The organism is Acinetobacter ihumii, from assembly GCF_900625095.1.
Taxonomy (GTDB): domain Bacteria; phylum Pseudomonadota; class Gammaproteobacteria; order Pseudomonadales; family Moraxellaceae; genus Acinetobacter; species Acinetobacter ihumii.
On the sequence record NZ_LR130760.1, the window covers coordinates 235138 to 292808 of the forward strand.

The 57671-nt window shown below is 40.6% G+C and carries 53 protein-coding genes and 1 riboswitch (2 of these 54 only partly in view); of the genes, 23 read left to right on the forward strand and 30 right to left on the reverse strand.

Features of this window, described 5'->3' with window-relative positions:
- Together E0D95_RS01080 and nth are read left to right on the forward strand one after the other, a co-directional pair.
- A protein-coding gene (locus E0D95_RS01080; protein ID WP_130802147.1) for an RnfABCDGE type electron transport complex subunit B crosses the window boundary here: on the forward strand, positions 1–352 show its 3' end. Its footprint begins 443 nt before the window's first position; 352 of the gene's 795 nt are visible here — the last part of the coding sequence; its start codon lies off the left edge, out of view; it ends in the stop codon at positions 350–352.
- Complete coding sequence (gene nth / locus E0D95_RS01085) at positions 353–1051, forward strand: endonuclease III (protein WP_130802148.1); 699 nt, start codon at positions 353–355, stop codon at positions 1049–1051.
- A 28-nt stretch (positions 1052–1079) separates the two neighbouring features.
- Here nth and E0D95_RS01090 read toward each other — a convergent pair whose 3' ends face one another.
- From E0D95_RS01090 to E0D95_RS01105, 4 genes are all read right to left on the reverse strand, one after another.
- Complete coding sequence (locus tag E0D95_RS01090; protein ID WP_130802149.1) at positions 1080–1289, reverse strand: hypothetical protein; 210 nt, start codon at positions 1287–1289, stop codon at positions 1080–1082.
- A 32-nt stretch (positions 1290–1321) separates the two neighbouring features.
- Positions 1322–1981: an adenylate kinase gene (gene adk, locus E0D95_RS01095; protein WP_130802150.1), complete on the reverse strand. Its 660-nt coding sequence runs from the start codon at positions 1979–1981 to the stop codon at positions 1322–1324.
- A gap of 83 nt (positions 1982–2064) precedes the next feature.
- Positions 2065–3381 carry a DUF445 domain-containing protein gene (locus E0D95_RS01100; protein ID WP_130802151.1) on the reverse strand — a complete coding sequence of 439 codons (1317 nt, stop codon included), beginning with the start codon at positions 3379–3381 and terminating at the stop codon, positions 2065–2067.
- Positions 3382–3444: 63 nt separating this feature from the next.
- Complete coding sequence (locus tag E0D95_RS01105) at positions 3445–3963, reverse strand: hypothetical protein (RefSeq protein WP_130802152.1); 519 nt, start codon at positions 3961–3963, stop codon at positions 3445–3447.
- Positions 3964–4202: 239 nt separating this feature from the next.
- Between E0D95_RS01105 and mrdA the strand changes: the two genes are divergently transcribed.
- Genes mrdA through E0D95_RS01120 form a run of 3 tightly spaced genes read left to right on the forward strand, consistent with a single transcriptional unit; the run spans position 4203 to position 7545 of the window.
- The gene (mrdA, locus tag E0D95_RS01110; RefSeq protein WP_130802153.1) at positions 4203–6233 is read left to right on the forward strand and encodes a penicillin-binding protein 2; all 2031 of its coding nucleotides are present in this window, start codon (positions 4203–4205) and stop codon (positions 6231–6233) included.
- Positions 6233–6778 (forward strand): 16S rRNA (guanine(966)-N(2))-methyltransferase RsmD, encoded by a 546-nt coding sequence (rsmD, locus tag E0D95_RS01115; RefSeq protein ID WP_004990505.1) that lies wholly within the window; start codon positions 6233–6235, stop codon positions 6776–6778. Before mrdA ends, rsmD begins: the two co-directional genes overlap by 1 nt.
- Before the next feature lie 32 nt (positions 6779–6810).
- Positions 6811–7545, forward strand: a complete 735-nt coding sequence (locus E0D95_RS01120) for a sulfite exporter TauE/SafE family protein (protein ID WP_004990509.1) — start codon at positions 6811–6813, stop codon at positions 7543–7545.
- Between the two features lie 8 nt (positions 7546–7553).
- Here the strand turns inward: E0D95_RS01120 and E0D95_RS01125 are convergent, their stop codons facing one another.
- From E0D95_RS01125 to E0D95_RS01170, 10 genes are all read right to left on the reverse strand, one after another.
- On the reverse strand, positions 7554–7787 hold the full coding sequence (locus E0D95_RS01125) for a hypothetical protein (RefSeq protein ID WP_227546584.1): 234 nt from the start codon (positions 7785–7787) through the stop codon (positions 7554–7556).
- 136 nt (positions 7788–7923) lie between these two features.
- A complete protein-coding gene (locus E0D95_RS01130) occupies positions 7924–8379 on the reverse strand; it encodes a hypothetical protein (protein WP_004990514.1) in 456 nt (151 codons plus the stop codon).
- 68 nt (positions 8380–8447) lie between these two features.
- Positions 8448–9020 (reverse strand): HupE/UreJ family protein, encoded by a 573-nt coding sequence (locus E0D95_RS01135; RefSeq protein WP_004990516.1) that lies wholly within the window; start codon positions 9018–9020, stop codon positions 8448–8450.
- Positions 9021–9029: 9 nt separating this feature from the next.
- On the reverse strand, positions 9030–9644 hold the full coding sequence (gene ureG / locus E0D95_RS01140) for an urease accessory protein UreG (RefSeq protein WP_004990520.1): 615 nt from the start codon (positions 9642–9644) through the stop codon (positions 9030–9032).
- A 144-nt stretch (positions 9645–9788) separates the two neighbouring features.
- Positions 9789–10451 carry an urease accessory protein UreF gene (locus E0D95_RS01145; RefSeq protein ID WP_004990523.1) on the reverse strand — a complete coding sequence of 221 codons (663 nt, stop codon included), beginning with the start codon at positions 10449–10451 and terminating at the stop codon, positions 9789–9791.
- Positions 10441–10920 carry an urease accessory protein UreE gene (ureE, locus tag E0D95_RS01150; protein ID WP_004990525.1) on the reverse strand — a complete coding sequence of 160 codons (480 nt, stop codon included), beginning with the start codon at positions 10918–10920 and terminating at the stop codon, positions 10441–10443. The genes E0D95_RS01145 and ureE overlap by 11 nt, the downstream gene beginning before the upstream one ends.
- Before the next feature lie 27 nt (positions 10921–10947).
- Positions 10948–12648, reverse strand: a complete 1701-nt coding sequence (gene ureC / locus E0D95_RS01155) for an urease subunit alpha (RefSeq protein WP_130802154.1) — start codon at positions 12646–12648, stop codon at positions 10948–10950.
- 30 nt (positions 12649–12678) lie between these two features.
- Positions 12679–12987, reverse strand: a complete 309-nt coding sequence (locus E0D95_RS15790; RefSeq protein WP_130802155.1) for an urease subunit beta — start codon at positions 12985–12987, stop codon at positions 12679–12681.
- 20 nt (positions 12988–13007) lie between these two features.
- Positions 13008–13310: an urease subunit gamma gene (ureA, locus tag E0D95_RS01165; protein ID WP_004996355.1), complete on the reverse strand. Its 303-nt coding sequence runs from the start codon at positions 13308–13310 to the stop codon at positions 13008–13010.
- 110 nt (positions 13311–13420) lie between these two features.
- A complete protein-coding gene (locus E0D95_RS01170; RefSeq protein ID WP_130802156.1) occupies positions 13421–14296 on the reverse strand; it encodes an urease accessory protein UreD in 876 nt (291 codons plus the stop codon).
- Between the two features lie 269 nt (positions 14297–14565).
- Here E0D95_RS01170 and E0D95_RS01175 point away from each other — a divergent pair, with 269 nt between their 5' ends.
- From E0D95_RS01175 to E0D95_RS01190, 4 genes are all read left to right on the forward strand, one after another.
- The gene (locus E0D95_RS01175) at positions 14566–15327 is read left to right on the forward strand and encodes a 3-oxoacyl-ACP reductase (RefSeq protein ID WP_130802157.1); all 762 of its coding nucleotides are present in this window, start codon (positions 14566–14568) and stop codon (positions 15325–15327) included.
- 128 nt (positions 15328–15455) lie between these two features.
- Positions 15456–15779 (forward strand): hypothetical protein, encoded by a 324-nt coding sequence (locus E0D95_RS01180; protein WP_130802158.1) that lies wholly within the window; start codon positions 15456–15458, stop codon positions 15777–15779.
- Between the two features lie 147 nt (positions 15780–15926).
- Positions 15927–16415, forward strand: a complete 489-nt coding sequence (locus E0D95_RS01185; protein ID WP_130802159.1) for a copper resistance protein NlpE — start codon at positions 15927–15929, stop codon at positions 16413–16415.
- A gap of 188 nt (positions 16416–16603) precedes the next feature.
- The gene (locus E0D95_RS01190) at positions 16604–17575 is read left to right on the forward strand and encodes an NAD(P)H-dependent flavin oxidoreductase (RefSeq protein ID WP_130802160.1); all 972 of its coding nucleotides are present in this window, start codon (positions 16604–16606) and stop codon (positions 17573–17575) included.
- A 77-nt stretch (positions 17576–17652) separates the two neighbouring features.
- Here E0D95_RS01190 and E0D95_RS01195 read toward each other — a convergent pair whose 3' ends face one another.
- Positions 17653–19251 carry an isocitrate lyase gene (locus E0D95_RS01195; protein WP_431830729.1) on the reverse strand — a complete coding sequence of 533 codons (1599 nt, stop codon included), beginning with the start codon at positions 19249–19251 and terminating at the stop codon, positions 17653–17655.
- Between the two features lie 606 nt (positions 19252–19857).
- On the opposite strand from E0D95_RS01195, the gene E0D95_RS01200 reads away from it, so the two are divergent.
- The 6 genes from E0D95_RS01200 to E0D95_RS01225 all read left to right on the forward strand — a co-directional run bounded on the left by E0D95_RS01200 (position 19858) and on the right by E0D95_RS01225 (position 26458).
- Entirely contained in the window at positions 19858–20847 is a 990-nt protein-coding gene (locus E0D95_RS01200) for a LysR family transcriptional regulator (RefSeq protein ID WP_130802162.1), read from the forward strand.
- Positions 20848–20974: 127 nt separating this feature from the next.
- Positions 20975–22297: a polyamine export protein PaeA gene (locus tag E0D95_RS01205; RefSeq protein WP_130802163.1), complete on the forward strand. Its 1323-nt coding sequence runs from the start codon at positions 20975–20977 to the stop codon at positions 22295–22297.
- Positions 22298–22592: 295 nt separating this feature from the next.
- Positions 22593–23531, forward strand: coding sequence for an ABC transporter permease (locus tag E0D95_RS01210; RefSeq protein WP_130802164.1), 939 nt, complete (start codon positions 22593–22595; stop codon positions 23529–23531).
- A complete protein-coding gene (locus tag E0D95_RS01215) occupies positions 23531–24415 on the forward strand; it encodes an ABC transporter ATP-binding protein (RefSeq protein WP_130804813.1) in 885 nt (294 codons plus the stop codon). The genes E0D95_RS01210 and E0D95_RS01215 overlap by 1 nt, the downstream gene beginning before the upstream one ends.
- 72 nt (positions 24416–24487) lie before the next feature.
- Positions 24488–25549: an isopenicillin N synthase family dioxygenase gene (locus tag E0D95_RS01220; protein ID WP_130802165.1), complete on the forward strand. Its 1062-nt coding sequence runs from the start codon at positions 24488–24490 to the stop codon at positions 25547–25549.
- A gap of 12 nt (positions 25550–25561) precedes the next feature.
- A complete protein-coding gene (locus E0D95_RS01225; RefSeq protein WP_228258816.1) occupies positions 25562–26458 on the forward strand; it encodes a Vgb family protein in 897 nt (298 codons plus the stop codon).
- Positions 26459–26670: 212 nt separating this feature from the next.
- On the opposite strand, the gene E0D95_RS01230 is transcribed toward E0D95_RS01225, so the two are convergent.
- The 9 genes from E0D95_RS01230 to E0D95_RS01265 form a co-directional block, all read right to left on the reverse strand.
- Positions 26671–27699, reverse strand: coding sequence for an ABC transporter substrate-binding protein (locus E0D95_RS01230; RefSeq protein WP_130802167.1), 1029 nt, complete (start codon positions 27697–27699; stop codon positions 26671–26673).
- A 73-nt stretch (positions 27700–27772) separates the two neighbouring features.
- The gene (locus E0D95_RS01235; RefSeq protein WP_130802168.1) at positions 27773–28804 is read right to left on the reverse strand and encodes an ABC transporter substrate-binding protein; all 1032 of its coding nucleotides are present in this window, start codon (positions 28802–28804) and stop codon (positions 27773–27775) included.
- A 23-nt stretch (positions 28805–28827) separates the two neighbouring features.
- Entirely contained in the window at positions 28828–30609 is a 1782-nt protein-coding gene (atzF, locus tag E0D95_RS01240; RefSeq protein WP_130802169.1) for an allophanate hydrolase, read from the reverse strand.
- A gap of 11 nt (positions 30610–30620) precedes the next feature.
- A complete protein-coding gene (locus tag E0D95_RS01245; protein WP_130802170.1) occupies positions 30621–31058 on the reverse strand; it encodes a CopG family ribbon-helix-helix protein in 438 nt (145 codons plus the stop codon).
- A complete protein-coding gene (locus E0D95_RS15640) occupies positions 31048–31185 on the reverse strand; it encodes a hypothetical protein (RefSeq protein ID WP_165443224.1) in 138 nt (45 codons plus the stop codon). The genes E0D95_RS01245 and E0D95_RS15640 overlap by 11 nt, the downstream gene beginning before the upstream one ends.
- A gap of 303 nt (positions 31186–31488) precedes the next feature.
- A complete protein-coding gene (uca, locus tag E0D95_RS01250) occupies positions 31489–35097 on the reverse strand; it encodes an urea carboxylase (RefSeq protein ID WP_130802171.1) in 3609 nt (1202 codons plus the stop codon).
- A 1-nt stretch (position 35098) separates the two neighbouring features.
- Positions 35099–35752, reverse strand: a complete 654-nt coding sequence (locus E0D95_RS01255) for an urea amidolyase associated protein UAAP2 (protein WP_130802172.1) — start codon at positions 35750–35752, stop codon at positions 35099–35101.
- Positions 35753–35767: 15 nt separating this feature from the next.
- Positions 35768–36505, reverse strand: a complete 738-nt coding sequence (locus E0D95_RS01260; RefSeq protein WP_130802173.1) for an urea amidolyase associated protein UAAP1 — start codon at positions 36503–36505, stop codon at positions 35768–35770.
- A gap of 29 nt (positions 36506–36534) precedes the next feature.
- Positions 36535–36635: riboswitch (guanidine-I (ykkC/yxkD leader) on the reverse strand.
- A 258-nt stretch (positions 36636–36893) separates the two neighbouring features.
- On the reverse strand, positions 36894–37394 hold the full coding sequence (locus E0D95_RS01265; protein WP_130802174.1) for a hypothetical protein: 501 nt from the start codon (positions 37392–37394) through the stop codon (positions 36894–36896).
- A gap of 294 nt (positions 37395–37688) precedes the next feature.
- Between E0D95_RS01265 and E0D95_RS01270 the strand changes: the two genes are divergently transcribed.
- Positions 37689–39029: a CitMHS family transporter gene (locus E0D95_RS01270; RefSeq protein WP_130802175.1), complete on the forward strand. Its 1341-nt coding sequence runs from the start codon at positions 37689–37691 to the stop codon at positions 39027–39029.
- 66 nt (positions 39030–39095) lie between these two features.
- Here the strand turns inward: E0D95_RS01270 and cysN are convergent, their stop codons facing one another.
- Both cysN and cysD read right to left on the reverse strand, forming a co-directional pair.
- Complete coding sequence (gene cysN / locus E0D95_RS01275) at positions 39096–40709, reverse strand: sulfate adenylyltransferase subunit CysN (RefSeq protein WP_130802176.1); 1614 nt, start codon at positions 40707–40709, stop codon at positions 39096–39098.
- A 51-nt stretch (positions 40710–40760) separates the two neighbouring features.
- Positions 40761–41669: a sulfate adenylyltransferase subunit CysD gene (gene cysD, locus E0D95_RS01280; protein WP_171478525.1), complete on the reverse strand. Its 909-nt coding sequence runs from the start codon at positions 41667–41669 to the stop codon at positions 40761–40763.
- A gap of 340 nt (positions 41670–42009) precedes the next feature.
- Between cysD and E0D95_RS01285 the strand changes: the two genes are divergently transcribed.
- Both E0D95_RS01285 and E0D95_RS01290 read left to right on the forward strand, forming a co-directional pair.
- On the forward strand, positions 42010–43404 hold the full coding sequence (locus tag E0D95_RS01285) for a cobyric acid synthase (protein WP_130802178.1): 1395 nt from the start codon (positions 42010–42012) through the stop codon (positions 43402–43404).
- A 273-nt stretch (positions 43405–43677) separates the two neighbouring features.
- Positions 43678–44364 carry a superoxide dismutase gene (locus E0D95_RS01290; protein ID WP_130802179.1) on the forward strand — a complete coding sequence of 229 codons (687 nt, stop codon included), beginning with the start codon at positions 43678–43680 and terminating at the stop codon, positions 44362–44364.
- Between the two features lie 58 nt (positions 44365–44422).
- Here E0D95_RS01290 and lysS read toward each other — a convergent pair whose 3' ends face one another.
- A complete protein-coding gene (gene lysS, locus E0D95_RS01295; protein WP_130802180.1) occupies positions 44423–45952 on the reverse strand; it encodes a lysine--tRNA ligase in 1530 nt (509 codons plus the stop codon).
- Between the two features lie 260 nt (positions 45953–46212).
- Between lysS and E0D95_RS01300 the strand changes: the two genes are divergently transcribed.
- A complete protein-coding gene (locus tag E0D95_RS01300) occupies positions 46213–46716 on the forward strand; it encodes a YqiA/YcfP family alpha/beta fold hydrolase (RefSeq protein ID WP_130802181.1) in 504 nt (167 codons plus the stop codon).
- Between the two features lie 95 nt (positions 46717–46811).
- On the opposite strand, the gene E0D95_RS01305 is transcribed toward E0D95_RS01300, so the two are convergent.
- Positions 46812–47348, reverse strand: coding sequence for an adenine phosphoribosyltransferase (locus tag E0D95_RS01305; protein WP_130802182.1), 537 nt, complete (start codon positions 47346–47348; stop codon positions 46812–46814).
- 392 nt (positions 47349–47740) lie between these two features.
- Here E0D95_RS01305 and rubA point away from each other — a divergent pair, with 392 nt between their 5' ends.
- The 4 genes from rubA (at position 47741) to oxyR (ending at position 51087) form a co-directional block, all read left to right on the forward strand.
- Entirely contained in the window at positions 47741–47905 is a 165-nt protein-coding gene (gene rubA, locus E0D95_RS01310; RefSeq protein ID WP_130802183.1) for a rubredoxin RubA, read from the forward strand.
- Between the two features lie 84 nt (positions 47906–47989).
- Positions 47990–49171: a rubredoxin reductase RubB gene (gene rubB, locus E0D95_RS01315; RefSeq protein WP_130802184.1), complete on the forward strand. Its 1182-nt coding sequence runs from the start codon at positions 47990–47992 to the stop codon at positions 49169–49171.
- Between the two features lie 59 nt (positions 49172–49230).
- Positions 49231–50175 carry an esterase EstB gene (estB, locus tag E0D95_RS01320; RefSeq protein ID WP_130802185.1) on the forward strand — a complete coding sequence of 315 codons (945 nt, stop codon included), beginning with the start codon at positions 49231–49233 and terminating at the stop codon, positions 50173–50175.
- 6 nt (positions 50176–50181) lie between these two features.
- Complete coding sequence (gene oxyR, locus E0D95_RS01325; protein ID WP_130802186.1) at positions 50182–51087, forward strand: LysR family transcriptional regulator OxyR; 906 nt, start codon at positions 50182–50184, stop codon at positions 51085–51087.
- Positions 51088–51179: 92 nt separating this feature from the next.
- On the opposite strand, the gene E0D95_RS01330 is transcribed toward oxyR, so the two are convergent.
- Positions 51180–52325: a tetratricopeptide repeat-containing glycosyltransferase gene (locus E0D95_RS01330; RefSeq protein ID WP_130802187.1), complete on the reverse strand. Its 1146-nt coding sequence runs from the start codon at positions 52323–52325 to the stop codon at positions 51180–51182.
- Between the two features lie 100 nt (positions 52326–52425).
- A protein-coding gene (locus E0D95_RS01335; RefSeq protein WP_165443225.1) for an Ig-like domain-containing protein crosses the window boundary here: on the reverse strand, positions 52426–57671 show its 3' portion. Its footprint extends 319 nt past the window's final position; the window shows 5246 of its 5565 coding nt (coding positions 320–5565); its start codon lies off the right edge, out of view; the stop codon is at positions 52426–52428.

Below are 57671 nucleotides of genomic sequence, written 5' to 3' on the forward strand. Positions count from 1 at the left end.
CGACTTTCAGAGACAACAAGAGCAAAATGATTTAAGGCAACGTTATTATGCGCACATCCAGCGTGAAGAACATAAGCGTTTAATCCGTAAAGGCCCCATTGTTCGTGCTGAAATTGATACTGAACTTTTTGCACAGTTTTCAAATGTGATTGACGAAGTTCCTGTTATTACATTAATAGAAGACCAAACCAAAGCGACCATTCCAGTGGATGCAAAAACCACAATTGAGCTTGCCAAAATTCGCACTCAAATTAAAAAGCTGGAAAAACAACTTAGCGTTCGCCCAGACCCACAAAAGCAGCAGCAACTTGATCAGTTACAGCAACGTTTAGCTGAAATTCAGGAGCTTTAAATGCCAGTGAAGAATATGACCAAAAAACAGATTCATACGTTTTTTGAACGGCTACGCACGCAGCGACCACATCCACAAACTGAACTTCATTATTCTTCGCCATTTGAACTGTTAATTGCGGTGATGCTTTCGGCACAAGCGACAGATGTGAGTGTCAATAAAGCCACTGATAAGCTCTATCCTGTGGCAAATACACCCGCACAAATTTATGCTTTAGGTGTAGATGGATTGAAGCAATATATTAAAACCATTGGTTTATATAATGCCAAAGCAGAAAATGTGATTAAAACCTGCCAGATTTTATTAGAGAAACATCAGGGTGAAGTGCCACAAACTCGTGCGGAGTTAGAAGCCTTACCCGGCGTAGGACGTAAAACAGCAAATGTGGTGCTCAATACCGCATTTGGTCAACCAACCATGGCGGTTGATACCCATATTTTTCGAGTTGGAAATCGTACAGGTTTGGCCGTTGGAAAAAATGTACTCGAAGTCGAGCATCGACTGGTTAAGGTGATTCCAAAAGAATTTATCGTTGATGCTCACCATTGGTTAATTTTACATGGACGCTATTGTTGCATTGCACGTAAACCCAAATGTGCTGAATGTGTCGTGTCAGATGTCTGCAACTGGCCTGAACGTTTTGAATTTGGTGCAGCTAAAGCTGCAAGCATTCAAGCTAAAACATCGTCAGCGATATAGATTTAATATGTTGAGTTCATATTTTCTATTATTTTTTCTTGTTCAGTGAGGGTTTGCGCTCATCCTGCGGCAATAATTCTGTTTGATTTTTTTCCAGTATTTGCTGTTTTTGCACTCGACGCAATAATTTATGGCTAATATATAATAAGTAGCCAAGGCCGATAAGACTTAAAATAACCAAAAGCACTAAAGCAATCTTCAAAATTTTGACCTTGAAAAACAAAAAGAGCCCTATCATAACAGAGCTCTTTCAAAACAAAATCAGTGGGCTTATTTTGTTTGGTCTAAAATTGCAAATAAATCTTTTTGTACATCTTCAATTTTGCGCAAACCATCTAATTTATCATACGTCGGCGCATTTTCACCTGAAGCTGCACGTTCTTCATAAAAGCCAACCAATAGCTCAGTCAAGGTGTGATAATCCGCCAAACGTTTACGAATGGTTTCTTCCTGATCGTCCGCACGTTGTACTAACTCTTCGCCAGTAACATCGTCTTTACCTTCCACTTTCGGTGGATTGTATTCGATATGATAGACACGACCTGATGCAGGATGCTGACGACGTCCAGATAAACGTTTTACAATTTCTTCATCTGGAACAGCAATTTCAATCACATGGTCAATGTTAATACCAGCACTTTCCAATGCTTCTGCCTGCGGAATTGTACGTGGGAAACCATCAAAAATGCAGCCATTTACACAATCAGGTTGCGCAATACGTTCTTTCACTAAACCAATGATCAGCTCATCTGAAACCAAACCACCAGATTCCATCACACTTTTAGCTTTAAGACCAAGTTCAGTACCTTCACGAATTGCAGCACGGAGCATATCACCGGTTGAAATTTGTGGGATATCGTAGCGCTTACAGATCAACTGAGCCTGAGTACCTTTACCTGCTCCAGGTGGTCCGAGTAAAATAATGCGCATAACAAAAAATCCTCATTAAGAACAATTTTCAAAATACCTTGGACTATGGTTGTATAGACCATAGCCATCAATATCTCGTTAAATTATAAGAAAGCAACAAATAAGTGAATCGTACCTGCTATAAAACCAGTGACCCCACCTAACACAATCAAAATCCATTCATCTTCCTGAAAAGCGGGACGCAGAAGATTTTGAAACTCTTTCGGTGTTAGTTCACGAATACGATCTTTAAACATTTGAAATATTTTCTGTGCACGGCTTGCATTAAACGCAGGGTCGCATACAGGCACCATCGTAATTTCAATTGAGCGATCAATCAAGTCTGTTTTAAGTTTAGCATATTCACGTGGTCCTAAGGAAAGCTGTAATGAGGTTCTTACCAAAGGAGTTTCCATAATTTCATTGATATGACGCTTGACAATTCGACGGGTTTTATCTTTTTTACTGCCATACATCATTTCAGTCATAATCGATTTTAAGGTAATTAAATCTTCTGTGACTACGCTCGCAAATACATCCGATACTTCTTCCTGACGTTTCATAAATGCGCCTTGCACATTGTAGGTTCCAAGGCGAGGTAAGATCGGAACAATCCATGGAAACTTACGATTTTCAGTCAGACGAAAAAACTGTGGATAGCGGATATAGTGAGGTTCTACGGGATTAAACACCATCCAGATTGCAATCCAGTTGGTTAAAAAGCCCCAGATTGCTGCCCAGAAAGGAACTGTCCAGTGCCAAGGAACCAAGAACCAAACCAGCATTTGGAACACCCCAAAAAACATCCCGATTAATGCGCTGATATGCCAGATAAAATTGATTTCTTTTTGACCTACTTTTAAGAACATACGCACCATTAAACGGCGGTCACCTTCCATTTGACGAACCACCATTTCACGCATATTCACCAGTGACTCGACGTTCATGGTCAGCTCAGTCACTAATTCTTTTAATACGCCTGGCAACTGTTTGTGTGCTTGCGCATAAATTCGACGTTTAATGGAATAAGGTAGGTTTTCCCATAATACGGCATTACGATCAATCATGACTTCGTCAATCAGGTGCTCAAGTTCAAAGCCGACTTGTTCACCAATGATCCGTGCCATGTCCTCAGGATCCATCGCATCCAAAAATTCGCGTAATGAACCGAGTTTGGATAAGGTATTATCAGTAATAATTCCTGAAATACGTCCAGCTTTGCGCGGTACAATTCCTTGCCAACCGACAGGTAGAGGGCCAAGATGAAATCCCCAAAAATTAATTGGGTAAAACACCATTTTTAGAGCCATCCAGACATGCGCCCACGTCACAAATGCAGTCACTGGAATAATACTTAACACCGCCAGATGATCTGGTCGATTTAAAAAGGCTTGCCACAAATCGCTGACGTACTCTAACATCCATTACTCTCGTATTTCATTCTATCTTATGGGCTTTGACATTCTTAAAGCTTGAATTAAACGTTATAGACCGAAGCTAAGACTATAAGAAATTTGTAGTCTGGGTTCGATATCCGCCACAATGTTACCTTTAGAATCTTTGAGTTTTTCACCCGTCCCCATACCAACACTTAGGGTACTGATGCGTTCTTTGTCTAACCAGACATAGGCTAGATCGACTCCACCCCCCAGACGGGTTTTATCATCACCATCAATTTCTTTACTTTCAATGGAACCCGCATACAAACCAAAGTAATAGCCGTTTTGATTGGTACCTGTTAGGTAATAAGGATAGCGAAAACCGACTTGCCCACCGACCTTATGATCTCCATTGAGATAACTACCAGCTTTTGCATAAGCAATGCCATAAGGATTCACCCACTCACCGTTCACATGAAGCAGCTTTTGTGTTACACCCGCACCGACATTCCATGTTGATGCAGCACCCTCTGTGAGTTTTGCTTCAGGCTTGAAGCGACTTATATCCGCCCATGCAGTCTGACTTAACACACCAAGCAAGACCAAGGGATATATTTTTTTCATTATTTTCTCCATGTTGCCCTATCCATCCAATTTAGGGCATTCCTCTCTTATATGATGGTGACTTTAACAGAATTATTTTGCTTGTTATATACAGCCTATTATAAATTTAGTGTCTACAAGGTCAAAAAACCTCACCAAATTTATTTCATGAATAAGTTAAAAATATCCTAAATTCCAGAGATGAATGAGTTAAACTTGACGGCTATTTTTGTGGTCTGCGTTGTTTAAGTCAGTAAGGTATGAAACAGCATTTTCGTTTAAAAGATAATCAGCAAGAAAAGCGTATTTATCGCGGTCGAATTTTCTTTGCCATTGGTTTGGTCTGCTGTTTTTTATTACTGCTTTTTAGTCGCTATGCCTATTTACAAATTGTGCATTATGATGAGTTTTCAACGGCCTCTGATAAAAACCGAATTCGTTTACAACCTTTAGCGCCTGCTCGCGGTTATATTTATGATCGTAATGGCGTTTTACTGGCCGATAATTATCCTGTTTTTACTGCCACAGTCAGTAAGGCAGATGTCGATGATATTGATGACACAATTGCCCAGCTCATGCCGATCTTAAGTCTGTCACAGGAAGATATTGACCGTTTTAAAACTCGGATTAAAACTGCACGTAAAACCGAACGGGTTTCAATTAAGCTGAATCTGACTGAAACTGATATCGCCAAATTCAGTGAAGTCAAATATAAATTCCCTGGGGTACGCATTGAAACGCAAATGACGCGTTACTACCCACATGGCGATTTATTTGCGCACGTGATTGGTTATGTCGGACGAATTAATGACAAAGAATTAAAATCGATTAATAGTGATATTTACGCAGGAACCAACCTGATTGGAAAAATCGGGGTAGAAAAAACTTACGAAGATTTGCTACATGGAACTCCCGGTTATGAATCGATCGAAGCCGATGCTCATGGTAATGTACTCAGACATTTAGGTCGCAAAGAATCGACTCGTGGCAATGATTTATATTTATCTATAGATTATGGTTTACAAGTGGTTGCTGCCGAACAACTGGCAGATAAACGTGGTGCAATTGTGGCAATCGATCCGCGTACTGGTGAAATTCTGGCACTGGTGTCAAGTCCAAGTTTCAATCCTAACCTCTTTGTTACAGGCATTAGCAGTACAGATTATAGTGCTCTACGTGATAATCTGGATCAGCCCCTCTATAACCGTGCAGTTCAAGGTGCTTATCCACCGGGATCCACCATTAAGCCCATGGAAGCGATGGGTGGCATTCACTATGGTTTAGTCGATTGGGCAACCACCATTAATGATCCGGGTTATTTCCATCTTCCTGGCGATTCGCATAAATTCCGTGACTGGAAAAAAACAGGTCATGGTGTAGTCAATATGCACAAAGCCATTATTCAATCGTGCGATACCTATTTTTATGTACTGTCCTACCAAATGGGCATCGAGCGTATGAATGACTGGATGCGCCAATTTGGTTTCGGTGAAAAAACTGGGGTTGATCTACCCAGTGAAAGTACTGGTTTATACCCAAGCCCTGAATGGAAGATGCGTACCCGCAAAAGTAAGTGGCTAAAAGGCGAAACCATTTCCGTCAGTATTGGTCAGGGGGCGTTTACAGCGACCCCACTTCAGTTAGCGATGGCAACTGCAATTACCGCCAATCATGGTGCACATGTCACGCCGCATGTATTACGTGCCACACGTGGTGCAAAAAAATATGAAGTTCATAATGCGCCTGATGGAAAGATTAATTTTAATGGTACCGAACAAGACTGGCTTAACATGCGCGATGCCATGATTGATGTCGTGCAATCAGGTACAGGTCGTGGGATTCGTACACCGCTTTATCAAATTGCAGGAAAAACAGGTACAGCTCAGGTTAAGAGTATTGCACAGGGTAAAAGTTATAACGAATCGATACTGACACAGCGCCAACTGGATCATGGTTTATTTGTTGGGTTTGCCCCTGCTGAGAATCCTGAAATTGCCATTGCTGTGGTGTGGGAAAATGGTCGTCACGGTGGTTCAGCCGCTCAACTTGCCAAGCCTGTGTTTGATTATTGGTTGGTCAATCGTAAAAAAGAACAGATTCGTCCCGCAAATCATCAAATCAGTGGCGGTTTAATGACCGCTGGCATTAAGCCGGGCGAGCTTCCAAGTGGTGCTTTACTTGAAGCGGATCCTAATGCTAATCCAAATAAGAAAAAACCTGAGCAAACACTACAAAATACGCCCGCATCGTCTGTAACCCCTGTTGCCAATAACGCTGAGGTGACTGAATAATGAAAAATCAGCTCAGAATTATTGGCGGTGAATGGAAACGTCGTGTATTACCTTTTGCGAGTATAAATGGATTACGCCCTACACCTGATCGTGTCCGTGAAACGCTCTTTAACTGGTTAATGTGGGATATTCCAAATGCTACGGTTTTAGATGTCTGCACAGGTTCAGGTGCATTAGCATTTGAGGCTTTGTCGCGCGGCGCGAGTTCTGTTTTGATGATTGAACCTGATTCAACTCAGGCTAAAATACTCAAACAAAATATTCAGCTTCTCAATGCACAGCATTGTGAATTAAAAGTGGCGACTGCACAGCACATCTTACCCAAACTTAATCAACAGTTTGATGTGGTCTTTCTTGATCCACCCTATGCGCTGGAACTCTGGCAAGAACTTTCTATTTTGATAGATCCGCTATTAAAAGATCAGGCCTATATTTATGTCGAAGCGGATCGTGATCTTCGTCAGCTACAACTTCCCGCTTCATGGCAATTAGTCAAATCCACTAAAGCAGGCACCGTTCGCGCAGGACTTTTCCAAAAAACATAATTTATTCTTATAGAAAATGAGATAAAACAGCTATGCAATCATGGTCATTGTTTTTAGTCGGTGCGTGTATTGCAGGTTTTATTCAGGGCCTGACAGGTTTTGCCTTTGCACTGGTCGCCATGTCTTTTTGGGTGTGGGCTTTGCCACCTCAACTTGCTGCTCCATTGGTGGTGTTTGCTTCCCTTTGGTGTCATATCATTGCGCTAAGTAAGGAACGTCCACATCAGCTTGGTATCTCTCTGGTTATTCCTTATATCCTCGCAGGTTTAATTGGCGTTCCTTTAGGAAGTTATCTTTTACATCAGATCAATGCGGAAACATTTAAACTGATTTTAGGTGTTTTTTTGCTGATCTGGTGCCCTGTCATGTACTTAGCTCCAGAATTTAAGTCATTAAAACGCTTAGGCAAAAAAATTGATGCAGTGATTGGCTTTTTGGGTGGTGTATTAGGTGGACTCGGTGGTTTTTGTGGATCTTTACCCTCTGCATGGGTGATGCTCAAGGGTTTAAATAAAATTGAACAACGATACATTCTCAGGCATTTTAATTTTGCGATTCAGCTTTTTACTTTTGCAGTTTATATATTTCAGGGAACGGTACAGCTCAATCAATGGCCGTATATTATGGTATTAATGATCAGCGTCACCATTCCTGCAATCTTGGGTTCACAGCTATTTTATAAAGTTTCAGAAAAACAATTTAAGCATATCGTGCTGTCTTTATTATTTGCCTCAGGTACATTTTTAGTGATTTCAACTGTGATTTAACATTTAATTTATTGTGGACGATCTAAACGAACGGCGCGTATATCGCGCACTATTTCTTCCTCACGGCGCTCACGTACATCATCATCGTCATTTTGCTGTTGAGGTTGTAAGCTCCAATGTTGTATATGATAAATCGGCGATAAATTAGCACTAGGCAAACTGATTTGTGCCTGAATCGGAACACTCAACATACATCCCAATAGACTCAGTATAACCAAGAGTATGGAACGAAATTTTTTCATTCTCAGTCACCGCATTGCCTCTCAAACTCCAATCAGTCTGCCTGAAACCACATCAATGAATTTGAAGAAAAGACAAGCAATGTATGCTTGTTCGTTATCTCTTCTGTTAAAACGGTAAATAAATTTAACTACAATCTTAAAAAGACCAAATCCAGAAAATACGAATCAATTGACCACGATCATAAGGAAAACTCGAAATATATTCATAACCGATTTTATGATCAGCATTAATTTTATAAGTCATCCCATAACCAAATGAAATGGATAAATCATGGGCACTGATATGCTCTGAGCCAGCATTGATCATTTTATTTTTTAAGGCATCGGTATTATAGGCGGTGTAATTATAAATGTTGATCCGTTCATTCGAATAAAAAGGGTTTTTCAGGATTTCATAATCATTTTCTTCTTGATCGTGCTGCTCAGCTAGATGTTTTTGGATTTGATTCAGATCGGTATTTTCAGGATGATGCTGCTCATCAACAATCTGTTCTGGGTTATTTTTTGCAAAAAAATCATAGGCATAAACATTGGATAAGCATGTGATTCCACCGACGACCAACAACCCCAAAATGATGTACTGAAAACCCATGATCTGATGAAAACAACCAATAAAAAAGGTAGCATACGCTACCTTTAAACTTGAATAAATACAAACGACTAAGTTAAGCCGATCACAGCAACAATCGCAGCCAATCCTGCCATGATCTTACGTCCATAAGGGACATAACGATTGATCAATTCACCCAAGCCAAGTCCTAGCGCATAGAGGATTGCCATACCAGAAATCATGCCTAATACCAATCCGACCACATGACCTTGTGGCGCAAGCTCAACACCATGCGCCATGCCATGAAAACTCGCCATTAATGCCGCAGCTAGGGGTAAAACACGATAGGATTTGCTCCATAACGACACGGCTAACACTATCAGCGAAGCAACAATGCCATATTCAGTCATATTGGCAGGTACAATCTGATTAGCGCCTAAAACAAAACCAACTACCAAGCTTAGGCTTAAACCCAATATCCCCAAGACTCGCCATTGTTTAGCAACTGTCCAGAGCAAAACACCAAAACCAATCGCCATCACCAGATGGTCAAGTCCCGTAAATGGATGAATCAGACCTTCCCAAAAACCCACATGCATCTGATCATGCCCAGGATGTGCCATCACCATCATTGGTAAAAAGCCAAAAACCATAGCTAACACGTGTTTGTTGAATGCGCGCATAGCGCCTCCTTAAGCTTTAAATAAGCCCTGTTTTTCAATAAATTCGATGATCTGATTAAGTCCATCTTCAGTTTTCATATTTGAAAATAAAAATGGTTTTTCACCACGCATACGTTTGGCATCCTGCTCCATCACATCCAGATTTGCCCCGACCATAGGTGCAAGATCGGTCTTGTTAATAATCAGCAAATCAGACTTGGTAATGCCAGGTCCGCCTTTACGTGGAATCTTTTCACCACCACCAACATCAATCACGTATAAAGTCAAATCAGAGAGTTCTGGGCTAAAGGTCGCCGCCAGATTATCGCCACCACTTTCAATGATGATCAATTCCAAACCATCAAACTTTTCACATAAATCATCTATTGCAGCCAGATTAATCGAAGCATCTTCACGAATTGCAGTATGCGGACAGCCACCTGTTTCTACACCCACAATACGGTCTGGAGACATCGCCTCATTGCGGGTTAAAAAGTTTGAGTCTTCCTTGGTATAAATGTCATTGGTCACTACGGCCATATTGTATTTATCACGTAATGCGCGGCACAAATTAAGGGTCAATGCGGTTTTACCTGATCCGACTGGCCCACCGATACCGACACGTAAAGGACTACGTTCTGTCATAATTATTTCCTATTGCTATAACTGGGTTAAATTTTTTGGGAGAACATCTTAGATTTCTTTCATTGGGCCTTCTTAATTCTCAGTGAGGAAGAAAATAAAGAAAGTCCAAATAATGATGAAAAACCTATCTAAGATCCCCCACATTTATGATCTAAATAATCTGGAATACTGCGTTTCATGTTGCATACTCAACATGGCATAACGTGGTAAAGCACTGCTGAGTTCATCATCCTGTAATGCCAAAGCCTGCTCAACTGCCTGTGGTACAAGGCTATGCAAATGCCATAAAATGCGCTGTCCACTCATCTGCCCCAAAGGCACAGTTTTTACCGCTGCCAACACCTGATTTTCCAGTACACTAAAGCTATATGCAGTCAAAACATCCGCTTTATTTAAACCTAACCGACCACAGAGTTGTGCATACACAGGAACAAAACCGAATTGCTTTTTCACCTCAACGGGCATTTTCAGGACATCTTTAATCCATGCATTTAAGGAGAATGCCAACTGCTGTGATTCGGCTAAAAGCTCTTTGCTTTCACGACTGGCTTTATATAAATTTGCCCAGTGTAAAAATTGCGCATCATCTGCATAAGATTGCACCAGTCGCTTAAGTACAGGCAGTTCAAATCTAACTAGCAGCATTTCCAGCACTTCTTCAAAATAAGCCATACAGCTTGCTTCATTCTGGATCAGCCCAGTTTCAATCGCTGTTTCTACTCCCTGAGAATAACAATAGGCACCCACAGGTAAAGCCGTTGAGGATAAAGTCAACAGTTTGAGTAATTGCGCTGCATTAATGGACATGATGCAAGGACTTAATTGGGCTTAAACGATGATCATGGGCATGTTGTGCATATGCACCACTTTCAGGTTCAAACGCATGTTCGACCAGTTTTACATGCAAGCCTAAGCCTTCGACCATTTCTGCCAGTACATGATCAGGTTCAAAATACAGCGCATAAGGAGTAAGCATTAATGGCACATGGCGGTTACCCAAATGATAAGCCGCTTTAAGCAATTCAAAATCAGTCTTGGCAGTCACTTGCATCAGTTGTTCAGGTTTAGCATCAACACGCAACACCTCACCCTCATTGGTGGCAATAAAAGAGCCACTACGTAAAATGCCAGTACGTGGCAAATCCGCACCAATATCAGTGCCGTTGCTTAAAGTGGCACGAAAGCGTGATTTTTGACGTGTATCAAAGCTCAGTTCAACCGTTTCAAAGGCTTGATCTGATGCAATTTCATCAAGACGCTGGGTGTAGATTTTCATACAATTCCTCGTACTTATTTTTAATCATCAAAACAAGAAATAACGTTGTGCCATTGGCAATACATCCGCAGGTTCACAGGTCAATAGTTCACCATCGGCACGTACCTCATAGGTTTCAGGATGTACATCCATCACGGGGCAATACGTATTATGCTTCATATCCGCTTTGGTGATATTACGAGTATTTTTACAGGGGCTAATCAATTTCTTCAGTTTTAACTTTTCAGCCACACCATTTTCAATAGCAACTTGTGATAAAAAAGTAATACAGGTGTTATGCACGCCACGCGGATAAGCACCAAACATCGGACGATAATGCACAGGCTGCGGCGTTGGAATCGAGGCATTGATGTCGCCCATCGGTGCTGCTGCAATCATGCCACCTTTAATAATCATGGACGGTTTTACCCCAAAGAAAGCGGGTTTCCACAACACTAAATCTGCCAGTTTCCCTTCTTCCACCGAACCGATTTCATGACTTAAGCCATGCGTAATCGCAGGATTAATCGTATATTTGGCAATATAGCGTTTCACCCGATTGTTATCATGCGTGGCATTATCGCCCTCTAAAGCACCGCGTTGAATTTTCATCTTATGCGCAGTTTGCCAAGTCCGAATAATCACCTCACCGACACGCCCCATCGCTTGCGAATCAGAAGACATCATCGCAATTGCACCCAAATCCTGCAAAATATCTTCCGCAGCAATGGTTTCTCGTCGGATACGACTTTCTGCAAATGCTACGTCTTCGGCAATTGCTGGATCCAGATGGTGACAGACCATCAGCATATCCAGATGCTCATCAATGGTATTGATGGTATATGGTCGAGTCGGATTGGTAGACGATGGCAAGACATTGGCTTGACCAATCGCTTTTAAAATATCGGGTGCATGTCCACCACCTGCACCTTCAGTATGATAGGTGTGAATGGTACGATTTTTAAAAGCAGCCAGTGTTTCTTCCAAAAAACCACTTTCATTTAAAGTATCGGTATGAATCGCCACTTGCACATCAAATTCATCAGCGACAGTAAGGCAGTTATCAATCGCAGCGGGTGTTGAACCCCAATCTTCATGCAGTTTAAGCCCGACCACACCGGCTTTGATTTGCTCACGAATCGGATCAGGTAAACTTAAATTGCCTTTCCCAAGCAAACCAATGTTCATCGGTAAATCATCAATCGCTTGCAGCATCGTAGCAATATGCCAAGGTCCGGGCGTCACGGTCGTTGCTGATGTTCCTGCGGCAGGGCCAGTTCCGCCACCAACCATAGTAGTCACACCAGACATCAGCGCGGTTTCAACCTGTTGTGGGCAAATCCAATGAATGTGAGTATCAATCCCGCCAGCAGTCAAAATCTGTCCTTCACCTGCAATGACTTCTGTCGCTGCGCCAAGTGGAATGATGATATCTGGCTGAATATCAGGGTTACCTGCTTTACCAATTTTCCAGATTCGACCATTTTTAAGCCCGACATCCGCTTTGACAATGCCCCACCAATCCACAATCAAGGCATTGGTAATCACAGTATCAGCGACTTCATCTGCCAAGAGTTGTGACTGCCCCATACCATCACGGATGACTTTGCCACCACCAAATTTAACTTCTTCACCGTAAGTCGTGAGGTCTTGTTCAACTTCAATAAACAGCTCGGTATCGGCTAAACGAACGCGATCCCCTACCGTTGGCCCAAACATTTCAGCGTATGCACGACGCGACATTTTCATAACAAATGACCTTCTAATCTATTTTATTTCTTAATCCAATGCACCCATGACACGCCCTGCAAAACCATACACTTCTCGTTTGCCCGCCAATGCCACTAATTCAACGTCACGGCTTTGCCCTGGCTCAAAACGTACTGCTGTTCCTGCTGCGATATTTAAGCGATAGCCTTTAGTTTGCTCACGATCAAATTGCAACGCATCGTTGGCTTCGGCAAAATGAAAATGTGAACCGACCTGAATTGGACGGTCACCTATATTCGCCACACTGACTTTTAGCGTTTCACGTCCGACATTCAGTTCAATGTCACTGTCAGGCGTAATGACTTCACCGGGAATCATGTTGTTCTCCTTCTTTATTGTTATACGATGGGTTGATGAACCGTGACCAGCTTTGAACCATCAGGAAAAGTTGCTTCAACTTGTACCTCTGCGATCATCTCAGGTACACCATCCATCACGTCATTCTTAGTCAATAATGTCGTACCATAATGCATGAGTTCCGCCACACTCATGCCATCACGTGCACCTTCAAGCAAAGCTGCCGAAATAAAAGCCACAGCTTCTGGATAATTTAATTTTAAACCACGTGCTTTGCGTCGCTCTGCCACTAATCCAGCAGTAAAAATCAGCATTTTGTCTTTTTCGGTCGGATTAAGTTCCATGAGTCATTCCTCATCTTCATGATTCAGTTTAAGCAAAATATATGCACAATTCCGCATGTGTAGGTTCATATGTGCGCTAAGTAAAATGCCTTATTCAATACAGCGTATATTTAAGTTCGCCAGATACGTGGAAATTCTTCGTCCAGATCAAACCAATAACGACGCAAGCGTGCTCGAATTGCAGCAAAAGCATCGTGACAAATACGCACATCATCACCCAAAAAACGCGCACACACGACATCTTCCAATAAAGTCAAGGTGACTGGTACATTCATACGCATCATTAACTCACGAATCAATTCAATATGTTGCTCTAAATACAAAGAGGCACGAAATTTTTCAGGCGCTACTGCCCACAAACTCCCCATGACGGCATGGCCATTCATCCCCAGACACGATGACAGCCAACGATCCTGACCTTTAAAACGCAGTGTATCTGCCACTAAAAGCTTATGTTCACGATAGAGTTTAAACTGGTTGGCATAGGCTCCGTTTTGAAAGGTTTCGGCGCGTGCCTGTCGACCTATTACCAGCATATCCCATCCAATAAAACTGGCACTTTGATCCAAATGCATACTGGTTTCTGAATGTGCATTTGCGCCATCAAACAACATGGTTTCTTGGGGAAGCCATTCTAAGCTTGAATGATCTTTTACTTGTAAATGAATATGCTGAAATGCCTGTTTCCCATTGGTTTTATACCATTTGCCTGCGCCGGGAGTGGTCACAACTGCATGAGCATTTTGCTGACTCATAATTTGAAAAGTCAGATGATCCCCCCCTGCAATTCCAGCTGGTGGGTGCACAATAATGGCATGGCAAACTCCTGTTTTTTCAGGCCATAGCATTTTTTGCACCCGAACAGGACCATAATGTCTTCGATGATTCATAATGGTGCGATCACCATCATGTTGAAATCCTAGCTCTAATTCGGCATACCACAAAGCCTTAGACCTTTGGGTGGTAAAGTCTTGTGGTTGATTCATTACATTCCTTTTATAACTAAATACAGTGGTATTTTATAAAGCAAAAATTGCACCAATATCTTGCAAATTATGCTTTTTCAAATCATTTGTTCTATTTATCACCGATCCTAAGGCAATAAATTTGTTTCATCAGTGCTTTTTATTTCTCTTGTGGCTAAAAATAAAGAGGGTCTAAACAGTGATAAAACAATCCCAATATTAATTTGATTTCAATCTAGGTTTTTCCTAATCTTGACTTTATCTTTATAGCATTTAAAAAGCGATTCTACATGCAAATTCAAGAGCAAATTGTGCTGGTTACTGGTGGTGCACGTGGTCTAGGTTTGGCAATTTCACAGGCATTACTCGAACAAGGTGCGCGTGTTGTGGTCAACTATCTAAATAGCCAGACTGCCGCAGAACATTTAAAACAGCAATTTCCAAGTCAAGTTTTTATTTATCAAGCAGATGTCACACAAACTGATCAGGTTATCGAGATGTTTAAGGCTGCCAATAATCATTTTGGAAATGCCATTACTTCTGTGGTCAATAACGCATTAGTTCATTTTGAATTCAATGGTGATGCTCGTCCGCATATTGCAAACCTAAGCTGGAACACTATGCAACAACAATTTGAAGGTGCGGTTAAAGCTGCAATAAATACGCTGCAAGCAGGTCTTGAGGATATGAAAGCAGCGAAGTTTGGACGAATCGTGAATATAGGCACCAATCTGGCACAAAACCCTGTGGTGCCTTATCATGACTATACAGCAGCCAAAGCAGCACTATTGGTCTTTACTCGTACCAGTGCCCATGAGCTTGGTGAATATGGTATTAATATCAATATGCTTTCAGGCGGTTTACTCCAAACTACAGATGCCAGTAAGGCAACCCCTGAGGCTGTTTTTGATTTAATTGCAGCATCAACACCTTTGAGACGTACCACCACCCCACAAGAATTTGCCGATGCGGTTTTGCTTTTTTTATCACCATGGTCGCGTGCTATTACAGGTCAAAATTTAATGGTAGATGGTGGCTTGGTCAAAAATTAAGACTTTATCCCTCGAATGAAAAAACGCTTAATTAGCCAAAAATTAAGCATTTTTTTCAAATACGCCATCTTTTTTATCTTGAAATTCTTATAAAATATGCTCCATCTTTTATCTTCACTTCATTGCTTATGAAATTTTTCTTTATGATGGCAAGTTGCAGCTTAATGTTTGGCTGCGCCTTAGGAAATTCGAGTGAAGTTAAACGTGCAGAAAAAATGCTTGAACATTTTCAATGCAAGAATATTGAAGTTCATGATATGCCTCGAAGTAGTATTAACACGTTTCATCAGCAATCTTTAGCAGTGAGTAAAGAAAAAGCCAGTACCTATATTGAGCAATATAAACACGGGGAAACACTGTTTGATATGCCATTGGATCAGGTCGTAGAACAACAATATCAATTGTATAAATCGGCTTGTCAGTCCTTAGGGGGAGTTACATCTGATGACTAATGGTCAATTTGTTAAAAATGATCCTACACTACCGATTTAATACTTTAAAAATGATTGTTTTCAAATTGCTTACATATCCATACTATTTTTAGTACTTATATTTTTATAGTCTAAGTTTTGCTTTAAAAATACTTGGAAAAAATCAATATGAAAAAATCACTTCTGGCGATTGCAATCGTAAGTACCTTATTAGTAGCGTGTTCAAAAAAAGAAAATCAAAATGAAACAACGGTTCCGGCGGATCAAAATACGGTCGCATCTGCTCCTGCTGAAACTGCAACCGCAGTTGATACTGCACATACTGCTGAAAATTCATTGGATTGGGCGGGTGAATATAAAGGTAAACTCCCTTGTGCTGATTGCGAAGGCATCCAAACAGAGCTTGAACTTCACGATAATAAAACCTTTGAATTGAAAGAGACTTATATGGGTTCAAAAAGTGATGGTAAACCAGTGGAGACCAAAGGTAGTTTTAGCTTCGATAATAGCAAACCATCCGTGATTATCTTGGATACTCAACCTGATAAACGTCAATTCTTTATTGGTGAAAATACGGCAACTGCATTAGATATGGAAGGTAATAAGATCGAAGGTGCAATGGCTGATCTTTATGTTCTGAAAAAAGAAAGTCATTAAAACCGCTCGTATATTAAAAACTCATATATTTAAAAATATTACATACCAATCCTCAGGGATTGGTATTTTTAAAAATACCGCATAACGGAATAAAATTTCTAAAAAACTAATTTTAACTACAAAAAATAAAACTCTATAGTAAAATCAGACGACCATTTAAACCTAATAATGAATAAGGATCGTTTGCCATGAAAACGCGTGTAACAGAATTACTGGGTATTGAATATCCGATTGTTCAAGGAGGAATGATGTGGGTAGGTCGTGCAGAATTGGCGAGCGCCGTTTCCAATGCCGGGGGCTTAGGTATATTGACGGCACTGACACAACCAACACCAGAAGATCTAGTCAAGGAAATTCAGCGATGTCGTGATATGACAGACAAACCTTTTGCGGTGAATCTCACCTTTTTACCCGCGATTAATCCCCCACCCTATGCCGAATATCGTCAGGCAATTATTGAAAGTGGTATTAAAATTGTCGAAACTGCAGGCAATAAACCGCACGAACACATTGAAGATTTAAAAAAGCATAATATTACCGTGTTACATAAATGTACGTCGGTACGTCATGCCCTGTCTGCTGAGCGCATGGGTGCAGATATCATTTCAATAGATGGTTTTGAATGCGCTGGACACCCAGGTGAAGATGATATTCCCGGTTTAATCTTAATTCCTGCCGCAGCAGATCAAGTCAAGATTCCACTCATTGCCAGTGGCGGTTTTGCTGATGGTCGCGGTTTAGTGGCAGCGTTAGCACTAGGGGCAGAAGGCATCAATATGGGAACTCGTTTTTGTATGACGCAAGAAGCACCCATTCATGAAAAAATTAAGCAGTATTATTTAAATCAGGATGAACGTTCGACCAATTTAATTTTTAGAAATTTTCGTAACACCACTCGGGTGGCTAAAAATAGTGTTTCGGATTTGGTGGTTGAACTCGGTAAAAAACCTGATATTCAGTTCGAAGAAATTCGTCCTTATGTGGCTGGTGCAAAAGGTCGTGTAGCCTTAGAAACAGGCGATGTCGATGCAGGTTTACTTTCTGCTGGACAAGTTTTAGGGTTGATTCATGACATTCCAACATGTAATAGCTTAATTCAAAATATTATGACTGAAGCACAACAGATCATTCAGCAACGCTTGAGTCGCTTCATGCTTTAATTTTATTTAATGATTAAAGACATTTGTTCGAATCAAAAAAAACCCTGCTTGCGCAGGGTTTTTCAAAACCATTCGTCTTAGTGAGCGAATTGGTTCATGGTGTTTTTGCTTGCGTCACCCGCTTTAAGCGCTTGTTCACCAGCAAAGATTTCTTTATGGTCATCACCGATGTCAGAACCAGCCATTGCTTGGTGTTTAACACATGCGATACCACCGCGGATTTCTTTACGTTGTACGCCAGCAACATAAGCCAACATACCTTCTTCACCGAAGTAACCTTTAGCAAGCTCATGTGTAGAAAGAGCAGCAGTGTGGTAAGTCGGAAGTGTGATCAAGTGGTGGAACACACCTGCTTCACGTGCAGCATCAGCTTGGAAAGTACGGATTTTTTCATCAGCATCAGCAGCTAATTCAGAGTTATCGTACTCAGCGCTCATTAATTTAGCGCGGTCATAAGCTGAAACGTCTTTACCTTCAGCAGCCCAACGATCATACGCCTGTTGACGGAAGTTTAACGTCCAGTTGAATGATGGTGAGTTGTTATAAACAAGTTTTGCATTTGGAACTTGTTTTTTGATGTCATTTACGAAACCAGCAATACCAGCAACGTCTGGAGTTGGAGTTTCGATCCAGATCATGTCCGCACCGTTTTGAAGGCTTGTTACACAGTCAAGTACAACGCGGTCGTGTTGAGTACCTTCACGGAACTGATAAAGACCAGAAGCTAAACGAGTTGGACGGTGTAATTTGCCATCACGTTTGATTAGGATTTCGTCTTCTTGAGCATCAGCGATATCAATTTCTTGAGTATCTAAGTAGCTGATGTATTGAGAAGCCAAGTCACCTTTCTCTTTAGATACAGGGATCTTTTGAGTCAAGTCTGCGCCTTCAGAGTCAGTACGTGCAACGATCACACCTTCGTCAACACCAAGCTCAAGGAATGCATAACGTACAGCATTGATTTTTGCAAGGAAGTCTTCGTGCGGAACTGTTACTTTACCCGCTTGGTGACCACATTGTTTCGCGTCAGAAACTTGGTTTTCGATTTGGATTGCACAAGCACCCGCTTCGATCATTTGTTTAGTCAACAAATAAGTTGCTTCTTCGTTACCAAAACCAGCATCGATGTCGGCAATGATTGGCACAACGTGAGTTTCGAAGTTATCGATAGATGCTTCGATTTCTTTCACTTTTGCAGAATCACCAGCCGCTTCCGCTTTTTGTAATGCACGGAACAAATCGTTTAATTCTTTTGCGTCAGCTTGACGTAAGAATGTATAGATTTCAGCGATTAATTTAGGCACAGCAGTTTTTTCGTGCATAGATTGGTCAGGAAGTGGACCAAATTCTGAACGAAGTGCAGCAACCATCCAACCAGAAAGGTAGATATAACGCTTGTTGGTTGTGCCGAAATATTTTTTGTTCGCAATCATTTTTTGTTGCGCGATGAAACCATGCCAGCAACCTAAAGATTGAGTATAGCTGCTTGAGTCAGCATCATATTCAGCCATATCTTTACGCATGATAGCAGCTGTATATTTAGCGATGTCCAAACCTGTATGGAAACGGTTTTGAACGATCATGCGAGCAGCGTCTTCAGGACGGATTGCATCCCATGTGCCACCTAATTTATTTTTTACGGCACGTACGTGCTCAAGAGCTGATTGATATGTCATGATATATTCCTTTTTAGGATTTCATCGAAAAGATGTCATGCTGAACTGTCATGTTTATTTGACTCGACTAAAATTCAGCCACTTCATCAATATGCACACAGCTTAGTCTGAGTCAAAAAATTAATCCAATATCCTCGATTAATTTTCGGTATTTTTTTAAAAAATATATAGATTAAAGTCGTATTATAATTATATGTCAAAATATTAATTATTTGATTTTAATCAATTAAAAATTTATTCAAGATTAGTGAAATTGTTTAATTTGAACAAATGAAGTGGCTTTTTGATCTATTCGACTTGAGTCTTAATGCAAATTTATTCATCACCTGCACTGTGTAAATAGTCAAAACTTGCCAATGCAAGCGCGGATACCACTTAATATAATGACAAATTAGAAATGCCTATATTTGATCAAATCAATTTTTCAACGCATTTATCAGAACTGTTACAGAATTTTTGATTGTTATTTTTCAATCATTCTTCATCATGTTCAGTTTAAATTAGAGGTTTAGAACTGCTGTTTTTTTCAGCGGATTTTCACACAAATCTATTTAAGTATGGCATAATTAACCACAATTTCATGATTTTATTTTCGGTATTTTTTTTATGAATCTGGAGCGGGTCGATCTTAATCTCTTAATTTATCTTGATGTACTGCTTCGCGAAAAAAATGTCACTCGTGCTGCTGAACAATTAGGTGTTACTCAACCCGCTATGAGTAATATTTTGCGTAGGCTTCGCAATTTATTCAATGATCCACTTCTCATTCGTTCATCAGAAGGTATGACTCCGACCGAACGTGCGCTTGAACTCCAGCCGCGTATTCGTGATGCCCTTTCTGATCTTTCCATGATTTTAGAGCCACGTACTGAGTTTCGTCCGTATACCAGTAATCGTGTGTTTCGGATTATGACCTCAGATTATGCTGAAGCTACTCTTGTTCCCCGTTTAGTCAAGGCTTTACGTTCTGAAGCACCGAATGTTGTATTAGACTTTCTTACCCCAAGTGATGTGTCTTATCGTGACATGGAACAAGGTAAAGTCGATCTTGCGATTAATCGTTTTAACGAAATCCCGCAAAGTTTCCATCAGGTTCTTGTATGGCGTGATAGTTTTAGTTGCTTACTCAATGACAAACATCCTGCTGGCCAACATCTAAACCTGAAAAACTATTTGGATGCACAACACATTTGGGTGTCAAAAACAGGCATGGGTGTTGGTTTTGGCATTAACCCTGATAAACAGGCAGGTTTAGGCTGGATTGATCAAGCTTTGGAACGAATTGGTCAAAAGCGTAAAATCTCTGTGTTTACTCGTCATTATCAAATGCCAGCTTTGTTGGCTCAAAATGTGGATTTGGTTGCTACCCTGCCGACACGTATGGCTCGTTTACAAGCTAGTAATCCCAAATTATTAATTAAAGATCCTCCATTTTATATTCCAGAGTTTGAACTCAAAATGGCATGGTGTCCTTTATTACATCATCACCCTGCTCATCGCTGGTTACGCCAACTGATTTTATTTGTGGCGAGACAGATGATTGAAGAAGAAAATCGTGAGTTTTTAACAAATAATTCGCAGTTTTCGCATTATTAAAATAAATTTTTGTTAAATTCTTCAGTTTTCAAGCTTATACTCATTTTTGTATGCAGGTAGTTTAGACTACCTCATGCTTTTTGTTGTGCGACCACTTTCTCATAATAACGAATATTACAGGTGAACTGTGAGCCTCTTTCAGAACGTCATCATTATTGCCATGCTGATTGTCGCTGCGGGTTTTTTATCTTTGACTGAAATTGCGCTGGCTGGTGCGCGTAAAGTAAAGCTTAAAATTCTAGCTGAGTCAGGTGATGAACGTGCCCAGAAGGTCCTCGACCTTCAACATCAATCGGCAGATTTTTTTGCTGCGTCTCAAATTGGACTGAATGCTGTCGCGATTTTAGGCGGTATTTTAGGTGAAGCAGCATTTCGCCCCTTTTTTGTCGAACTGGTCCATCGCTTTTATGATGGTCCTTGGACACAAACCATTGGTTTCGTACTCTCATTTACCTTTGTGACTTCACTCTTTATTTTATTTGCCGATCTGATGCCGAAGCGTCTGGCCATGATTGCACCTGAAAAAATTGCAGTTTCGGTGATTAATCCGATTCAAATTTTTATTAAAATCTGTAAGCCATTGGCATGGATCATTAACGCGATTGCCAATTTGTTGTTTCGCTTATTTAAAGTGAATACCACACGTGATGACAATATTACCTTCGATGATATTTCAGCCGTGATGGAGGCAGGTGCTCAAGCAGGTGTGTTACAAAAACAGGAACATCATTTTATTGAAAACGTGTTTGAGCTTGAAGAACGTACAGTTCCTTCAAGCATGACCACACGTGAAAACATCGTGTACTTTACCATTAATGAATCTGATGAAAGTATTCGTCTAAAACTGGCAGAATATCCTTACTCTAAGTTTTTAGTCTGTAATGAAAATATTGATCAGGTCATTGGTTATGTCGATGCCAAAGATATTCTGGTACGGATTTTAAATAGTCAGTCTTTAATTCAGCTCAAAGAAAATACCATTCGAACTGTGTTGACTATTCCTGACACGCTGACACTTTCTGAGGTACTGGATCGTTTTCGTTCAACCAAAGAAAAATTTGCCGTGGTGATTAATGAATATGCCTTAGTCGTTGGTGTCATTACCTTGAGCGATATTATGATTACCGTGATGGGTGATTGGGTTACGCCTATTGAAGAAGACCAACAGATTATTAAACGGGATAATAATTCGTGGTTGATTGATGGAAGTACCCCGATTGAAGATCTGAAGCATGCGCTTGAAATTGATGAAATGCCCGATGAAGAAAACTACGAAACTCTTGCTGGATTTATGATGTATCAATTGCGTAAAATTCCACGTCCTGCCGATACCGTTGAGTTTTCTGGTTTTAAATTTGAAGTGGTCGATGTCGATCATTATAAAATTGACCAGTTATTGGTGACCCGAATTCTGGAAAAACTCGAAGATCAAAACTTAATTGAAAACTAATTTACGCGAAACAAACACTAGGTTTATTTTTGACTCCATGATTTTGCGCTTTAACTAAGCACATTGTTTATAGTTTGCTCTAAAATTTGGCAGGACATTAAAATCCTGCTTCTTTTTTTATTCAAATAATGACTAAGAATAATTACAAAATTAATAGCCTCTAATTTAATAATTAAAAATCAAACACATAAATCATTTTTTTATAAAAATACCCACTTGTTCTGAATTTGGCATTTATATTGCTTAATCTTAAGTATTACTTTTTTTAGTTTCTGTAATACTAAGGCGAGATGAGATGAATGCACCTCTTTCCAGAAGAAAAAAATTACTCTTGGGTGTGGGTTCTTTCCTGATTCCCATATTGATCTGGTGCTGTGTCAGTTATTTGCCTTTTATCTGGCATCCACAGGTACAAATCACTGACTCAGGAAGTGTTTCATATTTACAAGTGGGAAGTCGAATTGATAAACAATTTTTTTATCAGGAGGCTCAAAATGCAGTGAATCAAAATCAGCAGCCACCCCAAGGGAAACTGGTCAATCCTATCTATTTACCTGCCCCGCATGAAGTGGCGAAAGCTTTAGTGACTTCTTTTACGACACCACCTGCTCAACCTGACAGTCCATGGTTGCATCAGAGCTTATGGCACAGTATTAAAATTGTTTTTACCGCTTTTTTTATCTCGTCATTGATTGGTATTCCACTGGGTATTTTGTGTGGTTTCTCTCCGATAATTTCCAGACTGACTGAACCTTTTGTGGAGTTTTTTCGGTATTTGCCTGCGCCTGCATTTGGTGCATTGGTCGTTGCTATTTTAGGTATAAATGACGCACCCAAAATCGCGATTATCGTGATTGGTACTTTATTTCAACAAATTCTGATTATTGCCAATACCACTCGCATGGTCGATCGTGGTTTGATCGAAGCGGGCTATACCTTAGGCACTAACAAATTTAAAAGCCTGATGCATGTGGTGATTCCAGCTGCTTTGCCCGATATTTATCGTGATTTAAGAGTGTTACTGGGTTGGGCATGGACCTATTTGATTGTCTCAGAATTAATCGGTACAACCTCTGGCATTACATGGTTTATTACTCAACAAGCGCGCTATCAAAACTTTGACAATGTGTATGCAGCAATTTTGATCATTGGGGTGATTGGTTTATTAACCGATGTCATTTTAATGAAAATTGGACAACATTTATTTAAATGGAAAACAGGAGCAAGAGCATGATGACAACTGAAAGCTTCGATGCGGATCGTTATTTTCAAGACTTGTATCAACGTCCTGTGATTCTGGAGACTCAAGATCTTTGTCAAAACTTCCAACATGGAAAAATGACAAGAACGGTGCTTGATCATATTAATTTACAGATTCATAAACGCGAATTCGTCTGTGTGATCGGGCCGTCTGGCTGTGGTAAATCGACTTTAAGTCGTATCGTTGCCGGACTGGATGACTATAGCAGCGGTCAAGTTTTAGTGGATGGTGAACGTGTCGAGGGGCCTTGCCCCGAACGAGGTATGGTGTTTCAGGGCTATACTCTATTTCCGTGGAAAACCGTGAAAGAAAATGTCATGTTTGGGCCATTAATGCGTGGTGCAAGTCGAGCTGCCGCGGAGTCAGCTGCACGTGAATGGATTAACATTATTGGTTTGGAAAAATATGAGAATCAATGCCCGCATCAGCTTTCTGGCGGTATGAAACAACGTGTAGCAATTGCCCGTGCATTGGTGAATGAACCTAAAATGCTGTTAATGGATGAACCTTTTGGTGCACTTGATCCCTATACTCGTCAAAAAATGCAAAAACATTTAATGGATTTATGGCAAAACATTAATATTACGATTTTATTTGTCACGCACGATATGGATGAGGCCATTTTATTGGCTGATCGAATTGTGGTATTGAAAGCCAATCCAGGTGAAGTCAGGGAAATCATTGAAGTTCGTCTGCCGCGTCCACGGACTCCTGAACTGATGAACACGCCAGAATTTAAACAGTTACGGGCACATGTCGATGAACTGGTACATGCACAGGAAGAAGAACATGTTGATCCAGCCTTACAGAATTTACCTGAGATTCCACGTATGACTCAGGTCAGCCATCAAAAATAATCGCAATGCCGTTGGGACGACCTGACGTGCAATAACTTCTTTGCTGGACGACCAGCTATCCGGAGTAAAATAATGATTTCAGAGAATCCAAAAGCATTTGATCACATACCTGTTATTGATATCAGCGATCTTTACACTAATGATTTTGAAAAACAACAGCAAGTCGCTCACAAACTTGGACATGCAGCTGAGACTGTTGGTTTCTTTTATATTATTGGTCATCAGATTCCCAATGAGAATTTCGAAAAACTACTCAAGCAGGCTAAAGCTTTTTTTTCATTAAGTTCTGAAGAAAAAATGAAATATTATGCTGGTCACTTTGGTATCAAACATCGAGGCTATGTCCCTGCAGGTGAAGAAGGCGAAGGTCCTATTGATGAAGTAAGCCCAGATGATAACAAAGAAGCTTTTGATTTGAGTTGGGATCTTCCTGAAAATGATCCTGATGTTTTAGCCAATAAACCCATGCACGGTTCTAATATCTGGGTGGATTTACCCGATTTTAGACAAGATGTAAGTGCCTATTACGAAAAAGCAATTGCTTTGGGACGCGTGCTATTAAGAGCTTTTGAACTTGCTTTGGGATTAAATCCAAATGATCTCAATAAATTAGTCAACAAGCCCACATCTCAATTAAGACTTTTACATTATGCTTATAATCCAACAGCTGAAGATCACCTCGGTTTTGGTGCACATACAGATATGGAGCTCTTCACGATTTTAAAACCCACTACAGCAGGATTGGAAGTAATGAACTCTGAAGGGGTATGGATTGATGCCCCACCCATCGAGGATGCCTTAGTTGTTAATATAGGTGATATGACTGAAGCTTTAAGTGGTGGACGTTTTATTGCGACTTCTCATCGTGTCCGCAAGGTAAAAGAAGAACGTTACTCTTTTCCTTTATTTTTTGCCTGCGACTACGATGTAATTATTGAACCATTACCTCAATTCTCTACCCCAGAAAGTCGTGAAAAATATCCGCCTTTAAAAGCAGGCCAGCATCTATTCGAGGTCAGTGCAAAAGCCTTTCGCTATATGAAACGTATGGTTAGAGATGGTGAAATTGTTTTGGCTGGCAATCATGTGACCTTTGGAAAACATCTCAAAGAAGGTTCAACCCCAACAGAATAAATGACCATGACAATGAATATCACGCCTTTAATTATCGAGATTGAGCAGATTGCTATCTGCTCGTATTCTGTAGCAGGCTTTGCCGATTTTATAACATCAAATGGTCAAGCTATATGGATTACCAACCCCAGCAAAAATGTTGTGCAGTGCTTTAATTCACAGAGTAAATTCCCTTTATATGAAGTGGTTGTTCCACAAGCCGTAGGTATTCCTGTATTTGCATTCTGTGCTGTTTGGGTTGCCAGTCTAACCGAACAATCTATTTACAAAATTGATCCTGAAACGGGTGCAGTTTTAGCAATTATAGCTACTGGTTTAGGTGATCACACAGGTGAATTCAGTCTCGCAGCATCTCCTGAAGGTGTCTGGATCATATCCGCTGAAAGTGAATTAAGCCTTATTGATCCACGATCCAATCAAGTAATTAAGAAAATTGAGGTTTCTCCCAAATCCTATAACCTTTGTTATGGCGATGGTGCACTGTGGCTGAGTAATCAAAAGCTGAATTCTATACAACGTATTGATCCTCATAATTTGACTCCACACTCACAAATTCTAGTAGGTCGAAATCCTGTTTTTCTTGCTTTCGGTTGTGGTGCAATTTGGACGCTTAATCAGACTGATGGAACAGTAAGTAAAATAGACCCCCGACTTAATCGTGTGGTTGACACCATTATACTTCCTGATGAAACTAAAGGAGACGGCGGTGATATCCATATTAGTCATGGCAAAATTTGGGTAAGAACAACTCAAGTTTTATTGATTCAAATTGATTGCCACACTTTAGCAATAGAAAAGATTTATCAACATAGAATTACTTCAGGAAGTGGTGCTGTCTGCTCCCAAGGTCCTCTTGTATGGATTTCAGCTCATGATATCGAAAAACTTTGGGCAATATCCGTAAGCTAATATCAATTAAAACAGCATATAAGCTACTTTGTTGCATAAATATAAATTTCATTTAATATTCAGACATCATTATTTATGCAACAGTCTTGAGTATATAAACTCAAAATCATTTTATAGATGATACTTTCAAAGCGAGAATCATGGCATAATGTTTATAAGGAGGATTATTTCCTCCCTTTTTATTTATACAACAGAACTTGGTGATATCTGTTTTAGGGTAACTCTTGTACTAAATCAGGATATATTAAGCTGTCTACATCTACCGTTTTTTCATAAACTTTATTATCCAAATTAAATTGGTTCACATTATATGAAGAGCCATATAAAGAACTAAGCTCATTGCTCTTTTGCATTAATTTCTTATTTTCTGCCAATGTTAAAATATGTACGCCATCTACCATTTTAGTAAATTCATCAACTGGAATTCCTGCTTTTTTTGCCATGATTGCAATTGCATCGTTTTTTGTTTTCGGATCATTTAAGTAGTTAACAGCCTTATCCCAAACAACTATAAGTTTTTTCCAATCATCTCGACGGGTCTGTAAACTTTGCATATCAACAGATAATGTGTCGTATATTAATCCTGGTTTCTCTTTAGAAGAGTAAATTACACTTGATCCTGAAACTGCTTTCAAGGCTTGGTTTGCCATTGGTTGCCATAACACAACAGCAGAAACCTCTGGACTCACAAATACCTGTGATAATTGTGACGTTGAGGCATTCATAATTTTAAAATCTTTCTTAGAAAGATGACTGTCTTCAACTGCTGTGTCAAAAAGTAAGTTACTGACTAAACCTTTTTCAAAAGCAACCGTTTTTCCTTTCAAATCTTCAAGAGAATGTATACCGGGTTTAGCTATAATCACGTCTGTACCTGAGGAGTAATCCATAGCAAGAATGATCATGCCTTTTGTACCCCCCGATGACAACATAAAATTATCCCCATTGGCGACAATGTTAGCATCTAGCTTTTTCGCTAAAAATGCTTCTATTCCAGCAACATAATCCCCAAAATATTCAAATTTTACATTTACACCGCTTTCTTTAATCCAGCCTTTTTCAATTGCTAATTGCCAGACCATCGAACTTGGAAACTCATTGTAAGGAATAATCAGAGGTTTACTGGCTGCTGTACTTACAGCAGCGTCTGTTTTTGTATCAGGTATTTTAGCTGTGTTATCACAAGCAGTTAATAACAAGCCAAATACGACCGAAGTCGCAAAGCTCATAGTACGCATCATGGTTTATTTACATCCCAGAGAAAAATTATCACTACAAAAAAGCTGTATTTTTTCATACAGCTCTCTCCATAACTTATTTCAAACCTTGAACTAAATCAGGATAAATCAAACCATCTGCATCTATTTCGGTTTTATATACGCCATTAGTGACATTGAATTTATTTACATGGTAAGTAGAGCCATAAATTGAATCAAAGCCCTGTCCTTTGGTAAATACTTTTTTGTTCGCATCTAAATCCAGCAAATGTGTGCCACCTACAAACTGTTCATATTGTGCAGGATCGACCCCGACACGATTCGCCATAATTTTTACCGCCTCGGCATGGGTGGCAGGATCATTAATATATTTTACGGTTTTGTCCCAGACCTGAATCATTTTTTTCCATTCTTCTTTATGGGTAGACAAATGACTCATGTTGACTGAAAGCGTATCGTAAATTAAACCTGGCTTATCTTTTGATGTATAAATAATTTTGGAACCTGCGACTGATTTTAAAGCCTGATTGGCAACGGGTTGCCAAACCGCAATGGCAGAAACATCAGGACTTGCAAAGACTTGCGGTAATTCGTTGGTGACTGAATTGACCAGCTTAATATCCGAAAGTGGAATTTTGGCATCATCCAGAGCCGTTGATAATAATAAATGATCCACCAGACCTTTTTCAGTAGCAACTGATTTGCCTTTTAAATCTTGAATGGTGTTAATCCCTGATTTTGCAATAATGACATCATTGCCAGCAGAATAATCCGTCGCCATAATCATGATGCCTTTGGTCCCGCCGGCGGCAGTCACCAAATTATCTCCATTGGTCACCAAGACTGCATCCAATTGGTTGGCGGCAAAAGCTGAGAGTGATGAAGAATAATCAAACCATTTAAATTCGACATTCAGACCAGCCTCTTTGAGCCAGCCTTTTTCAATGGCGACTTGCCAAGCAACCCAGCCAGGCCAGTCACTGTAGCCAATCGTGATGACAGGCGTTGTTGTGGATGTTGGTTTATCCTGTTCTGCTTGTGCCTGTGGTACTTTTGCACTGTTATCACAGCCGGTTAAAGCCATAGCGAGCATGACAGAAAAAGAAAGAGATGCAACTGTACGAATCATGACCTATCCCCTTTAAAACAAGATTAACATGTTGATGTTGATTGATTTTGAAGTGATTGAATATAAGCTCGCCATCCACCGAAATGACTAATGTCTTTGGCACTTTGAATCGCATATCCTTCACAGATAAAACCTTTGACCCATGTCCCATCGGCAAGTTGAATATTGCCAATCCCGAGCGGTGCAGGAACTTCAGCCACAATTTTTCCAAATAACGCCATCGGGACTTCCCAGACCTCGACCTCAATGGCTTGTCCTTGCTCGCAATATTGCAAGCCCGGCTTTGGTGGTGTGGTATTACTCAGTGCAAACAGTTGATAGTTTGGCGCAGTCTGCGTTTTTTTGAGTAACACCGCATCTCGTGTCGTGAGCTGAAAATTGAGTGGCATTCCTGTTAAATGTGCGCCAACTACCGCTAACTTGACTGAATGTGAAGACTCAATGTTCGAATACGGTTGATACGATTGATCAGTCGTACCTAAAGTGAGATGTGTTTGTTGCTGCCAGATTTGCCCAAAACGTGCTAAAGCCTGATCATGCCAAGCTCTGGCAATAAAAGTGACCCCTGAAGGTAAACCATCGGCACGAATGAGATTGGGTAATGCCAAAGCACTTAAGTCAGCAAAATTGACAAAATTGGTATACGCTCCCATGTGACTATTTTTAACCATCGGGTCAGCTTCGACCTCCAAAATGGTATAAATGGTAGGCGCTGTCGGTACCATTAATGCGTCAAAATTGGCTAAACTTTGCTGAATCTCACGTGCCATTTTGGCTCGATCATATTCATCCTGCATCACATCTGTCGCAGAAAATTGATCTGCTTGGGCAATAATGTTGCGGACAACAGGATGTGCCTGTTCTCTTGTCACTTTCTTTTCAACAGCAACGGTTCGTTCAGCCACCCATGAACGATTGTATAAAGCACTGGCAAGTTGATTAAAAACTGTAAAATCAATGGCTTCTACTTGACAACCTAAGGCTTTGACTCGTTCTATAGCGACATCAAAAGCTTGACGACTGAGTTCATCACCATAAAACTCAAGTTGTGCTGGTATAGCAATTTTGCCTAATGAAAATGCTACAGGCACATTTTCAGGATGCGCGCGTGAATAGGCATCTGTTTCATCAAAACCTTGCATAATTTGAGCAACGGTCCATGCATCATCGACAGTGAGTGCAAAAATGGAAATCACATCAAGGGTACGACAAGCAGGAATTAAACCTGTGTTTGAAAACCAGCCTTTGGTAGGTTTGAGCCCCACAATATTATTATGTCCAGCCGGCACACGACCAGAACCTGCGGTATCTGTTCCTAAAGCAAAAGGAACAAGGCTTTTGGCAACCACGACCGATGAGCCAGAACTTGAACCCCCACTGATATATTCAGGATTAAAACTATTTTTTACTGCACCATAAGGTGAACGCACACCCACCAAGCCTGTCGCGAACTGATCCAGATTGGTCTTTCCAATGACAATCGCACCCGCAGCTTTGAGTTTGGCAACAACCGTTGCATCGACTTGAGCTAAGTAAGCAGCTTCTTTGCAGGCTGCGGTGGTATGAAAACCTGCAACATCAATATTATCTTTGACTGCAAATGGAATACCGTACAAAGGGAGTTGTGCAGAATCCTGATTTTCTAATGATTCGATTTGTGTCTCAAGCTGTTGCTTGGACGCAATTTCAATCCATGCATGATCATCATTACAGATTGTACTGACGTAATCATATAAATCATTCAGTTTAAATCGCCCTTGAGCATAGGCAGTTTGCCAATCCTGTAATGTCGATAAATGTTGCACTGCTAAAACTCCTATTCATTTTGCTGTAAAGGCGGCATGACAGCATCCATCAGTTCCAGATGCCCTTTGATTACCCCTTTTAAGGCTGTAAACTGTTGACTAATCTGTTTTAATGCGTTGCTTTTGCCTTGTAACAGCATCACTTCCAATATTTTTTGTTCATCTAACTGAATATGTAGCGAGCTAATCACTTGTTCTAAAAACTGATGTTGTAAATCACTCAATTGAACCCGAATATTGCCTGCATCACGTCGGTAAAGTAGTGTCAGTGTTCCTACCATGACTGAATTTTCACTGGTATAATGATCAATCAAATGCCGATTGATCATATCCACAATGGCTTGAGAACGACTCTCGTAGTGTTCTTCTACAATTTTTTGGTCTAATGCCTCAACGGTGTTTTCTGGAACAGTAATGCTGATTCGGGTTAATTTAGGTTTAGCCAAGATGACCTCTTTTGTTCACTTGAACATCTGTTGTTTGGGAAATATATAAACCCGCCCGAACCGTTAATAGTTCAACTAAAAAGGTTTTCCATGCAGGTCGTGCTTTTGCAGCTTGAGATTTTACCAACATGATCGGCACTCCTTTAGTATTACCAAATTTAAATTTTGTATTACCAAAATGATGCATGAACTGTGCCAACTCATAAATTGACTCCCTCCTATTTTTATATCGAATTATTTAAATAAAAATCAAATATTTAATTAAAGTAATAAAGCAAATAAAAGAGTAATGTATCTAGTTGCTTGTAATCTGCTATTTGTTTTCATACAAAAGTCATCTCTTGGTGCAAAGTTAAAAGCAGACCATTAAAATGCTTAAAAATTGGGCAAAAAAAACCCTGACCGATGGTCAGGGCAAAAAGAGAAAAAAAGTTTACTCAACGATCGGTGCGAGCGTAAATAATGCCTGACCTGTTTTTACCGTTTGACCTTTTTCAATAATGATAGAATCCACTTTCATGCGTTCCGGCGCCAAAATCGGAATTTCAATTTTCATGGCTTCAATCACTGCAAGGGTTTCACCCTCTTCAACTACATCGCCACTTTGACATTCGATTTTCCAGATTGAACCTGGCATATGGGATTCCACCACACAACCACCTTCAGGAATAGTAACAGCATCGCTATCATCGACACTATCCAGACTTTCAGATACATATTCTGCCAATCCTGCTTCGTGCCAACGGCGACGTTCGGCTTCAAAGTTCGCTTGTTGTACCGATTTAAAATCCTGAATACTACTTGCATGTTCGGTTAAAAATGCATTGTATTCCTTCAAATTCAGCACACCCTCTTCAATGCGTAACTGTAAGCGACCCGCTTTAAAGTCTTCACGCATTTGCATTAATTCAGTTTCAGAAACCTCATAAAAACGAATCTGATCAAAGAAACGCAGAAGCCACGGTTTACCCTGTTCAAAATTGGCATTTTGGCGATAACGGCTCCACATTTGTGTCGTCCGACCCACAAACTGATAGCCTCCTGGCCCTTCCATGCCATAAACACACATATAAGCACCGCCAATACCGACCGCATTTTCAGGTGTCCATGTACGGGCGGGATTATATTTGGTGGTGACTAAACGCTGACGTGGATCGAGTGGTGTAGCAACAGGTGCGCCTAAATAAACATCACCCAAACCCATGACCAGATAACGGGCGTTATACACCACATCTTTTACTGCTTGTTTGGACTCCAAACCATTAATACGTCGAATAAACTCAATATTATCAGGACACCACGGCGCATCAGGGCGCACCAGTTGTGTGTACTTTTCTGTGGCCAATTGAGTTTGGGAGTCTTCCCATGCCAATGGTAAATACACCGTACGTGAAGGCACCTGCATATTTTCAATATCAGGTAGTTGCGTTTCAGCTTGCTGTAGTTGGCGCAACAATACGAGTTGATCTAACACAGCCGAATCAAAGTGAATTTGTAAGGAACGAATCCCCGGAGTCAGGTCAATAATCCCTTGAATATGCTGATCTTTCACCCACTGCATTAAGGCGTGGATTCGAAAACGCAAATTCAGATCAAGCACCAAATCGCCATATTCGACCAGCAGATAATGATTACCCGCAGGTCGATAGGTCACCGCAGGTCGTGTTTCATCTCCTGCCAAACGCGCCAGCACTGCATCTTTCAGCGTATTAACTTCTGCTGAAAAATCCGCTTGATAGTTAATTTGAGTGATCTCTGTCGATTTAAGCATCGACTCATGCGCTTCATTTAATCTTTGTGCTTGTGCATAACTGACAGGGATAAACTTGACCTTGTCGCCTGCTTTAAGCTGACCTAATTTCCAAAGTTCAGAGTGAATGACGACTGCTGGGCAAACGAAGCCCCCTAAACTTGGACCATCAGGCCCTAAAATAATGGGCATATCACCGGTAAAGTCAATTGCTCCAATGGCATAGGCATTGTCATGAATATTGGATGGATGCAAGCCTGCCTCACCGCCATCTTCACGTGCCCATTCTGGCTGTGGCCCGATTAAACGAATGCCTGTACGGCTAGAGTTATAATGAATTTCAAACTCATGCTGAAAGAAAGTGTCTATATCTTGAGGCGTAAAGAAATCTGGTGCGCCATGTGGGCCATACATCACTGCAATTTCCCAACTGGATTGAAACGCTGGAATTTGCTCAATGGTTAAGGCGGAAGAGTAATTTGAACTAAACGCATGGATTGGCAACATATCGCCAATGAGTAAATTACGTCCAGCATGACCACCAAACTGACCGAGTGTAAATGTCGCTTGACTGCCCAGATATTCAGGTACAGCAAAGCCACCTTTTACGCCAATATAACTCCGACAGCCTGTACTAATTTTGCCACATTTAAGAATCTGACCTTTGCTTACCTGAACAGTTTGCCACATCGCAACAGGCTCGCCATCCAGAGTTACAGACATGTCACCGCCTGTAATCACAATCTGGCTATCACAGTGGAATTTCAGGCTTGGCCCTTGCAAAGTACATTCCAGACCTGCGGTATTAAATGGATTGCCCAGTAATTGGTTGGCAATATTTAAACTTAAAGGATCAATCGCACCCGATGGTGGCACACCGACATCCCAATAGCCCAAACGCCCTGTTACATCTTGTATTGCAGTTTGAATGCCTGCCTGCAAAACTTCGATTTTTTCAGTCTTCCAGCTAAAGCTATTCAAAAAGCGTGTGGTTTGTGTGCCTGCTTGAAATACTTCACCTGCAATAATATTTTGTAAATATTCTAAATTGGTTTCAATTCCTGCGACTTCGGTATGCGCCAAACTGCTTTGCATAGCTGCAATGGCTTGTTCACGATCATCTGCGGTCACAATAATTTTGGCAATCATCGGGTCATAAAATGAAGAAACATTTGAACCCGTTTCAACCCAAGTCTCTACCCGCGAAGTAGGATCAAATCTGACTGAGGTCAATAAACCTGCACTAGGTTGAAAGTTTTTGATTGGATCTTCAGCATATAATCGTACTTGTATCGAATGGCCTGTAGACGTTAATGCCTGTGTAGGTGCAGTCCAGTCCCCACTGGCTAAAGTGACCATCCATTCGACCAGATCAACCCCATAGACTTGCTCAGTCACACCATGCTCAACCTGTAGCCGAGTATTCACTTCCAGAAAGTAAAATTCTTGGGTATCGGTATCCATGACAAATTCAACCGTTCCAGCCGAACGGTATTGAATCGATTGCATGAGTTGAATTGCAACCTGTTGAATGTATTGACGCTGTTCGTCACTTAAATGCGGTGCAGGTGTTTCTTCAATCACTTTCTGGTTACGACGCTGTACAGAACAATCGCGCTCTCCAAGTGCCAAGACTTGTCCTTTGCCATCACCAAAAATCTGCACTTCAATATGCCGCGCATTTTGTACAAACTTTTCCAGATACAATCCTGCATCTTTAAAATTGGCTTGTGCCAAGTAAGACACCGTGGCATAAGCGTCTTGAAGCTCAGCTTCATTCCAAACCAGACGCATACCAATACCACCACCGCCTGCGGTACTTTTCAGCATCACCGGATAGCCAATACGCGCAGCTTCTAAAATAGCTTCAGCTTCATCTGCCAAAAGCTGACTACCGGGCAATAATGGCACATTGCTCTGAATCGCCAACTCACGTGCGGTATGTTTGAGACCAAATTCACGCATTTGTTGAGAAGTCGGTCCAATAAATGCGATTCCCTGTTGCTCACACAAATCACAAAATTGGGCATTTTCCGATAAAAATCCATAACCCGGATGAATGGCTTGTGCACCTGTCGCCTGTGCGACTTCCAGTATTTTTTCAATATTTAAATAGCTTTGACTGGCAGGCGCAGCACCGATACAGATTGCTTCATCGGCTAAAGTGACATGTAAGGAATCTCGATCCGCTTCTGAATAAACCGCAACCGACTGGATACCCAATTTTTTTAAGGTACGAATCACACGACAAGCAATTGCACCACGGTTAGCAATCAGGACTTTATTAAACATATCAGACCTCTCCTGCTTCGCGTACTAGCAACTGGATTTGAGTTGGGTTATAAGCATTGCATGGGTTATTTAATTGTGGACAATTTGAAATCAATACGATCAAATCCATTTCAGCTTTAATTTCCACATATTTACCCGGCGCAGAAATTCCATCATCAAATTTCAAATGCCCCTCTGGAGTCACAGGTACATTCATAAAGAAATTAATATTGGGACCAATATGTCGAACATTTAGTCCGTGTTTGTGTGCAATTGGATGCTTGGCCAACGCATACATAAAATTATTACGACAGCTATGCATCGGGTATTTATCATGCGCATAACGCACGGTATTACTTTCGCAGGAACATGCACCGCCTAAAGTATCGTGACGACCACAGTTATCATCATGAATAGTGGCAATCGCGCGTCCTTGATTGGTATACAGGACCGATCCTTTTTCAAGATAAACCTGTTTGTTTTGAGCTAAAGTATCAGTAGCGCTATAACGTTCATCAGGATTTTCCGCGCTGATAAATAAAGTATCAACGGCCTGATTTCCTTCTAAATCTACAATACGAAAATACTGCCCTTTTTTGACTTCGCCCATCCATGACTCACCTGCTGGGCAAATTTCATTCAAAACTACTTTTTCAAAATTTGATAATGTATTCATGACTGATCTCTCCATTTAAGCGGTCAAAGCAAAATAACGCTGATTGTTTTGAAAACCGCGCTGATTTTGCGGACAGGAATCACGGCAAATGTCTTGCTCCGCCAAAGGCAATGCTTTAAATAATTTCAGCTCAAGATCGGCAGGTTTATAATGTTCTGATTCATCCAGTCCATGCGGTGTATTGGAGAGAAAAATTAGACAATCCATTTCAAAACGTAATTCAATCACTTGCTGAGTATTATCAGTTTTTATATATGATAATTCTCCAACGTCATTGGGAGTAACTTTTGAAAATAAATTCAGGGTTGCAGTCAAATCCTGTTGAGCTAGACCAAACTTGGTCATTTCAACCAATAAACTGTCCAGACCATTTTGATACATCTCATTACGCGCATCCTGAAAAGTCTGAATACCATAATGCTGTTCAATCTGTGCAGCTGTACTTGGACCACAAAGCACGTCATTCCAACCATGGTCGTCATGTACAATTGAAGCCATAACCCGACCCAAATCGGAATACAGGACATGCCCTTGTGTTAAAAATGCGGTGTGTTGTGCCTTTAAACTATCTGGCATATTAAAGCGTTCCAGCTTTTCCGCCGCATTAACCAGATAAAGTGAAAGATTGGCATTTGCACCGAGTGAAGTAATTTGTAGAACTGTGCCTTTTTGCAAACGACCTGACCAATGATGCCCCTTAGGCAGTGACTCATTCCAAAGTATGTTTTGGTCGTGATAATGTACAGCGTTCATAACAACTCCTTATCGGATTAATTCAGCAAATCTCCCGGGCTTTTATCCCTCCGTGTAGTTCTTACGAACCGTGATCTCTCGGACCAGTCATGTTGACAAAAACAACATCGGAACCCTAGACCACTTTCTGTGTTAATTCTTAAGAAGCAAAGCACATGCCAAATTAGTAATACTTTTTTATTTTTTTGTAATACTTAAATTTAAAAAGATAATAATTATTTTTAAATTAACAACTTAAAATACAATAATAATTAAAGGCACACTTAAAGAACGGCCAGACTCTTGGAAATATCATTGATGAAATGATCAGATAGATATAAAAAATGCCCCATTAAGAGGCATCATTAGCAAGATACGAGCGAACAGGGAAAGTGCTATTCCCGCCTTATTATTTGATCAGTTGATCAAGCAAGGCTTGATAATGTAAGTGAATATCTTCAGATAAAATTTTGTAGGCATTATCAAACTGAACCATTGGCCAACCTTCTTTCCAGAATGGGAAAATATCATGCAAATCTTTCGTGACAACGCCATCTTCAAGCGTAATGGCTTGGGCAACTTGCGCCAAGACTTGTGCTGTTTCTGCACCATCCACAGCTAGATAATCAATTCCATGTGCTTTTAATATGCGAATGCGGTCTTTTTTATAACGAATTTTCTTTGCTTGAGCAGGATTCAATCCCAATGCCAATGTGACTGCTTCTACAAATTTTTCTTCAAAATTTTTGTTTAATGCGACCAGTGCTTGTTTATGTGCTTCTTGTCGACCTGCTTTTCCCCCATTACGAATCATCTCTTTCGCTTCAACATCAAGCTCATCTTTCTTCATTGACTTTAAAATATCTAAAATTTCGATATCTGTTAACGATTCGTGAGATTGGTCTGTCATGGGAGTCCTTAAAAAAAATGAAAGTGCCATTGTCGCATAAACATGATGCTGAAGTGGAATTTAAATAAAAAATCGATGACAGATTCACTACATGTTTAGGCATGCTTTTTCAAGTAACATGATATGCCGTAATATCGGTATCTGAGTAACGACCCCAACCAATATAGACTTTAGTCGTACAAATATATTCTATAATTGCATTTTTTAGAATAAATAATAAATATAGATTCGCTTTCTACTCAAGTAAAAAGCGTATTTCATTAATAATAATTTTTTGGGCTAAGGATTGGTTTTATGCTTACTTTTTTAGGTATTAGCATGATCATGTGTTTTATGTATTTGATCATGACAAAACGTCTGAGTGCAATGGTCGCACTTATTCTCATTCCCGTTATTTTTGCACTGATCGGTTGGGGACTTGGATTCCATATCGACAGCCTAAGTCATATTGAAGTTTCAATGCTCGGCGAAACCATGCTCGAAGGCATTAAAAAACTTGCCCCAACAGGCGTGATGTTGCTATTTGCAATTATGTATTTTGCCTTAATGATTGATTCAGGATTATTTGATCCATCTATCAAATGGATTTTGAAAATGGTCAAAGGAGATCCACTTAAAATTACATTAGGTACTGTTTTTTTAACCTTAACCGTTTCTTTGGATGGCGATGGCTCAACTACCTATATGATCTGTGTCGCAGCCATGATGCCACTTTATAAACGTATTGGTATGAATCCACTGGTCATGACTTGTCTTATGTTATTGTCTAGTGGCGTTATGAATCTTACTCCTTGGGGTGGCCCTACAGCACGAGCAGCCAGTGCTTTACAAGTTGATGCCAGTCACGTTTTTATTCCAATGATTCCATCAATGCTCATCGCTATTGCATGGTTATTTTTTCTGGCCTATTTGTATGGAAAGTATGAACGCAAACGCTTAGGTGTCATTACTATTGATGATATTAGCCATGCAGATAACCTGACCATCTCGAAAGATCCAGATGCGCAACGCCCGCATTTACGTTGGTTTAACGGTATTTTGACAATTGTACTAATGGCTTCATTAGTCAAAGGAATTTTACCGATGCCTATACTTTTCATGCTTGGATTCTGTATTGCATTGATTGTGAATTATCCCGATTTAAATATGCAGAAAAAACGTATTGCAATGCATGCAGATAGTGTCCTTGCAGTCGTAGGTGTCATTTTTGCGGCAGGTGTTTTTACAGGAATCCTGACTGGAACAGGGATGGTAGAAGCCATGTCAAAACAATTTGTGACGCTTATTCCTGAAAGCATGGGGCCTTATATGGCACCGATAACAGGTGTACTCAGTATGCCACTGACTTTTTTTATGTCCAATGATGCTTTCTATTTCGGAGTTTTGCCGATCTTGGCCGAAGCAGCAACGCATTATGGCATTGAACCTGTTGAAATTGCTCGTGCATCGATTATTGGTCAACCGATTCATCTGCTTTCTCCATTAGTACCATCCACGTATTTACTTTGTGGTTTAGCCGCTGTGGAATTTGCCGATCATCAAAAGTTCACATTGAAATGGGCATTTGTGACCTGTTGCGTCCTCATGGGCAGCGCATTGGTATTTGGTGTTTTTCCATTGGTGAGCATGATTTAAAATAAATTTTTTCAATAAAAAAACCCGCAATTTATTTTGCGGGTCTTTTTTGTTGAACGTAATCGATTATAAACGAACCAACTCTACCACTTGATCAACGACATCTTCTACAGTTTCAGCCGTAACATCCGCATCTGTCGCTTCGCTGACAGTGGTAATCACAACCACACCTGTTTCACGCATTAAGTGAATCTGTTCAAGGCTTAAGTCTACTTTTGCAATTGCAACAACCCCTTGTTGGATCAACAAACTTTCAAGCGCTTGTGATTGTTCAAGGACTTGTGCTGACACACCAATCACCGCAGGTTTTTGACCCAAACGTGCTGCACGATCTTCAGCAGTTACTGGGTTATTGCTCGCCGTCCATTCAACCGCAGCCTCAACCATGCCCGCGCCGACAGTCACATTACTTAAACGGTCGATGAAGATAAATGAACCTGTATAACGTGAGTCCTGATAACGATCAAACACCACGGGCGCATCAAATTCAACCGTCACATCAGCAATTGCATTCAGCTCAAGCTCTTCAACCTGAGTGTGCTCAAGCGTATTCACATTGACACGGTAATTAATCGCAGTCACTTTGGCTGGAACAGTTTGCGTACCAATTTTGACGTTGTATAGTTTGCCTTTAACTAGCGGATGTTCAGTCATCCACACCACAGAAGCACGTACCGAACGTGAAATCAGTGGTTGCTCACCTGCACGTACTAATACGTTACCGCGCGAGATGTCAATTTCATCATTTAAAGTCAAGGTAACAGCTTGACCAGCAATGGCTTGATCAAGATTGCCATCAAAGGTCACAATCTCTTTCACCGTCGATTTTTTGCCTGATGGTAATGCCACAATTTCATCACCGACATTGATTTCACCCAATGCAATTGTTCCAGCAAAACCACGGAAATCAAGATTTGGACGATTGACATATTGAACAGGGAAACGGAACTCATGTTTATTGGATTCGCGTTTAATTTCCACCGATTCCAAAATGCTCATCAAGGTTTGACCCTTGTACCACGGCGTACTTGCCGATGGATTGACGACATTATCACCATTTAAGGCGGAAATTGGGACAAACAAAATATTTTCAGGACGTCGATCACCCAGTTGGCTCACAAATGCATCGTATTCAACCTGAATTTCATTGAAACGTGCTTCTGAAAACTCAACCAAGTCCATTTTATTAATCGCGACCACGATATTTTTGATCCCGAGCAAGCTTGCAATAAAGCTATGACGACGCGTTTGAGTTTGCACACCATAACGCGCATCAATCAAAATAATCGCAAGATCGGCAGTTGAAGCCCCTGTCGCCATGTTACGCGTGTATTGTTCATGTCCCGGAGTATCGGCAATGATAAACTTACGTTTTTCTGTTGAGAAATAACGATAAGCCACATCAATGGTAATACCCTGCTCACGTTCAGCCTGCAAGCCATCTACCAACAATGCCAAATCAGGTGCATCGCCTGTCGTACCGACTTTTTTACTGTCGCGGGTGACCGCTTGTAATTGATCTTCATAGATCAATTTTGAATCATAAAGTAAGCGACCAATGAGGGTACTTTTACCATCATCGACATTACCGCAGGTCAAAAAACGCAATAAATCTTTATTTTCGTGCTGGTTTAAATACGCCAAAATGTCTTGGCTAATAAGATCTGACTGGTGAGACATGCTCTAACTCCACAAATTCTGAAATCTTTTCCAAACGTTCAATAAAGCTGCTTAGAAATAACCTTCCTGCTTTTTCTTTTCCATTGAGCCCGCTTCATCATGGTCAATCATACGACCCTGACGTTCTGAACTTGTGGCCAAAAGCATTTCCTGAATAATCTCAGGCAAAGTATCTGCCTCAGATTCCACCGCACCCGTCAACGGGTAACAGCCAAGGGTACGGAAACGAACTGATTTCATTTGTGGAACTTCGCCTTCTTTTAGGCGCATGCGTTCATCATCCACCATGATTAAGGTACCACTACGCTCAACCACAGGACGCACCGCAGAGAAATAGAGCGGTACGATTTGAATATTTTCAAGATAGATATATTGCCAGATATCCAGCTCAGTCCAGTTCGACAATGGAAAGACACGAATACTTTCGCCTTTATTGACTTTACCGTTATAAAGATTCCAAAGTTCTGGACGCTGATTTTTTGGATCCCAGCGATGTTTAGTGTCACGGAAAGAGTAAACACGCTCTTTTGCACGTGATTTTTCTTCGTCACGGCGCGCGCCGCCAAACGCTGCATCAAACTGATATTTATCCAAAGCTTGTTTTAAGCCTTGAGTTTTCATGATATCGGTGTATTTCGAGCTACCATGATCAAAGGGGTTGATGCCTGCGTCACGACCTTCCTTGTTTTGATGTACGATCAAATCAAAACCATGGGTTTTAGCCATGTTGTCACGAAAGGCAATCATGTCCTTAAATTTCCAGCCTGTATCAACATGCAATAATGGAAATGGCAATTTTGCAGGATAAAACGCTTTCAGTGCCAGATGCAGCATGACCGCCGAGTCTTTACCAATTGAGTAAAGCATGACAGGGTTTTCAAATTCGGCTGCAACTTCACGAATAATATGAATACTTTCAGCTTCTAGCTGCTTGAGATGGGTTAATCTATCTTCAGTCATGTGCATCTCCTTTCCAGTCCGTTTTAATCATTAAGCCGCCAAGTAGTTTTTCGTCACAACTTGCGCCACCATATGGAGGAACGAGTGCCATAACAACTCCAAATTGAAAATTCGACATAACTTTCCAGATTGGCCTTATGCTAGATCTGGAAATAGATATTCATTATAGTGATTTAAACAGTCGTTGCTTTGCGTGTTTTTTCATATGTATATCTGATTTAATCATATACAAAACATTATCGCATCGCCTGCATTTGCCCACTACGCTGATCGTAAAATAGCGTATTATGCCGTAGCCACTTGTTTCTGCCTACCCGATTTTATTGATAAGCATATCAGTATGAGACATATTTCAATTTTTGGAACCTCCAGCGATGCTGGAAAATCCACCATGACCTTTGTCATTGCCAAAATTTTACAAGATGCAGGTTTCAGCGTTGCGCCATTTAAGGCACAAAACGTTTCGAATAATGCACGAGTCTGTGATGATGGCAGTGAAATTGCGATTGCTCAATCTTTTCAGGCTGAAGTGCTCGGCATTCCAACGTCGTATCATCTGAATCCTGTATTACTCAAATCTGGGGTAGACGGACGCGCTTCGGTGATCGTGGAAGGTAAAGTCATTTCGCAGCAACATGTACTGGAATATTATCGTGATCTGGACAAGCTAAAACCAGCAGTTCAACGCTGTTTTGAATATTTGGCTGACCGTTACGATTGTGTTGTGGCAGAGGGTGCAGGCAGTCCTGTCGAACTTAACTTAATGGACAAAGACTTATCCAATATCTTTATTGCAGAAACTTATAAAACTAAAATTATTTTAGTCGCAGATATTGAAAAAGGTGGTGTATTTGCCTCGGTCTGGGGCACTTATAACCTCCTCCCTGCGCATTTACGTGACAATGTTATCGGCGTGATCGTGAATAAATTTCGCGGTGATCTGTCTTTATTTGATGAAGGTGTGCGTATTATTGAACAAAAATTTAAGATTCCTGTTCTGGGCGTTTTACCTTATATGCCGTTTAATCTGGGTTTTGAAGACAATGCCAGCCTGCAAAATTTTGTACAGCAACCCAGTCAGCAGAAAATTAGCATCGGTGTGATTGCCTATCCGTATATGAGCAATTACAACGATTTTGAGCCCTTAATCGCAGATGATGAAGTTTTGCTTGAATTCATCAATAGCCCGATTTCTCTGCAACGTTTTGATCTGGTGATTTTACCTGGCTCAAAACTGGTGATTCAGGATTTAAATTGGCTCAAGGAAAATGGCTTATATCAACAATTACAACAACGTAAAACAGCGATTTTTGCCATTTGTGGTGGTTATGAAATGTTATTTCAAAATTTACATGATCCACATCAAATTGAAAATCCACAGCCTACAACAGCAATAGGTTTAGGTTGTATTGATGATGATATTTATTTTGCCCAAGATAAAATTCTAAGCAAACACTCCTATCCAATTTTTGGGATGCAGATTGAAGGTTTTGAAATGCATCACGGCATAAGTCAAAAATATCCACTGTATTTTCAACATCAACAGATTCAGGGAACTTTTATCCATCAAATTTTTGATCACAATTCTTTTCGAACCAAATACCTACGCGCGATCTGTTTAGATTATCAAGGTTTTGATTTTCAAGCTTATAAAATTCAACAAATCAACGAGTTTGTTGAACAATGTCGACAACGCTTAAATGTTGATTTAATTTTGGATGTGCTTCTGGACTAATCAATATCTTTTCAAAACAAAAGTTTTTATCATGTACAAAACCTTTATGGTTTAAATCTCAAAAGAATGCGTTCAAATTCGGTTTTCATCGCCATTCATCAAGAATAAAAAGCTTTATTGCAGTGTAAATCTCCCAGTGTAAAAACGCAGACCAAACAAATGAAGCTTAAGCAGACATGAATGCTTTATTGTATAAATGTAACCAAGAATCATTCTCTTAAATAAAACCGCTAGTATGATGATGTAAAATTTTAATACTAGGGATAATCGTCAATGACACGTGCATTTAAAACAACACTGCTTTTACTGGCTGCTTCGATGGCCAGCATGTCTGCACTTGCTGAATTTAAACAAGCCCCGTTACCTTATGCGAGCAATGCTTTAGAGCCCGCTATTGACCAGCAAACCATGGAGATTCATTACGGCAAACATCATAAGGCTTATGTCGATAATCTGAATGCACAGATTAAAACTTATCCTGAACTTGATAAAACCGATTTAGTTCAATTACAACAGCAGATCTCAAAATATAATACTGCGGTTCGTAACAATGGTGGCGGTCATTTTAACCATAGCTTCTTTTGGGAGAGTTTAGCGCCGAGTGCGAAAACTGGTCAGCCAAGTGCCGCGCTATTGAAAAAAATCAATCAGGACTTTGGTTCACTTGATGCATTTAAACAAAAGTTTAATGAAGCTGCTTCAGGTCGTTTTGGTTCAGGTTGGGCATGGTTGATTGTTAGCGCAGATGGAAAACTTGCGATTACCTCAACAGCAAATCAGGACAATCCATTGATGGATGTTGCAGAAACTAAAGGCACACCGTTGCTTGGTCTTGATGTTTGGGAACATGCGTATTATTTAAAATATCAAAACCGTCGTGCTGATTATATTAAGGCTTTCTGGAGTGTCGTAAACTGGAACAAAGTCAATGAGCGATATACTCAGGCTTTAAAAAAATAACGGTTACTAAAAAAATAGCTTCCTGATGGAAGCTATTTTTTTTAAATGACACTTTTACTTATATATCTTTGCGACGCATATGCGGGAATAAAATCACATCACGAATACTTGGTGCATCTGCAAATAACATCACCAAACGGTCAATGCCGATACCTTCGCCTGCGGTTGGTGGCAAACCGTATTCCAATGCTTCGACAAAGTCAGCGTCATAATGCATTGCTTCATCATCACCCGCATCTTTTTCTGCCACTTGCGCCTGAAAACGTTCAGCTTGATCGATCGGGTCATTTAACTCTGAGAAACCATTCGCCAATTCACGACCACCAATGAAAAATTCAAAACGATCGGTAATGTGTGGATTGTCATCGTTACGACGCGCCAAAGGTGAAGTTTCAGCAGGATATTCAGTAATAAAGGTTGGCTGACGTAACTTGGTTTCCACAGTTTCTTCAAACACGATGGTTTGTAACTTGCCTAAGCCAAAGCCCGGTTTCACCTGTTCTTTTAACACGTCTTGAGTAAATTTCGCCAAAAATTCACGATCATTGACGTTTTCAGGCGTAAATTCTGGGTTATGTTCCAAAATCGCATCGAACATCGAAATCTTTTTAAATGGCCCTTTAAAGCTAAACACTTCGCCTTGATACGGCACATCTGTACTGCCCAGAATATCCAGTGCCAATTTTTCCAGCATATTTTCAGTCAATTGCATCAGGTCTTTGTAATCAGCATAGGCCTGATAAAATTCGATCATGGTAAATTCAGGGTTATGGCGCGTCGATACCCCTTCATTACGGAAGTTACGGTTAATCTCAAACACACGCTCGAAACCACCCACGACCAGACGTTTTAAATAAAGCTCTGGCGCGATACGCAAAAATAACGGCATATCCAAGGCATTATGATGCGTTTCAAATGGACGTGCTGAAGCGCCACCCGGAATGATATGCATCATCGGTGTTTCAACTTCCATAAAGCGTTCATTGTTTAAAAATGTACGAATACCCGCAACCACTTTGGTACGGATTTCAAAAGTTTTACGCGTTTCTTCGTTGACGATCAAATCCAGATAACGCTTACGATATTTGGCTTCGGTATCGGTTAAACCATGAAATTTGTCAGGTAATGGACGTAAAGATTTGGTCAGTAGCTCAAAACCTTCAAGATGAACGTATAGATCGCCTTTGCCTGAACGACCAATATAACCTTCCGCTGCAATAATATCGCCAAGGTCCAAGCTTTTAATGGTTTCTAAAGTTTCTGCAGGCAAGCCTTTACGATCGACATAAAGCTGGATACGACCTGTCATGTCCTGAATCACCATGAATGATCCACGATTGAGCATGACACGACCTGCAACTTTCACATAAACGTGTTCAGCCGCTTCGATCTGGGCTTTATCTTGATCTTGAAATTGTTGTTGTAAATCAGCCGCATAATGTTCGCGCTTAAAGGTATTCGGCCATGGGCTTTGACCACTTTGCTTGGCATTGTCCTGAATTTGTTTTAACTTGGCATGACGCTGTGCAATTAAATCGTTTTCGGAAATAGTGGGTTCAGAAGTCGATTGAGCGTTTTGTTGCGTCATCTCTGCCTCGATTAAGTAAAAAAATGAAGTCGTATAGTCTAGCAGATGTCATCTGATTTTCGTACGCTTTCTTCTGTTGTATCAATGAAAATTAGGTCAATCCTGTTTTTTTAAATGCTTAAATCAGCCATCTTAGACCAAAATCTAAGATTCAATTTGCATGCTTCACAGTAAGATATTTAAACATTGACGTGCTTTTAATATGAATAGCTGTGGACATGGAATGACCAGTTTATTCGCAATACTGGTTTAAATAAAAAATGTTGCAAAATCAATTGAAAATATTATTTTTGCATGGCTTGGACTCTTCTCGTGATTCCACCAAGTTTCATGCCATTGAGAGTACAAATAAATTTTGTATAGATGTCGATTATCGCAATTTAAACTATGAAACCGTTGCGAATTTTTATCAGAATATTATTCAAAGTATTCGACCGAACATCCTGATTGGACATAGTTTGGGCGGATATTGGGCACTGAAACTCTCTAGTCAGTACCAATTGGCTACGATTGTGGCAAACCCTAGTTTAAACCCTCATTTTCGTGATGATTACCCGCCTATTTTGCCTGAAGATTTAGATCATGATATTCCAAGACTGGCTTATCTTGAATTAGGTGACGAGGTCATTAATATGCGTGAAGTTCAATCGCAACTGGAAAACTACATGCTAATCGATGCAGTTGAGGGCGGACATCATCGTTTAGAAAAACCTGAAAAGATTAATCATCTGATTCAACATATACAGCAACAGTATTTTAAATAAATGGAGTGTTTCGCAAAAAAGAGAATGAAAAAACTTTGCTCGATTTATCTGTCATTCTGTTTTTCTTTGCCATTCTCATTTTCTTTATAAATGATTTATGAAAGATCATGTTCAGGTTTATTATCCAGAACATGCCAAACTGGCAATCCCAAGTCTGCATGTAAATCGGGTAAATCCAATAAAATCACCGCACCCAGTACCAGATGACCGCATTTTTGACTCAACTGATGTACTGCCTTTAGAGTTCCTCCCGTGGCCAGAACATCGTCCACCAAAATCACGTTTTCAGCTTCAATTTGAGCAGACATCTCCAACTGATCTGCACCATATTCCAAACTATAACTGACACATTCAACAGGTGGCGGCAACTTACCTGCTTTACGTACCAGTAATAAACCCTTTTGTAAGCGTTGTGCCAATAATGTCGCTAAAACAAATCCTCGCGCTTCAACCGCCACAAAGCTTTGGACTTGTTGCAACTCTGATTGTGGGATAGCCGCAATTAATGCATCGGTGAGTAAGTCCAGCTCTTTGACAAATAAAGGCGTTAAATCATAAAAACAAATGCCTTTTTTGGGAAAATCAGGCACAGTCCGAATATGCGACCATAAAGTCTGACGAAGTGAAGTCATAGCAATAACAGTCAATTGTGATTTATAGAGTTATTCTACGCTGTGATTAGGGTGAAGACCAGTAAAGGAACAAAAAGTACAAAGTTGTGGATGAATGCATTTTTTATCTTAAAATCTTATGGTTTAACTTATTGTAAAAAAACATGATTATCAATTTTTTTAAAAATTAAAATTGGCATGATTGCCCAAATAACCCCACTTTTGTCCTAAGCTGCCATTCCGCTTTTGGTTTGAATGATTAAACTCCTTTAATTGCTTTACTTAGATGTTGATCTGCGCAAAAATCATAAGCTGTATAAATGTAGTGTGCATTTATCACGATCGTCTATATGAAAGAATGGATTAGTTTTACGACAGGCAGCTGAAGCGAACTTATCGGGTTGGAGAATCAAATGAAAAAATATCAATGCATCGTATGTGGATGGATTTATGACGAGTCAGAAGGCTGGCCACAAGACGGCATTGCAGCGGGGACAAAATGGGAAGATATTCCAGATGACTGGACTTGCCCAGACTGCGGCGTTTCAAAAGCTGATTTTGAAATGATCGAAGTTTAATGTGATCAATGAAGACCATGTTCAATTCATGGTCTTTTTTACTTATAAATACCTCAATAATTTACTGTGAATGGAGAATACGCAATGCATCCTATCGTCATCATCGGATCAGGCATGGCAGGTTATACGTTGGCTCGCGAGTTTAGAAAATTAAACCCAGACCATGAACTTCTGATGATTTGTGCTGACGATGCAGTAAATTATGCCAAACCAACACTGTCCAATGCGCTTGTCGGCAATAAAGCACCTGAACAAATTCCGTTAGGCGATGCTGAGAAAATGTCAACTCAGTTGAATATGCGCATTCAGACCTTGACGTGGGTTAAAGAAATTCATGCGGATCGTCATGAATTAGTGACCGAAAAAGATGGACAACAACAGATTCAGCCTTATTCAAAATTAATATTGGCAGTGGGCGCAAATCCGATTCGTCTTGCTATATCAGGCGATGGCAGTGATGACATCCATGTGGTCAATTCATTGATAGATTATCGTGCATTTCGTGAAAATCTGGCACAGTGTAATGACAAACGCGTGGTGATTTTAGGTGCTGGACTGATTGGCTGTGAATTTGCCAATGATCTGCAAAATACAGGTCATGATGTTACCGTGATTGATCTTTCACCACGTCCTTTAGGTCGTTTACTTCCTACGCATATTGCAGAAGCGTTCCAACAAAATCTTGAAGAAAGTGGTATCCAGTTCGTGCTTTCAACCACTGTCGAAAAAGTCACAAAAATAAATGACGGACAGGACTATGCCGTTACGCTAGCCAATGGTCAAACTTTAGTGGCAGATATTGTACTTTCAGCAATTGGGTTACAACCTAATATTAGCCTTGCCAAACACGCTGATATTCATACCAGTCGTGGCATTATTACCAATGCTTTACTGGAAACCAATCAGGCTGATATTTTTGCCATTGGTGACTGTGCTGAAGTCAATGGAACATTGCTGCCTTATGTGATGCCAATCATGCAACAAGCACGTGCATTGGCGAAAACTCTGAGTGGTCAAACTACTCAGGTACATTATCCAGCCATGCCCGTTGCAGTTAAAACACCTGCTGCACCGTTAACTGTCCTTCCAGCACCAATTGATGTCGAAGTTAATTGGGAAACAGAAGAATTTGACGATGGTATGATAGCAAAGGCCTCAGATGGCGATGGAACTTTACGCGGTTTTGTATTACTCGGTCCAACAGCGGCGAAACAACGCTTAACCTTAACCAAATTAGTTCCTGACTTGATTCCTGCTCAGGTTTAAGGTTTAAATACACGAAAGCACTTATACTGATAAGTGCTTTTTGAGGAACATAAGTAAAAATGAATAGTGCCTTAGAATACAAAGTTTCACCTTATACCGCATTTATGCATGAAACCAAGGTTAAGCTCAGTAATGGACTGGAACTACATGTTGAAGTCGGGGGAAATCCTGAACACCCTACCATTTTACTGATTATGGGCTTAGGAGCTCAAATGCTGTTCTGGCCGGATTTTTTTTGCAAATCCCTGATTGATCAAGGCTTTCATGTGGTTCGTTTTGACAACCGTGATATTGGTCTTTCTTCTAAAATTCGTCATAAAGGCAAACGTTTAAATACCGTAAAACTCATGGGACGCTTTGCATTGGGATTAGGAAATCAAGGTGCGCCTTATACCCTATACGATATGGCTGAAGATGTTTCCATGCTTATTGATGAAATGCAGCTCGGAAAAGTTTATGTCCTTGGTGCTTCTATGGGCGGGATGATTGCCCAGATTGTGGCGGCAAAATATCCTGAAAAGGTTGAAAAGCTGGGTTTATTATTTACCAGTAACAATCAGGCACTCTTGCCTCCCCCATTTCCAAAGCAACTCTTTAGTCTAATTGGCAAACCCAAATCTAACGATGAAGATGGTATTATTAACCATAGCCTAAAACTGTATGGCATTATTGGTTCTCCAGGTTATGTGAATCAAATGGAAGCCATGCAAACTGCGCGTAAGTTGTATCAGCGCAATTATCATCCTGCGGGGGTATTACAACAGTTTTTGGCGATTTTGTGCACGGGTTCATTATTGCAGATTGATCGGCAAATTGCTCAATCTACGCTGGTGGTACATGGTTCGCGAGACCGACTATTGCCCCCAAGTCATGGTAAAGCCGTTGCTAAGGCAATTTCGAATGCCCGGTTTGAATTAATTCAAGGAATGGGGCATGATATTCCTGCACACTTTATTCCTCAACTTAGCGGTTTATTTGCAAACCACTTTAGAACATCACATTAGGACACTATGGCCGCATTACCATCTTTGAGACAGCTGTCATACTTAGTAACGCTGTCAGAAACGTTGCACTTTACTGAAGCAGCACGTCGTTCATTCGTTACCCAATCCACATTATCGGGTGGAATTATGGAACTTGAGCGACTACTGGGTGGTGTATTGGTCGAACGTGACCGCCAAAATGTGCGTTTAACACCCTTAGGCGAACAAGTGGTTGCTCGTGCTCGCGTGTTGCTGGCAGATGCTCAGGATTTAATGCGTTTAAGCCGTGAAATGAGTGAACCGCTCACAGGTGACCTTCATCTGGGGATTATTCCAACCATTGCACCTTTTATATTGACGCCGCTTTTAGAAGAAGTACATAAACAACTGCCTAAAATTCAGTTACATCTACATGAAGCTCAAAGTGAAAGAATTGTAGAGCGGCTTGAACATGGCAATCTGGATATGGTGGTTTTAGCACTGCCTTTTGATACTCGCGGCTTAAAAGTTTCCGAAATTGCTAAAGAAGATTTATATCTCGTCTGTAATAAACATGATAAACATTCGATAAATGCTCAATCTTTAGATGATCTGGATTTATCTCGTCTCATGCTTTTGGAAGAAGGTCATTGTCTACGTGATCATACGCTCAGTGCCTGCCCAATTGGCGAACGTAAAAATGATAATCGCTTAAAGGCGAGTTCATTACCTACCCTTGTCGAAATGGTGTCTTCCAATTTAGGTTTTACGCTATTACCAGCAATCGCAATCGAAACGCATATGTTAAAAGGCAATGATGCATTGGTGATCAAACCACTTCAGGATGCACCAAGCCGTACACTGGCATTAATCACACGTAAAAGTACTCCACTACAAAGTGAGTTTGATGTGATTTTAGATATTTTAAAGAAAATTACCGCGAACTTGAATTGATTCAAATTTTTCGTATTTATAAGAGAAAACAGGAATAATTTTATTCCTTTTTCCTTATAAATTATTCTGACTTGAACTCAAACTTCTATTTTTCAACAATAAAGTTTCAAATTCCCCATGATTCTTTCATGCTGATTTTGTGGATATTTTCGTTGTTCAACAAGCTTATGAATCGCGAGTTTTCCTTTTTCGCGATAAGCTTTACAATATGTCGCAGAGACTGATAATTCATCCAGTGCTCTCCAATCATAGACACTTGCATCAACAAATAACCGGTCTTCTGGTCGTTCAATATTGACTGCTTGGTCGGCATAATAGCAAGCAAGATCATAACTTTTTAGACTTCGATAATAACGAGCCAATTCATATAAAGGTTCTGCTCTTTGTTGTCGAGCAATCCAACTTTGTAAATATTCTGTATAAACAATATCGTGCGCAAGGCCTAAACGCTCTGCCATTTGGGCGGCACGAAATTGAGCCATCCAGCGTTCTTCTTCCCACCCACCCTTGTTCGAACGTTCTAAATAGAAGTTACGACTTTTATCAAGAATTTTAGCATCCCTATAACTTTGAGCTAAGTAAAAAATATAACGTAAATTATCTGGTTCATCCTTTAAACCTTGTTCAAGTAAAGTGATATCTTTCAAATAAGTATCTGGTGTTTTGGCTCTCGCACCATCATGACGAACAAAAATAGTTAATCCCTCCAAAGTATGCCAATTATGTTTTTGGGGAGAATCTAAATATTCATGTAAAACGCCTTTCCATTGCCATGAAAGTTTAGTCGAAACCAAAGCGTTACGCCGATAACTTAAATTTCCATAATTTACTTTAAAGTAATATGCAGTTTCATTTAAGTCGGGCAGTTTAAAATTTTCGTCTACTAGTAATGTTTCATCAGCATCAATGAATAATAAATAATCTGAACGTTGATTGTCCCATGTCGTGGCGAGTTGTAATGCTTCTGTGCGATTAAAACCAAAATTTTTCCATGACCTTTCAAATAATTGGCCTGGAATATCACTTAAGAAGTTATTAATAATGTCTTGAGTTCCATCAGTCGAGCCAGTATCTACAATAACCCAAGAATCAATCCAAGGTTTTACAGACTGCAAACATCTTAAAATTACATGGGCTTCATTTTTTACAATCATATTTAATCGTATATGTACTTTTTTTTTCGGATTACTCTGTAAATTTGATGAGTTATTTTCACTTCCGTAATTTAATTGCTTCATCGAACTATCCTTAAATTAACTGTTATATTTTAAATTAAACGATCTTCATCTTGTTTTTGCAAAAAAATCGCCTGTTTAAACAGGCGATTTTCTTAGAACTTTAAAGAATGATTTGTCCGTTATTTAATAACTCATCCAGTGTTGTATCGACATTTTTCAAAGTTAGCAACTCAGCAAACTGATAGGTTGAATTTGAATCACCATCCCGGTCTATACTGATGATTGAGTTAACACCATCTGACTCAACTTTAATAAAACTGGACAAGGATGTAGACGAACCATCTCCGTTATAACCAACAAGCAATCCACCTATTTCAATTTTATCGGCATCTACATTTATACCAACTTGACCTAGAGTAAAGTCACTCCATAAATCATGACCATTGCCCGCAGTATCAGAGAGATCATTTAATACTTTAAAGATTAAAGTATCTGAGCCTTTAAGACCTGCAAACACCTCATCGCCCAAACCGCTAATAAATGTATTCGCTCCTGACAAATCTGGCAGTTGTAATTGACCTCCTAATTCATCAACAATTGGTTTAACCACGTCATCTAATAGACCATTAAGTAGTCCACCAAGTCCTTGAACAAGGTTTTCAAGGCTTACATTTTCTGGAAGCTGTTCTGTACTAGCCGTATAAAGTTTCTGAACCAGTTCCGTTAGAATACCAAGTTGACCGCCATCAACAACTGTCAAACCATTAATGGCAGAAAGTAAATCGCCAGTCACTCCATCATTACGAATGATGTTATCAACTAATGTACTTACAGGTTTCAGTGAACCGTCACCAGCAAGGTCCGTTACAATATCAGAAACTACATCCAATAAACCAAGGGTACTTTCACCACCATTTGTAGGAGCCGGATCTACTAAAATGCCATCGCCGTTTACCAAGCCCACAACAGCATTTACTATTGGGTTAAGCAGATTATTCACGAGACCCGAAACCAAAGGAATATCATTGAGTCCCAACACTTTGGTTAATTCAGTTAAAAGTGAATCATTGGTTATCAATGATTTAACTGTATCATCCAGCACACCAATCTGATGTGCAACACCATTTTGAATCGCATCTTCGCCACTTAATAAATTATCGACAGCTGTAGCCAGTCCGTTTACTAATCCTGTAACACTAGGCAATAAATTACCTAGTCCAAGAAGACTTAATGGTCCACTCAAAGCATTAATCAATGGATTTAAAGTAATCGTTAAACCTGTAACGGTTCCACTTAATAATCCATCATTAACAAGATTATCTAAGTCGGTCAAACTAATATTAGTACCCAATGCGCCGTTTAACAGGTCACTCAGTTGTTGAGCTCCTTCTTCAACTGGATTTAAAATCTGCTCAAGTACATTTTGACCAGTTAAACCTGTTAATAAACTCTCTAATTGTTGATTCGCATCATCCAGCACAGCTGTATCTGCTGTACCCAAGAAGCCAATGAGAGTATTTAATCCATTGATTAAAGGACCTAGATTTTCAGTACCCGCACCACCAGCATTTTGTGCAGCAGTTAGACCAGCAACCAACTCAGTCAATGCACCGAGTAAAGGTTGATCTGTTTCAGTCAATGCTTCAACAATGCCCGTTATACCTGAAAGCGTTCCTGTATCAGGATCAACCAGATTATTTACTAAAGTCGATACAGGCTCAATCATGGTGCTATCGGACAAATTCGCGATAACATTTTGTACGACAGTAATTAGACCGTCTGGCCCATTACCATCTGTAAAATCACTGATATTACCTGCAATATCTTTGGCCTGAAGTGTAAACTCTAAATCAGTATATTTACCTTCTGTTAAGCTAACCGCGAAATTACCATTTGCGTCAGTTACACCTGTAGCAATAGCACTGTCGTTCACAAAAACCGTAACTTTAGTGCCAGCAGTTTCACCATCTACATGACCATATAAAGTTGAACCATCAGGACTGAAACTAATAATTTCAGGCTCTTTTGGTGCTGTTTTATCAATGACAATAGCTTCAAGACTGGTGGTAGCTCCAGCATTACCAGCACTATCAATCTGACGAACTTGAACAGCACCATTCGTGTAAGTCCCTTCTGCCAAAGCAAAACTACTACCGCTTGTCACTGTTTTCCATGTGACACCAGCGTCGGTACTGTATTGAAGTTTTGCACCAGCGTCCAAACCCGTCACATTGATTGTACCATCCGAACTAATACGATCAGTTGAAACAACAGTATCATTAGCCAGAGCCGCACTTGTTAAAGCACCTGGATGAGTTTGATCAATCGTCACCGCTTGAAGCGCAGTCGAAATATTAACCTGTGTTTCACCTGTACTTGAAACACGTGCCAAGACTGTACCTTGAGCATATGTATCTGGTGCTAACTCAAAGCTACTGCCTGTACCAGTCGTCCAGGTATTACCCCCGTCTATACTGTACTCCCAAACTTGACCCTCTTTTAAACCTTTAACTAGAACAGTTCCATCAGAGGTGATTCCGTCTGTTTTACTAATACCAGTATCATGTTCAAGTTGTAGCGTTAGTACATTTGGAATAAATTGGTCAATATTCGAGCCTAAATCTCCCACGATTGGTTTTACAACGCTATCCAAGAGGCCATTAAGAATGCCGCCAAGCCCTAATACTAAATCCTCAAGATTTGTTCCATCAGGGAGCTCTGCATTATAAAGTTCTTTAACCAGTTCAGTTAGGACGCCCAAAGCGCCACCATCTTCTGCGGTTAATGCATTCAGTGAAGCCAGGATATCGCCAACTGGTCCGTTATTACTGATCAAGTTATCAAGTAGGTCGCTAATTGGTGCAAGTGTTGTATCCGATCCTGTTAAGTCTCTCACAATGTCCGCAACAATATTGACTAAACCAATAGTACTGTTTCCATCACCATCTTCTGGTGCAGGTGGTAATAGAATGCTACCACCATCATTGATCAATCCAAGAACTTCATCAATAATTGGCTTCAATACATCATTGGTTAATGGCCCTAATAATTCAGTTGCGATTCCTCCTAACCCAAGCTTCCCTAATAACTGTGTAACTAAATCTGTCGTATTATCTAATAAACCATCTACAGTCTTATCAAGCTCACCCGTCACATGACCTAAACCATTTTCTATAACTTCCGTGCCAGTTAATACGTCTTTAAGTGTTTCAAATAAAGCATCGGTAAGTTTTGTTGAATCTAGGCCTAAACCACCTAGTAAACCAGTAAGTAAGTCACCTACACCAGTAAGGATCTGATCTACAAGCGAAGTAAGCTGTGTTTGATCTAGTAGTTCACTCAAATCGACTACTTCAATATTACTGCCCAAAGCACCTTGTAGTAATTCACCTACTGTTTGATCGACACCTTCTACCGTCGTTTCTAAAATTCCATTGACTGTATCTGCAGCATTTTCAGCATTTAATAAATCGTTGACAGCATTCTGGACTTTATCCAAATCTGACTCATTACCACTACCAAGGAATGCAATAATTGAATTTAGAGCATCAATTAATTTACCTAGATTTTCAGGTTCATTTGTACTTGCACCAGTTAAATTATCGACTAATTCAGTCAAAGCACCAGTAATTGGTTTATCTGTACTCGTTAATTCAGCAAGGATATTTGTGACACCTGCTAAAGTTCCAGTACTCGGATTAATCAAGTTATTCAATAAAACTGAAACAGGCTGAATGGCAGTCTCATCAGATAAATTATTAACTAAACTTTGAGCTACTGTAACTAAATCTGTGCCGCCAGTTTCTCCAGTGCCACCAGTTCCACCTGTTTCTCCGGTTCCACCTGTTTCTCCAGTGCCACCAGTTCCACCAGTTTCGCCTGTACCACCGGTTTCTCCAGTTCCGCCAGTTTCTCCGGTTCCACCTGTTTCGCCTGTGCCACCTGTTTCTCCGGTTTCGCCTGTACCGCCAGTTTCGCCTGTGCCACCTGTACCACCGGTTTCTCCGGTTCCACCAGTTTCTCCTGTACCACCGGTTTCTCCAGTTTCTCCGGTTCCACCAGTTCCGCCTGTACCACCGGTTTCTCCAGTTCCGCCAGTTTCTCCGGTTCCACCTGTTTCGCCTGTGCCACCTGTTTCTCCGGTTCCACCTGTTTCGCCTGTACCACCGGTTTCTCCAGTTCCGCCAGTTTCTCCGGTTCCACCTGTTTCGCCTGTGCCACCTGTTTCTCCGGTTCCACCTGTTTCGCCTGTACCGCCAGTTTCGCCTGTGCCACCTGTTTCGCCTGTGCCACCTGTACCACCTGTTTCGCCTGTGCCACCTGTTTCTCCGGTTCCGCCTGTACCACCGGTTTCTCCAGTTTCTCCGGTTCCACCAGTTTCGCCTGTACCGCCAGTTTCGCCTGTGCCACCTGTACCACCTGTTTCGCCTGTGCCACCTGTTTCTCCGGTTCCGCCTGTACCACCGGTTTCTCCAGTTTCTCCGGTTCCACCAGTTTCTCCACCATATATTGGTGCAATTGCTGTAGATGGATCAGAGGTGTTATTGGCTGCATCTGTCGCTGTAACCGTAACCGTTTCGCCATTGGTTTGGGCTGGTTCTATACCAACTGTAAAGTTACCGTTCATATCTGTTTTACCTGTGCCGATCACATTACCTGATGCATCCTTGATGCGAATACTAGAGTTCGGTTCCGCTTTACCACTTACGCTAGTGCCATCCCCAGATACGGCTACTTCTGTTGGCGCTGCTGGAGCTGTCGTATCAGGTGCAATTGCTGTAGATGGATCAGAGGTGTTATTGGCTGCATCTGTCGCTGTAACCGTAACCGTTTCGCCATTGGTTTGGGCTGGTTCTATACCAACTGTAAAGTTACCATTCTCATCTGTCTGACCTGTGCCGATCACATTACCTGATGCATCCTTGATGCGAATACTAGAGTTCGGTTCCGCTTTACCACTTACGCTGGTGCCATCCCCAGATACGGCTACTTCTGTTGGCGCTGCTGGAGCTGTCGTATCAGGTGCGGTTTCTCCGGTTCCACCTGTTTCGCCTGTACCACCTGTTTCGCCTGTACCACCTGTTTCGCCTGTGCCACCTGTTTCGCCTGTACCACCTGTTTCGCCTGTGCCACCTGTTTCGCCTGTACCACCTGTTTCGCCTGTACCACCTGTGCCACCAGTTTCTCCGGTTTCTCCAGTTCCACCTGTTTCTCCGGTTCCACCAGTTTCACCTGTGCCACCTGTTTCTCCAGTTCCGCCTGTAGCACCAGTGCTTCCACCACCAGATGAACCACCGCCACCGCCTCCAGCTGCCGCAGCTATTGCCCCTACAGCAGCAACACCGCCAACCCATGCCCAAGGACTAATGGCAGCTGATTCTTCGCCATACAATAACGGTTCAACTT

Coding starts and splice junctions, on each gene's coding strand:
- lysS (WP_130802180.1), bottom strand. CDS start 45,952: ATGACGCAACAAAACGCTCAATCGACTTCTGAACCCACTATTTCCGAA.
- E0D95_RS01265 (WP_130802174.1), bottom strand. CDS start 37,394: ATGACAGACCAATCTCACGAATCGTTAACAGATATCGAAATTTTAGAT.
- ureE (WP_004990525.1), bottom strand. CDS start 10,920: ATGAAAATCTACACCCAGCGTCTTGATGAAATTGCATCAGATCAAGCC.
- ureG (WP_004990520.1), bottom strand. CDS start 9,644: ATGACAGAACGTAGTCCTTTACGTGTCGGTATCGGTGGGCCAGTCGGA.
- uca (WP_130802171.1), bottom strand. CDS start 35,097: ATGTTTAATAAAGTCCTGATTGCTAACCGTGGTGCAATTGCTTGTCGT.
- E0D95_RS01195 (WP_431830729.1), bottom strand. CDS start 19,251: ATGACATATCAATCAGCTCTTGAGCACGTACGTGCCGTAAAAAATAAA.
- E0D95_RS01235 (WP_130802168.1), bottom strand. CDS start 28,804: ATGATTCGTACAGTTGCATCTCTTTCTTTTTCTGTCATGCTCGCTATG.
- rsmD (WP_004990505.1), top strand. CDS start 6,233: ATGAAAAATCAGCTCAGAATTATTGGCGGTGAATGGAAACGTCGTGTA.
- E0D95_RS01200 (WP_130802162.1), top strand. CDS start 19,858: ATGAATCTGGAGCGGGTCGATCTTAATCTCTTAATTTATCTTGATGTA.
- E0D95_RS01305 (WP_130802182.1), bottom strand. CDS start 47,348: ATGACTTCACTTCGTCAGACTTTATGGTCGCATATTCGGACTGTGCCT.
- E0D95_RS01290 (WP_130802179.1), top strand. CDS start 43,678: ATGACACGTGCATTTAAAACAACACTGCTTTTACTGGCTGCTTCGATG.
- E0D95_RS01170 (WP_130802156.1), bottom strand. CDS start 14,296: ATGAATCAACCACAAGACTTTACCACCCAAAGGTCTAAGGCTTTGTGG.
- E0D95_RS01130 (WP_004990514.1), bottom strand. CDS start 8,379: ATGGGTTTTCAGTACATCATTTTGGGGTTGTTGGTCGTCGGTGGAATC.
- E0D95_RS01215 (WP_130804813.1), top strand. CDS start 23,531: ATGACAACTGAAAGCTTCGATGCGGATCGTTATTTTCAAGACTTGTAT.
- E0D95_RS01145 (WP_004990523.1), bottom strand. CDS start 10,451: ATGTCCATTAATGCAGCGCAATTACTCAAACTGTTGACTTTATCCTCA.
- E0D95_RS15640 (WP_165443224.1), bottom strand. CDS start 31,185: ATGTTGGTAAAATCTCAAGCTGCAAAAGCACGACCTGCATGGAAAACC.
- rubB (WP_130802184.1), top strand. CDS start 47,990: ATGCATCCTATCGTCATCATCGGATCAGGCATGGCAGGTTATACGTTG.
- E0D95_RS01090 (WP_130802149.1), bottom strand. CDS start 1,289: ATGATAGGGCTCTTTTTGTTTTTCAAGGTCAAAATTTTGAAGATTGCT.
- nth (WP_130802148.1), top strand. CDS start 353: ATGCCAGTGAAGAATATGACCAAAAAACAGATTCATACGTTTTTTGAA.
- oxyR (WP_130802186.1), top strand. CDS start 50,182: ATGGCCGCATTACCATCTTTGAGACAGCTGTCATACTTAGTAACGCTG.
- E0D95_RS01270 (WP_130802175.1), top strand. CDS start 37,689: ATGCTTACTTTTTTAGGTATTAGCATGATCATGTGTTTTATGTATTTG.
- adk (WP_130802150.1), bottom strand. CDS start 1,981: ATGCGCATTATTTTACTCGGACCACCTGGAGCAGGTAAAGGTACTCAG.
- ureA (WP_004996355.1), bottom strand. CDS start 13,310: ATGGAACTTAATCCGACCGAAAAAGACAAAATGCTGATTTTTACTGCT.
- E0D95_RS01185 (WP_130802159.1), top strand. CDS start 15,927: ATGAAAAAATCACTTCTGGCGATTGCAATCGTAAGTACCTTATTAGTA.
- E0D95_RS01175 (WP_130802157.1), top strand. CDS start 14,566: ATGCAAATTCAAGAGCAAATTGTGCTGGTTACTGGTGGTGCACGTGGT.
- E0D95_RS01105 (WP_130802152.1), bottom strand. CDS start 3,963: ATGAAAAAAATATATCCCTTGGTCTTGCTTGGTGTGTTAAGTCAGACT.
- E0D95_RS01220 (WP_130802165.1), top strand. CDS start 24,488: ATGATTTCAGAGAATCCAAAAGCATTTGATCACATACCTGTTATTGAT.
- E0D95_RS01210 (WP_130802164.1), top strand. CDS start 22,593: ATGAATGCACCTCTTTCCAGAAGAAAAAAATTACTCTTGGGTGTGGGT.
- ureC (WP_130802154.1), bottom strand. CDS start 12,648: ATGAAAATGTCGCGTCGTGCATACGCTGAAATGTTTGGGCCAACGGTA.
- rubA (WP_130802183.1), top strand. CDS start 47,741: ATGAAAAAATATCAATGCATCGTATGTGGATGGATTTATGACGAGTCA.
- E0D95_RS01225 (WP_228258816.1), top strand. CDS start 25,562: ATGAATATCACGCCTTTAATTATCGAGATTGAGCAGATTGCTATCTGC.
- E0D95_RS01285 (WP_130802178.1), top strand. CDS start 42,010: ATGAGACATATTTCAATTTTTGGAACCTCCAGCGATGCTGGAAAATCC.
- E0D95_RS01260 (WP_130802173.1), bottom strand. CDS start 36,505: ATGAACGCTGTACATTATCACGACCAAAACATACTTTGGAATGAGTCA.
- E0D95_RS01255 (WP_130802172.1), bottom strand. CDS start 35,752: ATGAATACATTATCAAATTTTGAAAAAGTAGTTTTGAATGAAATTTGC.
- E0D95_RS01230 (WP_130802167.1), bottom strand. CDS start 27,699: ATGATGCGTACTATGAGCTTTGCGACTTCGGTCGTATTTGGCTTGTTA.
- E0D95_RS01120 (WP_004990509.1), top strand. CDS start 6,811: ATGCAATCATGGTCATTGTTTTTAGTCGGTGCGTGTATTGCAGGTTTT.
- E0D95_RS01100 (WP_130802151.1), bottom strand. CDS start 3,381: ATGTTAGAGTACGTCAGCGATTTGTGGCAAGCCTTTTTAAATCGACCA.
- cysD (WP_171478525.1), bottom strand. CDS start 41,669: ATGACTGAAGATAGATTAACCCATCTCAAGCAGCTAGAAGCTGAAAGT.
- E0D95_RS01330 (WP_130802187.1), bottom strand. CDS start 52,325: ATGAAGCAATTAAATTACGGAAGTGAAAATAACTCATCAAATTTACAG.
- E0D95_RS01125 (WP_227546584.1), bottom strand. CDS start 7,787: ATGAAAAAATTTCGTTCCATACTCTTGGTTATACTGAGTCTATTGGGA.
- cysN (WP_130802176.1), bottom strand. CDS start 40,709: ATGTCTCACCAGTCAGATCTTATTAGCCAAGACATTTTGGCGTATTTA.
- E0D95_RS01190 (WP_130802160.1), top strand. CDS start 16,604: ATGAAAACGCGTGTAACAGAATTACTGGGTATTGAATATCCGATTGTT.
- E0D95_RS01300 (WP_130802181.1), top strand. CDS start 46,213: ATGTTGCAAAATCAATTGAAAATATTATTTTTGCATGGCTTGGACTCT.
- E0D95_RS01180 (WP_130802158.1), top strand. CDS start 15,456: ATGAAATTTTTCTTTATGATGGCAAGTTGCAGCTTAATGTTTGGCTGC.
- estB (WP_130802185.1), top strand. CDS start 49,231: ATGAATAGTGCCTTAGAATACAAAGTTTCACCTTATACCGCATTTATG.
- E0D95_RS15790 (WP_130802155.1), bottom strand. CDS start 12,987: ATGATTCCCGGTGAAGTCATTACGCCTGACAGTGACATTGAACTGAAT.
- E0D95_RS01135 (WP_004990516.1), bottom strand. CDS start 9,020: ATGCGCGCATTCAACAAACACGTGTTAGCTATGGTTTTTGGCTTTTTA.
- mrdA (WP_130802153.1), top strand. CDS start 4,203: ATGAAACAGCATTTTCGTTTAAAAGATAATCAGCAAGAAAAGCGTATT.